This is a genomic window from Prevotella sp. 10(H), from assembly GCF_000711235.1.
Classification (GTDB): domain Bacteria; phylum Bacteroidota; class Bacteroidia; order Bacteroidales; family Dysgonomonadaceae; genus Dysgonomonas.
Genome location: NZ_JOMI01000005.1, coordinates 57,672 through 115,342 on the forward strand (window position 1 = coordinate 57,672; position 57,671 = coordinate 115,342).

At 38.7% G+C, this 57,671-nt stretch carries 35 protein-coding genes, 2 tRNA genes and 3 rRNA genes (2 of these 40 cut by a window edge); 13 read left to right on the forward strand and 27 right to left on the reverse strand.

Annotation, left to right across the window (positions count from 1 at the left end):
- On the forward strand, positions 1-636 hold the end of the coding sequence (locus tag K348_RS0110970) for an ABC transporter permease (RefSeq protein ID WP_029905007.1). Its footprint begins 1,758 nt before the window's first position; only the last 636 of its 2,394 coding nucleotides appear in the window; its start codon lies beyond the left edge, outside the window; the stop codon is at positions 634-636.
- Between the two features lie 9 nt (positions 637-645).
- Here K348_RS0110970 and K348_RS0110975 read toward each other — a convergent pair whose 3' ends face one another.
- Positions 646-1,971 (reverse strand): PAS domain-containing sensor histidine kinase, encoded by a 1,326-nt coding sequence (locus tag K348_RS0110975; protein WP_029905008.1) that lies wholly within the window; start codon positions 1,969-1,971, stop codon positions 646-648.
- A 6-nt stretch (positions 1,972-1,977) separates the two neighbouring features.
- Complete coding sequence (locus K348_RS0110980; protein ID WP_029905009.1) at positions 1,978-3,339, reverse strand: sigma-54 dependent transcriptional regulator; 1,362 nt, start codon at positions 3,337-3,339, stop codon at positions 1,978-1,980.
- Positions 3,340-3,476: 137 nt separating this feature from the next.
- On the opposite strand from K348_RS0110980, the gene K348_RS0110985 reads away from it, so the two are divergent.
- From K348_RS0110985 to K348_RS0110995, 3 genes are all read left to right on the forward strand, one after another.
- Complete coding sequence (locus K348_RS0110985; protein ID WP_029905010.1) at positions 3,477-3,971, forward strand: DUF456 domain-containing protein; 495 nt, start codon at positions 3,477-3,479, stop codon at positions 3,969-3,971.
- A 116-nt stretch (positions 3,972-4,087) separates the two neighbouring features.
- Positions 4,088-6,487 carry a family 20 glycosylhydrolase gene (locus K348_RS0110990; protein WP_029905011.1) on the forward strand — a complete coding sequence of 800 codons (2,400 nt, stop codon included), beginning with the start codon at positions 4,088-4,090 and terminating at the stop codon, positions 6,485-6,487.
- A gap of 162 nt (positions 6,488-6,649) precedes the next feature.
- On the forward strand, positions 6,650-9,349 hold the full coding sequence (locus K348_RS0110995) for a cation-transporting P-type ATPase (protein WP_029905012.1): 2,700 nt from the start codon (positions 6,650-6,652) through the stop codon (positions 9,347-9,349).
- Between the two features lie 57 nt (positions 9,350-9,406).
- On the opposite strand, the gene K348_RS0111000 is transcribed toward K348_RS0110995, so the two are convergent.
- The 12 genes from K348_RS0111000 to K348_RS0111060 all read right to left on the reverse strand — a co-directional run bounded on the left by K348_RS0111000 (position 9,407) and on the right by K348_RS0111060 (position 22,856).
- Complete coding sequence (locus K348_RS0111000) at positions 9,407-10,402, reverse strand: class II fructose-bisphosphate aldolase (protein ID WP_029905013.1); 996 nt, start codon at positions 10,400-10,402, stop codon at positions 9,407-9,409.
- Positions 10,403-10,522: 120 nt separating this feature from the next.
- Complete coding sequence (locus tag K348_RS0111005; RefSeq protein ID WP_029905014.1) at positions 10,523-11,428, reverse strand: sugar phosphate nucleotidyltransferase; 906 nt, start codon at positions 11,426-11,428, stop codon at positions 10,523-10,525.
- A 197-nt stretch (positions 11,429-11,625) separates the two neighbouring features.
- Positions 11,626-11,802: a histone H1 gene (locus tag K348_RS0111010; RefSeq protein WP_029905015.1), complete on the reverse strand. Its 177-nt coding sequence runs from the start codon at positions 11,800-11,802 to the stop codon at positions 11,626-11,628.
- A gap of 362 nt (positions 11,803-12,164) precedes the next feature.
- Positions 12,165-12,273 (reverse strand): 5S ribosomal RNA (gene rrf / locus K348_RS0111020).
- A gap of 202 nt (positions 12,274-12,475) precedes the next feature.
- A 23S ribosomal RNA gene (locus K348_RS0111025) occupies positions 12,476-15,367 on the reverse strand.
- A 241-nt stretch (positions 15,368-15,608) separates the two neighbouring features.
- A tRNA-Ala gene (locus tag K348_RS0111030) sits at positions 15,609-15,682 on the reverse strand.
- A gap of 55 nt (positions 15,683-15,737) precedes the next feature.
- Positions 15,738-15,811: transfer RNA gene (locus K348_RS0111035), tRNA-Ile, on the reverse strand.
- Positions 15,812-16,009: 198 nt separating this feature from the next.
- Positions 16,010-17,536 (reverse strand): 16S ribosomal RNA (locus tag K348_RS0111040).
- The 16S, 23S and 5S rRNA genes sit together here with 2 tRNA genes alongside, the layout of an rRNA operon.
- 394 nt (positions 17,537-17,930) lie before the next feature.
- On the reverse strand, positions 17,931-18,569 hold the full coding sequence (gene nth, locus K348_RS0111045) for an endonuclease III (protein WP_029905016.1): 639 nt from the start codon (positions 18,567-18,569) through the stop codon (positions 17,931-17,933).
- An 82-nt stretch (positions 18,570-18,651) separates the two neighbouring features.
- Complete coding sequence (locus K348_RS0111050; protein WP_029905017.1) at positions 18,652-20,760, reverse strand: peptidylprolyl isomerase; 2,109 nt, start codon at positions 20,758-20,760, stop codon at positions 18,652-18,654.
- A 107-nt stretch (positions 20,761-20,867) separates the two neighbouring features.
- A complete protein-coding gene (gene lptC / locus K348_RS0111055; RefSeq protein ID WP_029905018.1) occupies positions 20,868-21,491 on the reverse strand; it encodes an LPS export ABC transporter periplasmic protein LptC in 624 nt (207 codons plus the stop codon).
- A 69-nt stretch (positions 21,492-21,560) separates the two neighbouring features.
- Positions 21,561-22,856 carry an outer membrane protein transport protein gene (locus K348_RS0111060; RefSeq protein WP_029905019.1) on the reverse strand — a complete coding sequence of 432 codons (1,296 nt, stop codon included), beginning with the start codon at positions 22,854-22,856 and terminating at the stop codon, positions 21,561-21,563.
- 325 nt (positions 22,857-23,181) lie between these two features.
- Here K348_RS0111060 and K348_RS0111065 point away from each other — a divergent pair, with 325 nt between their 5' ends.
- Positions 23,182-23,874 carry an archaeosortase/exosortase family protein gene (locus K348_RS0111065; RefSeq protein ID WP_029905020.1) on the forward strand — a complete coding sequence of 231 codons (693 nt, stop codon included), beginning with the start codon at positions 23,182-23,184 and terminating at the stop codon, positions 23,872-23,874.
- 18 nt (positions 23,875-23,892) lie between these two features.
- On the opposite strand, the gene K348_RS0111070 is transcribed toward K348_RS0111065, so the two are convergent.
- The 7 genes from K348_RS0111070 to K348_RS0111100 all read right to left on the reverse strand — a co-directional run bounded on the left by K348_RS0111070 (position 23,893) and on the right by K348_RS0111100 (position 32,417).
- The gene (locus K348_RS0111070) at positions 23,893-24,963 is read right to left on the reverse strand and encodes a glycosyltransferase (RefSeq protein WP_231496779.1); all 1,071 of its coding nucleotides are present in this window, start codon (positions 24,961-24,963) and stop codon (positions 23,893-23,895) included.
- Positions 24,964-25,134: 171 nt separating this feature from the next.
- A complete protein-coding gene (lysA, locus tag K348_RS0111075) occupies positions 25,135-26,292 on the reverse strand; it encodes a diaminopimelate decarboxylase (protein WP_029905022.1) in 1,158 nt (385 codons plus the stop codon).
- Positions 26,293-26,307: 15 nt separating this feature from the next.
- Complete coding sequence (locus K348_RS0111080; protein WP_029905023.1) at positions 26,308-27,621, reverse strand: aspartate kinase; 1,314 nt, start codon at positions 27,619-27,621, stop codon at positions 26,308-26,310.
- Positions 27,622-27,821: 200 nt separating this feature from the next.
- On the reverse strand, positions 27,822-29,078 hold the full coding sequence (locus K348_RS0111085) for a DUF5103 domain-containing protein (RefSeq protein WP_029905024.1): 1,257 nt from the start codon (positions 29,076-29,078) through the stop codon (positions 27,822-27,824).
- 80 nt (positions 29,079-29,158) lie between these two features.
- The gene (locus tag K348_RS0111090) at positions 29,159-29,887 is read right to left on the reverse strand and encodes a YebC/PmpR family DNA-binding transcriptional regulator (protein ID WP_029905025.1); all 729 of its coding nucleotides are present in this window, start codon (positions 29,885-29,887) and stop codon (positions 29,159-29,161) included.
- A 74-nt stretch (positions 29,888-29,961) separates the two neighbouring features.
- Positions 29,962-31,404 (reverse strand): alpha-amylase, encoded by a 1,443-nt coding sequence (locus K348_RS0111095; RefSeq protein WP_029905026.1) that lies wholly within the window; start codon positions 31,402-31,404, stop codon positions 29,962-29,964.
- A gap of 182 nt (positions 31,405-31,586) precedes the next feature.
- Complete coding sequence (locus tag K348_RS0111100; RefSeq protein ID WP_029905027.1) at positions 31,587-32,417, reverse strand: TerC family protein; 831 nt, start codon at positions 32,415-32,417, stop codon at positions 31,587-31,589.
- Positions 32,418-32,777: 360 nt separating this feature from the next.
- Between K348_RS0111100 and K348_RS0111110 the strand changes: the two genes are divergently transcribed.
- Positions 32,778-34,007, forward strand: a complete 1,230-nt coding sequence (locus tag K348_RS0111110; protein ID WP_029905028.1) for an HD domain-containing protein — start codon at positions 32,778-32,780, stop codon at positions 34,005-34,007.
- A gap of 3 nt (positions 34,008-34,010) precedes the next feature.
- On the forward strand, positions 34,011-35,339 hold the full coding sequence (gene tilS / locus K348_RS0111115) for a tRNA lysidine(34) synthetase TilS (protein WP_029905029.1): 1,329 nt from the start codon (positions 34,011-34,013) through the stop codon (positions 35,337-35,339).
- 57 nt (positions 35,340-35,396) lie between these two features.
- Here tilS and trxA read toward each other — a convergent pair whose 3' ends face one another.
- Entirely contained in the window at positions 35,397-35,714 is a 318-nt protein-coding gene (gene trxA, locus K348_RS0111120; RefSeq protein ID WP_029905030.1) for a thioredoxin, read from the reverse strand.
- Between the two features lie 97 nt (positions 35,715-35,811).
- Positions 35,812-39,561, reverse strand: a complete 3,750-nt coding sequence (dnaE, locus tag K348_RS0111125) for a DNA polymerase III subunit alpha (protein WP_029905031.1) — start codon at positions 39,559-39,561, stop codon at positions 35,812-35,814.
- Positions 39,562-39,874: 313 nt separating this feature from the next.
- On the opposite strand from dnaE, the gene K348_RS0111130 reads away from it, so the two are divergent.
- Both K348_RS0111130 and K348_RS0111135 read left to right on the forward strand, forming a co-directional pair.
- A complete protein-coding gene (locus K348_RS0111130; protein WP_029905032.1) occupies positions 39,875-40,636 on the forward strand; it encodes a hypothetical protein in 762 nt (253 codons plus the stop codon).
- A gap of 121 nt (positions 40,637-40,757) precedes the next feature.
- Positions 40,758-42,824, forward strand: coding sequence for a hypothetical protein (locus K348_RS0111135; protein ID WP_029905033.1), 2,067 nt, complete (start codon positions 40,758-40,760; stop codon positions 42,822-42,824).
- An 87-nt stretch (positions 42,825-42,911) separates the two neighbouring features.
- Here K348_RS0111135 and K348_RS0111140 read toward each other — a convergent pair whose 3' ends face one another.
- Positions 42,912-43,910, reverse strand: coding sequence for an alpha/beta fold hydrolase (locus tag K348_RS0111140; RefSeq protein WP_029905034.1), 999 nt, complete (start codon positions 43,908-43,910; stop codon positions 42,912-42,914).
- A gap of 133 nt (positions 43,911-44,043) precedes the next feature.
- Here K348_RS0111140 and K348_RS0111150 point away from each other — a divergent pair, with 133 nt between their 5' ends.
- Entirely contained in the window at positions 44,044-45,003 is a 960-nt protein-coding gene (locus tag K348_RS0111150; protein ID WP_029905035.1) for a YihY/virulence factor BrkB family protein, read from the forward strand.
- Position 45,004: 1 nt separating this feature from the next.
- Positions 45,005-45,397, forward strand: coding sequence for a barstar family protein (locus tag K348_RS0111155; RefSeq protein ID WP_029905036.1), 393 nt, complete (start codon positions 45,005-45,007; stop codon positions 45,395-45,397).
- 9 nt (positions 45,398-45,406) lie between these two features.
- Here K348_RS0111155 and K348_RS0111160 read toward each other — a convergent pair whose 3' ends face one another.
- Together K348_RS0111160 and K348_RS0111165 are read right to left on the reverse strand one after the other, a co-directional pair.
- Entirely contained in the window at positions 45,407-48,376 is a 2,970-nt protein-coding gene (locus K348_RS0111160; protein ID WP_036930478.1) for a glycosyl hydrolase, read from the reverse strand.
- A 183-nt stretch (positions 48,377-48,559) separates the two neighbouring features.
- Entirely contained in the window at positions 48,560-50,896 is a 2,337-nt protein-coding gene (locus K348_RS0111165) for a hypothetical protein (RefSeq protein ID WP_029905038.1), read from the reverse strand.
- Between the two features lie 234 nt (positions 50,897-51,130).
- On the opposite strand from K348_RS0111165, the gene K348_RS0111170 reads away from it, so the two are divergent.
- Entirely contained in the window at positions 51,131-52,114 is a 984-nt protein-coding gene (locus K348_RS0111170) for a helix-turn-helix domain-containing protein (RefSeq protein ID WP_029905039.1), read from the forward strand.
- Between the two features lie 112 nt (positions 52,115-52,226).
- On the opposite strand, the gene K348_RS0111175 is transcribed toward K348_RS0111170, so the two are convergent.
- Positions 52,227-54,311, reverse strand: coding sequence for a glycoside hydrolase family 172 protein (locus tag K348_RS0111175; RefSeq protein ID WP_081852558.1), 2,085 nt, complete (start codon positions 54,309-54,311; stop codon positions 52,227-52,229).
- Between the two features lie 195 nt (positions 54,312-54,506).
- Between K348_RS0111175 and K348_RS0111180 the strand changes: the two genes are divergently transcribed.
- Positions 54,507-57,671, forward strand: partial view of a hybrid sensor histidine kinase/response regulator transcription factor gene (locus K348_RS0111180; protein ID WP_029905041.1) — the 5' portion only. The gene runs 828 nt beyond the window's last position; 3,165 of the gene's 3,993 nt are visible here — the first part of the coding sequence; the start codon lies at positions 54,507-54,509; the stop codon falls past the right edge of the window.

Genomic DNA, 57,671 nt, shown 5'->3' on the forward strand with positions numbered 1-57,671 from the left:
TTCCCGACAGGTACAATCTGCGGTGTTGTAGATAATTTTACTTATACAAACGTATATGAGGAATCAATACCTATGGTAATACTTCAGCGAAATATGTTTATGAATTGTTTTATTGTGAATTTCGCACCGCAACGCGAAAAAGAAGCTAAAGCAATAACAGAAGCCGTCTGGGCTGAAATCAATCCGGATTACCCGGTCAATTTTACTTTTCTCTCCGATTCATATAAATTGTTGTATACGAATGAGATTAATGCCGAGAAAGTGGTTTCATTCTTCTCTATGCTCTCTTTTATCATAACCATACTTGGTCTTATCACATTCATGGCTTTCATGATAAAAAACCGCCTGAAAGAAATAAGCATCCGTAAAGTAAACGGCGCCACAAACAATGAAATAGTGTATATGCTTAATCTTGGACTATTGAAATGGGTATTATTATCTTTTGTTATCGCCATGCCGGCCGCATGGTACGTAACAAAACTGTGGCTAGAAAATTTTGCATACCAGACAACTTTATACTGGTGGATATTTTTAATGTCAGGACTGATCGTGTTCTTGATATCCTTTATGGCTATCAGTTATCAGAGCCTGAGAGCTTCGAATGTAAATCCTGCTAAAATACTGAAAGGAGATTGATACTGCAGATTAGAATATCATGCTGAATACAGTCCATCCATCTTTGGTATAATGCTTGAGATTGCCGCCATGCAGGCGCATTATATAGCGGGAAATGCTTAAACCTATACCTGTACCTGTATCCTTAGTAGTAAAAAACGGAATAAAAATACTCGATACCACTTCGGGTGGTATCGGGCTTCCGTTATTCGAAACATCTATATGTGTCCGGTCGCCTGTATGGTTGATATTAATTCTTATTTCTCTTTCTTTATCGGTGTCCAGTGCTTCTATAGCATTTTTCACCAGATTAACCAAGACCTGTGTTATCTGAGATTCATCAGCATTTATTACTGCTGACGGCATATCAGAAGTGATATTCAAATTGACGCCCTTTTCTTCCATAGCCGACATCTCAAGGCTCACAACGTTCTCTACTATAGGTAGCAGGTCTATTTCTCTCAGTTCAGGTTTAGGAACCCCGGTAAATTTTCGATACGACTGTACAAATACCATCAATCCTTTAGCTGTAGAACTTATTGTTTCCAATGCATCAACTGTATTTTCGCGTAGTTCGTCATCCTGATTTGCTTCAGCCATTTTGTAAGAGAACAAAAGAGTGTCGGTTAGAGAAGTAATCGGCGCTATTGAGTTCATTATCTCATGGGTCATAACACGTATCAGTTTCACCCACGATTCCATTTCCTTTGCTTCGAGTTCATTACCGATGCTGTTTAATGAAATGATTCTCAATGTACCGAGCTTCAATGTTATTTTGGAAACCCTAAGGCTTATTTCTTTTTCTTCCCGCTCGTTTGCTATTTTTATCGTTTTATTATCGTTGACGTCAAGATCTCGGAATAACTCCGGCAATGTTTCGTCCAACACTTTAAGTTGTTTCAAATGTGTCAGGACAGGCATACCGAGAATATCGTTAATCGCCCGGTTTGTTGTCAGTATATTATTATGCTGATCCAGTATAATGATGCCTGTAGGTACGCTCTCGACAATGAGGCTGAGGAATTTTTCATTCTCAATTACTTCCTTGCGCGCCTTTGTTAGTATGTCCTTGATGCGGTTCATCATTCTATTCAATTCCTCTTCGCGCTTCGACATTTTTGTTTCGGCAAAATTGAAGGAATAATCTCCGTTATCGAGAGCATTCAACAGGAAAAGAATATTCTGATTGAATTTACTGTAATTCTTATATATCCTGTTAAGGCAAAATATCATAATGAGGATACACAATGGCCCATATATATATTCCTGTATTATAAAACAGAAAGTAGCTGCAGCTGTAAAAAGAATCAGCAAACATATATATGTTATCAGCCTGTATTCAATGGATCTAAACATATTCTATTAAGATAATCCGTATTTTTTCATTTTATTATACAATGTAGGTCGTGTGATACCCAGTTCGGCAGCAATAGCAGATATATTTTTATCATACTTGTTTAAAGCCTTATCGATAAGTATCTTTTCCATTTCTTCCAATGTAATGGATTCTATGATAGCTGTACGGTCTTCTGTTATTCTCAGGTAGAAGTCTGATGCCTGCAATTCCGAACCGTCAGAAAGTATAACCGCTTTCTCAATAGCATGCTCGAGCTCGCGGACATTTCCCGGCCATGTATAATTTTCAAGTTTGGCTATAGCCTTATCGCTGAAAGTTAATCCTTTTTTATTGTATTTCTTCGCAAACCGTGCTAAAAAGAAATTTGCCAGTAAGGGTATATCTTCCTTACGGTTTCTCAAAGCCGGAACTTCGATTTGTATAGTATCGAGGCGGTATAGTAAGTCTTCCCTGAATTCGCCACTTCTTACAGATTCGTGCAAATCTCTGTTGGTTGCACTTACCAGCCGTATATCCACCGGAATAGGTTTGTTGCTCCCTACCCTCACTATTTTACGCGATTGTAAAGCGGTAAGTAACTTAGCCTGTAAAATATAGCTTAAATTCCCTATCTCGTCCAGAAATAATGTACCCTTATCAGCAGCTTCGAATTTTCCGGCACGGTCTGCACGGGCATCAGTAAAGGAACCTTTTACATGTCCGAATAGTTCACTTTCGAATAAAGTTTCCGTGATAGCACCCATGTCCACACTTACCAGTGTTTCATTCGAACGCATAGATAACTGATGTATCTTTCGGGCTATAAGTTCCTTACCCGTACCGTTTTCCCCTGTAATAAGTACATTTGCATCCGTTTTAGCAACCTTTTCTATCATCGACAGCAACCGCTGCATAGCATCCGATTGCCCCCAGCAAACATCGGAATCTTTTGTTAATTCCGAGTTCAGGATATCTTGCTTCTCTTTCAGTTTCTTTACTTCTTTCCTTGATTGGCGAAGAGCAAGTGCCGATTGCAATGTGGCTAGTAGTTTTGCATTATCCCATGGTTTTACGACAAAATCGCTGGCACCTTCCTTTAATGCTTTTACGGCCAGTTCTATATCGGCATACGCTGTAAACAGGACAACAGGAATTTCAGCATCCAATTTCTTTACTTCCGACAACCAGTATAATCCCTCATTACCCGTATTTATACCTGCTGAATAATTCATATCCAACAGCACTATATCAGGATTCTTCTCTCTCATCATAGAGATAAGCATATTAGGGGATGATAGCAGAATAACTTCTTCGAAATAATTGTTCAGAAGAATACGCAAGGCACTTAGTACGTTTTTGTTATCATCTACGATAAGGATACTTCCCATTTTCATTTTATAGTCAATTAGTGTACTTACAAATATAGAGAAAAGTTCTCATTCCGTCTATGTTACAGCCCTTACTTTTCCCGAATATCTGCTTTATAAAAGACTTAAGTCCTTATCTTTGCATAAACCGTAATATTATGGATATCGATATTATACTTCTAATTGCAGGCGCTATACTCATAATTCTGGGTATAGCAGGCTGTATTCTTCCCGTGTTGCCCGGTGTACCATTAAGCTATGCCGGAATATTTCTTATGCACCTGACCTCCAAAGTTGAGTTCTCCGTTCAGTTTCTTGTTTTATGGGCTATTGTAGTTATTATAGTACAAATACTGGACTTCTATATTCCGGTGTGGGGCACTCAAAAGTTTGGAGGTGGCAAAAAAGGTATTTGGGGAAGTGCTGTAGGCGTCATATTCGGGCTATTTTTTCTTCAACCTTTCGGCATCATTATTTTTCCATTTGTTGGTGCAGTCATCGGAGAACTTATAGATGAAAAAGAATTTAAAGTAGCATTAAAAGCGGGATTTGGAGCCTTTTTAGGATTTATGGCAGGTACAATTATCAAACTAGTTGTTGCTTTTATCTTAGCATTTTATTTTTTCAAGGAGCTATTTACGATTATATTCTAATTAATGAGATTAACACACAGCCTCAAATGTTAATTAACAATTAAATTCTCTTAATAGAGGAAACGATTCCTATATTTGTAAATAATAAGACCCTTAATAAATTAAATCACATACTAATGAAAAAACTAATATTCTTGTTCGCTCTTTCCACAACAATATTTCTAATATCGTGCGGAGAACCTGAAACAACAATTCAGAAACCTTATAATCAGGGTATAAACATCACTCCTATCCCTGTAGAACTTATCCAAAATGAAGATACGTTCAGGCTTTCGAAAAATATTGTATTTGTGAGTAACGATACTGAAGTAGCGAAAGTTGCTGAATATTTTGCTGCAAAAATAAAAGCTTCGACAGGTTTCAATTTGAAAGTTGTAAGTGATAAGCCAACATCAGACTATATCGATTTAAGCATCGTTGCTGACCTATCTGTCAACGATGAAGGTTATATGTTAGATATAACCAACCAACATATAGAAATACAGGCGAAGACTCCACAAGGATTGTTTTACGGCATGCAAACCGTAATGCAACTTTTACCTGCCGAAATAGAAAGTAAAAATACGGTAAAGAATATAGCATGGAATATCCCTGCTGTAACAATAAAAGACGAGCCACGTTTCAAATATCGCGGTATGCATCTTGATGTATGCCGCCATTTCTCTGACATTGATTTCCTAAAGAAGCAACTGGATGTATTAGCCATGTTCAAAATAAATACCTTCCATTGGCACCTGACGGATGATCAGGGATGGCGAATCGAGATAAAGAAATATCCCGAACTTATGCAAAAAGCTACTCTCAGAACCGAAGGTGAGGGAAATACTTACGGCCCGTTCCTCTATACTCAGGAACAAGTGAAAGAAGTGGTAGCTTATGCAAAAGAAAGGTTTATCGAAGTAATCCCTGAGATAGAACTTCCCGGGCACGTTGTAGCTGCCTTACACGCTTATCCTGAACTCTCCTGTACCGGAGAGCCGATTGAGGTGCGGAATGTATGGGGTGTAGCGACCGATGTATTTTGTGCAGGTAATGATTCTGTTTTTCAGTTTCTTGAAGATGTTATTGCCGAAGTAGTTCGGTTATTCGAAAGCGAATATTTCCATATAGGTGGGGATGAGTGTCCTAAACTGCGCTGGGAAAAATGCCCGAAATGTCAGGCGCGTATAAAAGAACTGGGGCTGAAAGCAGATAAAGAGCATAGTGCAGAAGAGAAACTTCAAAGCTATTTTGTACAACGTATGGAGAAAGTCGTACTGAAACATAACAAAAAGATGATCGGCTGGGATGAAATTCTCGAAGGAGGTCTGGCACCGTCTGCCACAGTAATGAGCTGGCAGGGAGAAGAAGGAGGTATTGCTGCCGCTAATATGGGACATGACGTGATTATGACACCGGGCGCATGGATGTATCTAGATAAATATCAGGGTGATCCGAAACTACTGCCTGTTACTATCGGTGGATACCTGACCCTCAAAAAAGTATACAATTACGAGCCGGTTCCTGATAAGATAGCTGAAGATAAGAAACATCATATACTGGGAGCACAGGTAAATATATGGAACGAATATAAATATACGGATGAAGACCGGGAACATGATATTTATCCGCGTGTCATCGCTTTATCTGAATTGACATGGTCACCTAAAGAAAAGAAAGACTATAACGATTTTGAACGCCGTATAGAAAACCAACGTGTTCGCCTGGATATGCATAATATAAATTACTATATCCCGATGCCGGAAGATAAAGGCCCGCATACTATCAGCTACTGGGGGGATTCTGTCAGTGCGCCTTTCTCCTGCAATTTTGTAGCCTTTACCGATCAGGCCACACTGGCATTTAAGACGACAGAACCTGCAAAAATGATATACACTACTGACGGCAGCGAACCGTCATTAGAGTCGGATGTCTACAACACGCCTTTGACTTTCAAGGAAAATACGACATTAAAAATACGGTCTGTATTATCATCTGATAAGATGAGTCCGGTACGCACAATTACGATAGAGAAGCAAAGCCTATCTCCTGCTGTAGAAAAAGAAAAAGATGCTAAGCCGGGACTTAAGGCTGAATATTATAAAGGATATACACTAACAGTGAAAGAACTGGAAGGGAAAACACCTACCGAAACAGAGCAAGTAGCAACTCCGCAGGCTTCGAAATACAGAGTACTGAATTATATGGAAGTATATCCTTACGATTTTTATTCTACAATATTAACCGGATATATCAATATACCGGAAGACGGTGTTTATTATTTCAGTACGGATTGTGAATTCTGGCTAGACAATAAACTTTTAATCTCGAATGAAAAAGATAATAACGGTACGGCCCGACGCTTTTCGCGCAGCGACAAATCGGCTGCTTTGGCTAAAGGTGCCCACCCTATCAAAATAGTAAGACTAGGTGCTACATTTGGTGGCTGGCCTACTCAATGGGATAATGTTACGCTTTCCATACGAAAAGCTGAAGATGTGAATTTTGCCCTTACAGATGCTTCTTATTTAAGATAAGGATAAGAATTTATATAGCTACTTAACTAAAAGCTTTCGGAAAATATCTCCGAAAGCTTTTTTTATTATTTATAGTTCAGACTAATTAAATGTTAAAATCTAAACTATGACTATTAATTTTTTGTTTGAAAAATATATGAATGTTAAAGCCACATATACAATATGATGACGAAAGAAAACAACTACAAAAACAAAAACTGGTACGCCATTGAATCCGAAGATATAGTAAAAGAACTGGAATCAGATATAAAAAAAGGACTTTCTGAGAAAACAGCCGGTGAAAGATTAGATGAATATGGTGAAAATGAACTTCCTGCTAAAAAGAAAATAAATCCTGTAATAAGTTTTTTAAGCCATTTCAATGATATTCTGATTTATGTGCTGTTTGTTGCAGCAATTATTTCAGCAATTTTAGGACACTACATAGACACCATAGTAATTGTAATAGTAGCAGTGATAAATGCTTTAATCGGGTTTATACAGGAGAACAAAGCCGAAAAAGCGCTTAATGACATAAAAGGGCTGCTATCTCCTAAAGCCGAAGTTGTGAGAGATGGAAACCGTAACGATATAGAAGCCTCTAAACTGACAATCGGAGATATAGTACTGCTAGACCCGGGAGATAAAGTTCCTGCCGATTTACGGCTTATTGAGACAAACAATCTCAAAATAGAAGAATCGCCATTGACCGGAGAATCTGTTCCATCGGAAAAAGAAACAGCCGCTCTGGATGAAAATACCATGCTGGGAGACAGGATAAACATGGCCTTTTCGAGTACCACAGTCAGTTCGGGAACAGGTAAAGGTATTGTAGTCGCCATCGGAGAAAATACGGAAATAGGAAAAATAAACCGGATGATGTCTGAGGTCAAACTGGAAAAGACGCCATTATTAAAACAGACCGCTCAGTTTGGTAAAACTATTTCATTTACCATTATAATTATTGCGGCATTGATATTCGCTTTCGGTTATTTCTTCCGGGATTACGAACCCAGTGTATTATTAATGTCCGTTATCGGCCTTGCTGTAGCAGCCATCCCCGAAGGTTTACCTGCCATTCTTTCAATCATACTAGCCATCGGTGTACAAAACATGGCCAAGCGGAAAGCGATTATACGTACTCTCCCATCGGTAGAGACATTAGGCGCTGTGTCTGTGATATGTTCCGATAAAACAGGAACACTTACCAAAAATGAAATGACCGTGCAGAATGTTTCTACCAGAGATAATGACTTCGAAGTTTCTGGAACGGGATATGCTCCCGAAGGAGAAATAACCTTGTCCGGTGAAAAAGTAGATTTCGATAATAACAGGGCTTTAACCAAACTGATTGACTGTTTCTATTACTGTAACGACGCCTCACTTGGAATGGATGAAAACGATCGCTGGATAGTAAAAGGTGATCCTACCGAAGGTGCGCTTATATCTTTGTATGATAAGGCAGATTTGAACGAACTTAATATACGCAGAATATCCACTATCCCTTTCGACTCTGAATATAAATATATGGCTATTCTGGCCGATACAGGTGAAAAGAAAATCATTTTTATAAAAGGTGCACCGGACAGATTACTGGACATGGCCTGTAAAGAACGGCTCGAATCGGGTACACAGGATTTTGACAGACAGTATTGGGAAGATAAAATATTGGAATTAGCCAAAAAAGGCCAGCGTGTTATGGGTGCAGCCTATAAAATAGTGGAGAAGGAAAAAGAAAAAATAACGCACGAAGATATTCAGGATGAAGTAGTATTTTTAGGATTGGCTGGCATTATAGACCCACCCCGCCCCGAAGCGATTGAAGCTATAAAGGCATGTAAAGAAGCTGGTATTACAGTGAAAATGATTACAGGTGACCATGCCGACACTGCTAAAGCTATCGGTAAAGAAATGGGAATAGATGACGGAGAAAAAGCGTTGCAAGGTAAAGATATTGAAAATGTAGACGATGAAGAACTTAAAAAATTAGTACTCGAATATAATATATTTGCACGCACAAGTCCCGAACATAAACTGAGGCTGGTTACGGCCTTGCAGGCAACTGATGTAATTTCTGCAATGACAGGTGACGGGGTCAATGATGCACCATCGTTACGAAAAGCAGATGTGGGTATTGCTATGGGTATAAAAGGAACAGATGTTACGAAAGATTCATCGGAGATGGTATTGGCAGATGATAATTTCAGTACAATCGTGGCTGCTGTAGAAGAAGGCCGCAGGGTATATGACAATCTGAAAAAGACAATATTATTTATTCTGCCTACCAACGGTGCGGAGAGTTTCCTCATTATTGCCAGTATACTTTTCGGTACTCTAATGCCACTTACCCCCGTACAGATTTTATGGGTAAATATGGTTACATCCGTTACCGTTTCTTTGGCTTTAGCTTTCGAAAAAGCAGAACCCGATGTAATGACACGCCGCCCGCGTTCGCCTAAAACACCGTTATTGAATGCATATTTTATATGGAGGATATTATTTGTTTCGGTTCTTATAGGAGGTAGCACACTATTGATGAATATGAATCTGTTGGCACAAGGAATAGAAGAAAATATAGTTATGACAATTACGTTACAGACAATTGTATTCACTCAAATGTTCCATCTGTTTAATAGCAGAAGTATCAGCAAGTTTGCAATCAATAAATATTTCTTTTCCAATAAAGTCGTATTTATTGTTTGCGCACTTATGATTATACTACAATTAGCAGTAACCTATATGCCATTTATGAATAATGCTTTAGGAACCCGTCCATTAGAATTACATTACTGGATATATCCATTAGTAATGGGTATTTCCATCTTCTTTATTGTCGAGATAGAAAAAGCTATAATGAATAAATTGGGATTAGCCCGATTATAAACAAAAAGGAGCAGATAAAAATATCTGCTCCTTTTTTAATATATAGAATAATTTCTATTAAGCTTTACCTGCGCTGCCAAGCACTTCTTCGATTTTATGCTTGTAAAGTTTCTTCGCATTTTCACGGGCAGGTCCAAGATATTTACGAGGATCGAATTCTGCCGGCTTGTTTGCAAATACTTCACGGATTGCAGCAGTCATAGCCAAACGGCTGTCAGAGTCAATATTAATCTTGCATACCGCTGATTTTGCAGCTCTGCGCAATTGCTCTTCCGGAATACCGATAGCATCTTTCAAAGCACCACCGTATTTATTAATAGTAGCAACTTCCTCCTGAGGAACAGAAGATGCACCATGAAGAACGATAGGGAATCCCGGAAGCTCTTTTTCTACAGCTTCAAGAATATCGAAACGCAATGGAGGAGGAACCAACATACCGTTAGCATCTCTTGTACATTGTTCAGGTGTAAATTTGTTAGCACCGTGAGAAGTACCGATAGAAATAGCTAATGAATCACAACCTGTTCTTGTAGCAAAATCTACCACTTCTTCAGGTTGAGTATATGTATGATGTTCTGCAGACACTTCATCTTCCACTCCGGCCAATACGCCAAGTTCACCTTCAACTGTTACATCGAACTGATGAGCATATTCTACAACTTTCTTTGTGAGGGCAATGTTTTCTTCGTATGCAAGGTGTGAACCGTCGATCATAACAGAAGAAAAACCTGAATCGATACAAGATTTACAAGTTTCGAAAGTATCACCATGGTCAAGATGCAGTACAATCTGAGGTTTTTCCCATCCAAGGCTTTTGGCATATGCAACAGCTCCCTGAGCCATATAACGCAACAAGATTGGATTTGCATATTCACGGGCACCTTTAGATACCTGAAGGATTACAGGAGATTTTGTTTCCGATGCAGCAGATACAATAGCCTGCAATTGCTCCATATTGTTGAAATTGAAAGCAGGGATAGCATAACCTCCTTCTACAGCTTTCGCAAACATTTCTCTGGTATTAACTAACCCTAAGTCTTTGTAATTAACCATTGTTTTTTGAGTTTTTGATTATAATTATTGTGAATAGAATAATATTATTAAGACGCTACAAAAGTAGCAAAATTATATGAGATTCAATTTCAAAAGAGATATAAAATAACCTAACTGATATCAATTCCAAAGCGGTGTAGGATATTCTCCTTTTTCTACCAGTTTCTGAAGTTTTTCAACTACTCCTGCCCTATCTTCAGCATATGTAACACCAAACCATTTAGAAGGTGTATCCAATACTTTAACATCAGCCGTTTTATTAACAATAAGATAGTCTACCATCAAAGGAATGAAATATTCTGCCTTATGATTTCCTTCATTAGCTTCGAGGAATTTCACAAAATATTTTTCCGAATGGGTAAAATAATCAGGAGTAAAGCCCCACATATTCATAGATACAGGAGTGTTTTCAGGAAGTTCAAACCAGTAGTCTTCTGCATCTTTATACTGGATTTTGCCATCTTTACGTTCAATATGAGTACGCTCCACTATACTTTTCAGGAAATCGTGATTATCTGTTTCACATACACCTCTTGCTACTGCACCGCTTTCTGACAATGTATTGTTTAGACGATATCCTACCATGCAGTAATGATTTTGTGTTCCTTCCATTTTATTTAATTGTTCTGCTAAAATGGCATAGCTTTCCCGGCCATAGAAATCATCCGCATTGATTACCGCAAAAGGCTCCCTTATTACATCTTTAGCCATCATAACCGCATGATTTGTGCCCCACGGTTTTTGCCTGTCAGGATGCAATTTAAATCCTTCCGGGAGGTTATCTAACTCTTGGTAAACCACTTCTACAGGAATATGTTTTTCATACTTAGATACGATTTTCTCGCGAAATTCTTTATCAAAGGATTCCCTGATAACAAATACTATTTTACCAAATCCGGCTCTGAGTGCATCATAAATAGAATAATCCATGATGGTTTCACCATTGGGACCTAAGCCGTCCATTTGTTTAAGGCTACCATAACGACTTCCCATACCGGCTGCAAGTACGTATAAAGTTGGTTTCATAATATAAATATTTTTAGTTAATTTTTGAAGACACAAAGATAAGATTTTATGACCTAAAACTGATAAAATTCTGTAATTATTGGAGTATTCTCTATTGATATTAAAGAATATTTATGAATATAATAACATATTATTATAAAGCAAAAGCGGGATAATCTGATAGTTATCCCGCCTCGATAGATTGATAATCAATCTACTTATTTCTTTGTAGCTTCAATGGATTTTTTGCGGAATTCTTTTAGTGCTTTTTCAATATCTAAAGATATCTTTCTTGCACGTGTTCCTGCAGCCTTATTTCCGTTTTCAATTTGAGCTGCAGCATCTTTAGCAAAGTCTGCAAAATCCTGATGTAATTTTTCTACTAGGTTCTTCATTTTTTTAATGTTTTAAATATTTGTATAAATTATTCCTTAGTCAAAACAATCAAAACTTATTAAAAGTTTAGATGTCAGCAAAGATTATTCAATCGTATTATAAGCATATTTAAAATGCGGTTTAAATTTACTTATAAAATGCGAAATGAGAATAACAAAATAGGTAAAAGTTAAATGTAGACTCACTTTTCTTTTGCCACATATTCTATCCCTTAATAATTATAGGTAATATTCCATCTATAATTTCTTGTTGGAGAATTTCATCTTTATATTGTTTGCTTATACTTATTATATTTAATATGTACTGTTGCATATAAAGCAAAAAGTCCCCTTATCTTAATGATAAGAGGACTTCTACTTTAAAACGGCGGCAACCTACTCTCCCGCTTTCACAGTACCATCGGCACGACCGGGCTTAACTTCTCTGTTCGGAATGGGAAGAGGTGGAACCCCGGTGTTATAACCACCTGAATAACTTTCAATTAATAATTACCAATGAACAATTAATAATTACTAATCGTGTATGTTAACACGATGTAAAAGAGCCAGTAAAGGTTCGACTATCATTTATCTATGTTCAAACCTGTGTTTTTTGTCTGATGCCAGTTATCTGTTAATTTCTCAGTGTTAACTGATAACTGTTAACTGATAACTGTTAACTGATAACTGACACCTTAGAAAGCGTCCGGGCAATTAGTACTACTCGGCTATGACATTGCTGCCTTTACACCTGTAGCCTATCTAGGTCGTAGTCTACAACCACCCTTAATGGATATCTTATCTTGAGGCCGGCTTCGTACTTAGATGCTTTCAGCACTTATCCGATCCGCACTTAGCTACCCGGCGATGCTCCTGGCGGAACAACCGGTGAACCAGGGGTGCGTCCAACACGGTCCTCTCGTACTAGTGTCAGATCCCCGCAAATATCCCGCGCCCACGATAGATAGAGACCGAACTGTCTCACGACGTTCTGAACCCAGCTCGCGTGCCACTTTAATGGGCGAACAGCCCAACCCTTGGGACCTGCTCCAGCCCCAGGATGTGACGAGCCGACATCGAGGTGCCAAACCATTCCGTCGATATGAGCTCTTGGGAATGATCAGCCTGTTATCCCCGGAGTACCTTTTATCCTTTGAGCGATGGCCATTCCATACTGAAACCACCGGATCACTATGCTCTAGTTTCCTACCTGTTCGGCTTGTGAGCCTCTCAGTCAAGCGTGCTTATACCATTACACTCTGCCGACGGTTACCAATCGTCGTGAGCACACCTTTAGAAGCCTCCGTTACTCTTTTGGAGGCGACCACCCCAGTCAAACTACCCACCATACACTGTTCCCGCAACTGCGGGTTAGACGTCAAACAATCAAAGGGCCGTATTTCAAGGGTGGCTCCACAAACACTGGCGTGCCTGCTTCACGGCCTCCGGCCTATCCTACACATCAAGTGCCCAACGTCAATGTAAAGCTATAGTAAAGGTTCACGGGGTCTTTTCGTCCCATCGCGGGTAATCGGCATCTTCACCGATACTACAATTTCACCGAGATCACAGTTGAGACAGTGAGAAGATCATTACACCATTCGTGCAGGTCGGAACTTACCCGACAAGGAATTTCGCTACCTTAGGACCGTTATAGTTACGGCCGCCGTTTACTGGGGCTTCAATTCAAAGCTTCTGACCCGAAAGCCATGACTTCTCCTCTTAACCTTCCAGCACCGGGCAGGTGTCAGACTGTATACTTCTTCTTTCAAATTTGCACAGCCATGTGTTTTTGTTAAACAGTTGCCTTCTCCTATTCTCTGCGGCCGACCTTTCAGCCGGCACCCTTTATCCCGAAGTTACAGGGTCATTTTGCCTAATTCCTTAACTGTGAATCGCTCGAGCGCCTTAGTATTTTCAACCCGACTACGTGTGTCCGTTTGTGGTACGGGTGCTAGACAGATTAGCGTTTAGCGGTTTTTCTAGGCAGTCTGTTTACCTGTATTATCTACGCTCCCGAAGGATTGTAGTACTATCAGTTTCAACTCTCCCGGCGGATTTGCCTACCGGAATCAACGTCTACTTCCTTTAACCAAGTAATCCGTCACTTGGCAACAGTGTCACTCCTGCGTCCCCACTTCACTCTGTATAACAGTACCGGAATATTAACCGGTTCGTCCATCGGCTTCGCCGTTCGGCTACACCTTAGGGCCCGACTTACCCTGATCCGATTAGCGTTGATCAGGAAACCTTAGTCTTTCGGCGAGGAGGTTTCTCACCTCCTTTATCGTTACTTATACCTACATTTGCTTTTCCACACGCTCCAGTAAAGCTTACGCTTTGCCTTCAAGGCGGAGTGGAATGCTCCCCTACCGATAATATTTTATCCCATAGCTTCGGTAACATGTTTATGCCCGATTATTATCCACGCACGACCACTCGACTAGTGAGCTGTTACGCACTCTTTAAATGAATGGCTGCTTCCAAGCCAACATCCTAGCTGTCTTGGTAGTCATACTTCGTTAATTCAACTGAACATGTATTTGGGGACCTTAGCTGATGGTCTGGGTTCTTTCCCTCTCGGACATGGACCTTAGCACCCATGCCCTCACTCCCGGTAATCACTTATGCCCATTCGGAGTTTATCTGGACTTGATAGGCGGCGAAGCCCTCGCATCCAATCAGTCGCTCTACCTGACATAAGTTATAAGCCGAGGCTGCACCTAAATGCATTTCGGGGAGTACGAGCTATCTCCAAGTTTGATTAGCCTTTCACCCCTACCCTCAGGTCATCCGAAAGCTTTTCAACGCTTACCGGTTCGGTCCTCCAGTTAGTGTTACCTAACCTTCAACCTGCCCAAGGGTAGATCACTTGGTTTCGCGTCTACTCCTACTGACTAAAATCGCCCTGTTAAGACTTGCTTTCGCTTCGGCTCGGAACTTCCTAGTTCTTAACCTTGCCAGTAAGAGTAACTCGTAGGTTCATTATGCAAAAGGCACGCCGTCACACTTACGTGCTCCGACCGCTTGTAGGCACATGGTTTCAGGGTCTGTTTCACTCCTCTGTTCGAGGTGCTTTTCACCTTTCCCTCACGGTACTGGTTCACTATCGGTCTCTCAGGAGTATTTAGCCTTACGGGATGGTCCCCGCAGATTCACACAGGATTTCTCGTGTCCCGCGCTACTCAGGATACTGCTAGGCTTACTGTCGGAGTCGTATACGGGATTGTCACCCTCTGTGATCGTTTTTTCCAAAACGTTCTACTTCCAACAGGTCGTGCCACGACGCAGTCCTACAACCCCAATAATGCCTAAACATTATTGGTTTGGGCTCTTCCCGGTTCGCTCGCCACTACTTCGGGAATCATTTTTATTTTCTTTTCCTCCGGGTACTTAGATGTTTCAGTTCCCCGGGTTAGCTCACTGATTAATCAGTGTAGTAACTTCTTCAGTTACTGGGTTGCCCCATTCGGAGATCCGGGGATCAAAAGTTATTTGCACTTCCCCCCAGCTTTTCGCAGCTTATCACGTCCTTCTTCGCCTCTGAGAGCCTAGGCATCCCCCATGTGCCCTTTCCTACTTTCTTTATTCTTTTTTCAAAACAGTTACAAGTTACAGGTTACAGGTTACAAGTACTGATACTTGTTAGCTGTTAACTGCAAGCTGTTAACTGGTTTGTGGGTTTGAGAAGATTATTTCTAATCTTTTCTTTACTTGCTCTTGTTTTACATCATGTCAAAGATCTTCTTTTTAGTTACAAGTTACGGGTTACAAGTTACGAGTGATAATACTCTTTATTCATAATCCTTAATTCATAATTAAATCTGTGGAGAATAACGGATTCGAACCGTTGACCCCCTGCGTGCAAGGCAGGTGCTCTAGCCAGCTGAGCTAATCCCCCGTTTGTCAATTAGCTAATTGGTACATTTGCTAATTGCGATGCTATCGCATCGCGGTAGTCCCAGGCAGATTTGAACTGCCGACCTCTACATTATCAGTGTAGCGCTCTAACCAACTGAGCTATAGGACTGGCTTTACTTTCTCCCTGAAACTGAGCTGTCAGCTTCCTGGTTTCTCTTGTCAGTTAGCAGTTAACAGTTAGCAGTCATCAGTAATTTTAAATACTGGTAACTTATAACTGGTAACTCGTAACTGAGTTATATTTTTATAACAACTTCGACAGAGTGCAATACTTTCTAAAGTATTACCTTTTCGGACAGGTCTCCAGAAAGGAGGTGTTCCAGCCGCACCTTCCGGTACGGCTACCTTGTTACGACTTAGCCCCAGTCACCGGTTTTACCCTAGGACGCTCCTTGCGGTTACGCACTTCAGATACCCCCAGCTTCCATGGCTTGACGGGCGGTGTGTACAAGGCCCGGGAACGTATTCACCGCGCCATGGCTGATGCGCGATTACTAGCGAATCCAGCTTCACGGAGTCGAGTTGCAGACTCCGATCCGAACTGGGAGTGGCTTTGGAGATTGGCATCCGGTCGCCCGGTAGCTGCCCTTTGTACCACCCATTGTAACACGTGTGTCGCCCCGGACGTAAGGGCCGTGCTGATTTGACGTCATCCACACCTTCCTCGCAGCTTACGCCGGCAGTCTTATTAGAGTCCTCAGCTTGACCTGTTAGTAACTAATAATGTGGGTTGCGCTCGTTATGGCACTTAAGCCGACACCTCACGGCACGAGCTGACGACAACCATGCAGCACCTACACAGAAGCCATTGCTGGCTAACAAATTTCTTCGTTATTCTTCTGCATTTCAAGCCCGGGTAAGGTTCCTCGCGTATCATCGAATTAAACCACATGTTCCTCCGCTTGTGCGGGCCCCCGTCAATTCCTTTGAGTTTCACCGTTGCCGGCGTACTCCCCAGGTGGATTACTTATCGCTTTCGCTTAGTCACATACGGTATATCGCATACAACTAGTAATCATCGTTTACGGCGTGGACTACCAGGGTATCTAATCCTGTTTGATCCCCACGCTTTCGTGCATGAGCGTCAGTTATGGCTTAGTAAGCTGCCTACGCAATCGGAGTTCCTCGTTATATCTAAGCATGTCACCGCTACACAACGAATTCCGCCTACTTCATCCACACTCAAGGCTACCAGTTTCAACGGCAGTGTTCAGGTTGAGCCTGAAAATTTCACCGCTGACTTAATAGCCCGCCTGCGCACCCTTTAAACCCAATAAATCCGGATAACGCTCGCATCCTCCGTATTACCGCGGCTGCTGGCACGGAGTTAGCCGATGCTTATTCATAGGGTACATGCAATAGCTTACGCGTAAGCCTTTTTATTCCCCTATAAAAGAAGTTTACAACCCATAAGGCAGTCTTCCTTCACGCGATTTGGCTGGTTCAGGCTCTCGCCCATTGACCAATATTCCTCACTGCTGCCTCCCGTAGGAGTCTGGTCCGTGTCTCAGTTCCAGTGTGGGGGATAAACCTCTCAGTTCCCCTATCCATCGTTGCTTTGGTGAGCCGTTACCTCACCAACTGGCTAATGGAACGCATGCCCATCTACAACCGATAAATCTTTAACAAATATCTCCATGCGGAGCCCCTGTTTTATGCGGTATTAGTCCGGATTTCTCCGGGTTATGCCCCTGTTGTAGGTAGGTTGCATACGCGTTACTCACCCGTGCGCCGGTCGCCACCAATGTATTGCTACACCGTGCTGCCCCTCGACTTGCATGTGTTAGGCCTATCGCTAGCGTTCATCCTGAGCCAGGATCAAACTCTTCTTTGTATATTCTTTCTTTTTATACCTTCTGATCCTGTCCTCTTTCATTAAACTTATATCCTAAATCTAATTGACGGTAATACCCTGATACTATCTCTAGTATCTTGTTGCTAATTATTAATTGTTAATTATTAATTAGCATTCCTGTACTACACTCTATCTCTTGTTGTCATTTTATCAAAGATCGCTTTCTCGCTCCAAAACTTTTTGATTAACTCATCTGTTATATCAAATATCTAAGCCTTTTTATCCCTTAAATCAGCCGCCGCTGAGTATCAAAGCGGGTGCAAAGATATGTATTTTATTTATCTATCTCCAAATATTTAGGGAAGAAAAAATACACTATTTTTCAACATTTCTACAATCAACTATCAAACAGTCATTTATAAATTGAAATATTTCAATCCTTTTTAGTAAAATATTTGCAGAAAGGTGTCAGTCCGCATTCTTCACATTTCGGTTTACGTGCAACGCAAACATAACGTCCATGCAAAATTAGCCAATGATGAGCCTTTGATAAATATTTTACAGGTATATATTTTATCAATTCTTTTTCTGTTTCTTTCGGATTTTTAGAATTATCAGTAAGTCCTATTCGGTTAGAAACCCGAAATACATGCGTATCAACAGGCATTGCTGGTTTATTGAATGCAACAATAAGCAGCACATTTGCCGTTTTACGTCCTACTCCTGGAATCGACTCCAATTCTTCTAAAGTATCCGGCACTTTACCTCCAAAATCATTAACCAACTTCTTAGCCATTCCAAGTAAGTTTTTCGCCTTGTTGTTTGGATAGGATACACTTTTTATATAATGATATATTGCGTCGGTTGTGGTGACAGCCATGACCTCCGGTGTAGGATAAGCCTCAAATAAAGGCGGTGTCACCATATTTACCCGTTTGTCTGTACATTGAGCCGATAAAATGACGGCGATTAATAAATGGAAAGGGTTATCGTAGTGCAATTCTGTTTCTGCTATCGGCATATTGTGTTCGAACCAGTTTATAACCCCTGAATAACGTTCTTTCTTTGTCATGTTTTTCTGCTAATTAAAAGTCCCCTATAGTTTAACTATAAGGGACCTTAAATATAATGATTATATTTCTATTTTGATAAATTTACCAGAATCTAACTCTGTTATCTTCTACTTTCATTTTATTCTTAAGTACAGCTACGGCCTGAGACATTAACTGATAGAAGCTAGATTGCTTCAGTGTTTGTTTTGTCTGCTCTTCGTTAAATTCTTTATTGTCCTCCGTTTTGCTTGTAACGTCCATTACGTACACTCCGGCTTTACCTTTTACAGGACCTTCGAGTTTATTTACCTGAGCTAATTTTGAATATACATTCATCATTGGCTCAAAGCCAACTCCTGATAAATTATTGGTCTGGAAAGTTACAAAATTTACAGTATCCACTTTTCCTCCCATTGCCTGCGCATATGCATCCAATGAAGATATATTCTTTGATTTCAGGTCTGCGATCATCTTTTCTGCTTTCTTATCATTCAGAAGTTCCTGTTTGAGAGCCGATGCAACTTCCGATACAGGCATATAATCTCCAGTAATTTCTTTTTTGACAATAGCAACAACACGTTTATCAGACATATCGAATTTCTTTACTGAACCTACCTTTTCATTGAATGCCCAATGGATAACCTGACGAGTTCCTGTTGCTTGTCCTAAAGCCATTTCTGACGGAGATATTACAGCATTAGACATTATCCCGTATCCTTTAGCTTGTGCTGCTTCATCGAAATTGTCAAGATTTCCATTTTCGCTTACAAACTGGTTCAGTTCATTATCGATTCCATTCTGTGTTTTATCGCTGATGATAACAGGCATTTCGATTACAGCCAGTTTAACCTTAGGCACCGGATTTGTTTTATCTGCGATACGTACCAATTGAGTCTGTCCGCTTATATTTAATTTCAGAACTTGCCCCTTAGCAGCAGCAAAGCATTCTTTTGCAATACCAGCGCTTGCCAACATCATTTCGTTTACCCAGCCAAGCTCACCACCGTTGGAACCCGGAAGAACTTCATCAGCAACAGTTCCAAAATCTTTTCCTCCTTTGATTACCGCCTGTAAGCTATCGGCTATGTGAGCAGATGTCTTAGCATCTAATCCCTGTGGCAATGGTATAATCTGTAACTTTATCGAATCGGCTGCATTTGTACGATCCATGAGTTTATACATTATGTATGACTGACCTTCTCTAACCGGACCATAAATATCATTTACGGATGCTGACTGAACAAAATTCTTAGCATCGGCAGGTAACCCTGATACAGCCATAAATGCATCTACATAATTAGAAGAATATTCACTTAAAACAGCAGCTGTATTATCGCTTGTTTTCAGTTTTTCATAAGCTTTATTCATTTCTTCTTCTATAGCTGCATAATCTTCGTCGCTAGGAATTACATCTTTTATAAAATATGATACTTTACGAAGTTCAGTATCGAGTTTATAGTTGTTCTTCCTAAGGTCATAAAGGTCTTTAATCTCTTTATCTGATACCTGAACTGTGGAATCAGTCATTGTAGTATATCTCTGAACAGCATATGCAATATTTGCTACATTTTTAGAATCTTCATATGCAGCTTTTGCTTCTGTATCACTTACCAAAACAGAACCTGCAACTAATGATGCATATTTTTCTTCCAGACGCTGGTATTTCATCATATTCTGAATGAAAGCCCAAATCTGTCTTCTTGCCATTATCTCAGATCTTGCCGGTTCTTGTAATGCGCCCGGATCCTGATTGATATCAGACAGGAACTGCATCAGATATGCTTTATCAAATTGTCTTGTTTCAGGATTTACGAAAAAAGGAATCTGGTATAAGATAGGCGCTACAGTATTTCCATAAACCATATCGTTCAGTTCTTCCGAAGTTACAGCCAAGCCCAGTTTATCAGCTTCTTCATCCAGCATTTTTTCCTTTACCATTTGCTGATAAGCCATTTCTCTGATTTGAGAAGTCGTAAATTCGTCAAGTGAATTTTGATTCGACATGATTTTCTGAAAGCTTTCCCATTCAGCTATTTTATCGGAATATTCTTTTGTTGTTACCACCGTTCCGTCTACAACAAATGCTTTGTCTCTCATTTTATTGATAAAGGTACCTACTTCACCCCATGGAAACACAAATGCCAACAGACCTACGGCAATGATACCTACGAGAAGGCCTGATTTGCTCCTAATTTTCTGTAATGCAGCCATTTAAATAAGTAATTATTTTTTATATTGTTTAGTTTAATTATCAAAAACATAGTTTTCAGCGTGCGAAGATAATAAATAGAGATTGAATTTCATTCATATTTGGCTAACTATTCTGTTTTTTCTTCCCCTTTCTCTTCCTCTTCATTTACATAGAATAACGTTTTCTTGTCGCCTTTTTCGCCGACGTTCATAAATTCGTACTCTGTCATCTGCTGATTAGCCACTAATCCGTTTTTAGCTATAAGAATACCTTTCTCCGGCCTGTTTATTTCCACCAGCTTGTCGGAATATATTTTTTCTTGTTTACGGTTCCAGAATAGTTCATCTCCGGAAAACGTTTCGCCTAATATATTACGTACAAATACATTTCCTTTCAGCCTCCACAAGTCTTTCCTTGTGTAATTCCATGCAGTATCCGCTACCACCGTAACAACAACCTGAAAGGCAGTATCGAACTGTTCAAGATAGAGGCCGTCAGGAAAAAACCAGTAAGGATCTTTAGCTTCGTCATACATATTCCATGTCTTGGTTATCATTTTATATTTGATAAGGCCCGAATCGGAAATCAACATTCTGACACTATCGGTATGCATGGACGGAACTGTTTCTTTGTCGTATACGAAATTTACTCCGGACTTATCATCTTTATTGCAGGAAGCAAAAAAGAAAGGTACGGAGAAAATAAAAAACACTATTGATATAGTTATTACTTGTCTGAGCGTCAATTTCATATACAGATATATTAAAAACAATGAGCCCCAATATAAAATTGAGGCTGTTTTTCTTATCTAATTCTAACATTATTCAACTTTACGACGGAAGAACCAAAGTTCATTGATATTTACATTTAATGAAACTCCGAAATATTCTTCTGTTATCATATTCTTAAGCTTCGGTTTAATCTTTCTATATTCAAAGTTCAGATTGATATATGATACCCGTTGCCCGATATTATCACGTATAGGGAAGCCAAAGCCTAGAGTAGCACCATATTCATTATAACCGTCTATCTTATTGTTTTTATCCATAGCATTCAGGTATGAATTGCTATAGTTAAGACCGCCCCGGAATTTAATCTTTTTGAAAAAGCTTCTGTCATAAGGGTCTATCATATATTCGGCTCCTGCACTGTATTTCCATCGGTCGTCGAAACGATCTGCATCTGACAGACCATCATTCATGTAGCTGGAATACTTTACTTTACTCCACCTCTGATAAGTAGCATCAGCACCGAAAACAAGTTTATTGTTACTATTGATAGTAAAACCTAACCCGTATGTTTCCGGTATTCCGGCATCTATTCCGTTATGTTCGGTTGTAGTAGGCTCGGTTTCTGAAGATGTAAAAATGTAATGTACATTAGTATAATCAGCAGAAGAATTAATCTTTGGTGAGTAAACAGCACCAAGAGTTAAATTCTTAGTCTTACCTATTGGAAATCCGTATTGTAATCCTATATCAAACTTCGCTGCTTTAACTGACAGTTCTGTATTATCCAATGACGTATTTGTTCCCGATCCGCTAATAGCAGGAAGCTGACGCTTATGGTTTATTGTACCAAACAGATATGACACATTAGCACCAATAGATAACCCTTTTATCGGAGTAGAATATCCGAGTCCACCATATACCTGACTAAGACCTCCCGAACCGGAAAAAGATTTGTTATACATTACCGATCCGTTGGTCTCGGTACTCTCGAATTTATATCCTACAGAGGAATAGGGCATAATACCGAAACTTAAACCTAAGCCTTTCTTTATGGGAACGAGGATAGTTATATAATCGAGTCCGCCATTATGTTTCTTTTCAGAGTTAACTTCATCGCTTAATTTTCCCATGTTATAGTTGACACCTATATCGAAAAGGAAAGTTAATGAATCTACTCGCGAATATGATGCCGGATTTAAGGGGTTTGCACTCTGGCTGTTGCGTAGTCCGTAACCAATCCCACCCATTGCTCTCGACGGGCCAACCGACTGATCTCTCAGTACTCCGTAACCATATCTGCTGTAAGGAGAATCTGTTTGTGCTCCGAGTGAGCCTGCTATACAAGCCAAGAGGGCTATAAAAAGAAGTTTTTTGCTTTTTAACATTATAGTTCTATATACGGTTTATCCTTTCAGTATCAATTCTTATATAATAAATTGCTGCCTTTTCTGTTATCTTGTGTTCTCATCTTAAACAATAATTTGCCCAAATTATTATCCTGATATGGCAAATATTCCAAAGAAAAGCAACATTATTCTTCATTACATCAATCAGTATGCTGCTAAATTCGCTTAAAAACAGACGAAATTTGTGCAAAGTAAATTAAAAAAAATCAGTTAACCGACTATTTATCTAAAATGTCATATTTTTTTTGCCTTAAAAAGGTTAATTATCCTTATTTTAGTACCTTTGTAGGCTATTTATAAACCGGTGAAAATTAAAGACAATATTTATATTACTACACTACGTGAGAAGCTAGGACCATTCCGCGACATTATATGGTTTCTCTGCTTATTTCTCATATTCGAATTTATATGGAAAGTCTGCGTGCATCAGGGCGAGAATGAGCGGATACTTCTTGTGCTGGGTAAAGACCTGACCGCATACACGGAAGGGATGAACCGCTGGACTGCCGATATTGTATACTGGGTTGTTCACGATTTATTCGGTTATAAAAATTTTCAAATAGTAAATGGCACTACCCTGTTCTTCGAAAATTCCATTCCTGTAGACATAATATGGAGTTGTACAGGTCTGAAACAATTATTCATGTTCTCTTTTATTCTGGCTTTCTATTATGGCCCTGTAAAGAAAAAATTATGGTATCTGCCCCTGTCGCTTTTTATATTGCTGTTAATTAATATACTCAGGCTGGCAATAATTTTCATCATAATAAAAGATCCTTTTCCTGAATGGTTTATTTCAGTAAATGAATGGTATAACAATTGTACATGGGAAAATACAAAAGAATGTTACTACAAGTTTTATAAAGACTGGTTCAATATTTTCCACCGCGATATATTTGTCTGGATATATTACGACGGGGTTATATTTGTTTTGTGGCTGATATGGGAAGAGAAGATACGGAAACCGTATCAACGATTAATATCTAAAAAACAGTAGGCCTATCAGTAAATAAGATCAACGGCGGCCGCTCATTTTCTTATGACGTGAACGAAAACGAACATTGTAAAGAGGCTGCAGAATTTCCATCAATATAAAAGAAAAGTAAAACTTTCCAGATTCGAAATATTTGGCCGATTTGTTTATGGTAACAATTTGTACCGATAATTTCACCAATAATAAGAAAACTGAAATTCCTAATAATGCCCAATGCTGAAACATTATGCTATACACAATTATAGCGATAAAGGCAATATAGAACAGATAACGACTAAAGGCTTCAAAGTTGAACATCCTATTCCAAAAACGGTTTTTATAATATTTCTTTGCTACGGAATATGATTTTTTGATCTGCTTCCAGAGAGAGAACCGCTCGATTGAAGTTTCGATAAAGCTATCTTGAGATAAAGCAACAGCCGTATTGCCCGAAGATATGATCTGATTAATAAAAACATCTTCACCGTTATCCAGATTAAGAAAGGATGCAAACCCTTTATTGTCAAAGAATAAATGCCTACGGAATGCAAGGTTACGGTATATACCTGTAAACGCTTTGCCTTTCAAAGCCAAAGCCATATACTGCATACTGAAAAGATGATTGTCGAAGCGTGCTGTACGATTGAAAAAGTCTTTAGTCTTGTCATAAAAAGAGTATCCCAATACTACATCCTTATCTTCTGTCATTTCGCTCACCATCGATGATATCCACTGATTAGAGACAGGCTTAGAATAGGGCTCGGTGAAAAGTAAAATCTCACCTTTGGCCGCCTTAATGCCAATAGTCAACGCTAGTTTACGACGACCGAAAGAAGCATCATTCGAATATGGGAGATATGTTACATAAAGATACGGGTATTTTAGTTGCAGCGATTGTAGCAATGTATCGCTCTCATCTGTAGAGCCGTTATTTACAATTATCACTTCATAGTCAGGGTATTCCTGTTCCAATACGGCAGGTAAATTCTTTGCAAGATCATCGGCCGAATTTTCAGAAGATATGATAACAGATACTTTTGGCTTAAGGTAAAATGGCTGATAATTATCTTTTTGTCTTTTATGAACAACAGAATATGGCTTTCTGTAATACATCAAATAAAATAGAATTTGAAATAGGAACAGTACAAATAAAAAAAGTAATCCGCCTATTTCTATTTCATTAAAAGTAAAGTAATGTAAGATTTGCTCAACCATTTCCTGTGTTTTCAAAAAAGACAAGAGCCATATATTTCATACGACTCCTGACTTTTATTGTTGTACGATTTATATCTTATCAGAATAATAAGGCTTAGGCAATTCGCGGCAATTATACTGCGAAGCCATTATTTCACCATATGCGCCTGCCGAACGCAGAACGAGCATATCTCCCCTGCTGGTTTCATTCAGGTCGTAAGATTTAACAAACACGTCTGAAGATTCGCATATAGGGCCAACAACATCGTATTTTTTAACCGGAAGATCCGAAGATATGTTTTCTATCTTGTGATATGCCTGATATAATGCCGGACGAATAAGATCTGTCATACCTGCATCCACTATCGCAAATGCTTTTTGTTCTCCTTGTTTTACGTAAACCACCCGTGTAACCAAAGCGCCGCATTGAGCTACAATAGAACGTCCGAGTTCGAAATGAGCCATTTGTCCATCCCTCAATTTCAGGTATTTATGGAACATTTCGAAATAGCTGGCAAAATCAGGAATCAGATGTGCATCAGGATTTTCATAATCGATTCCTAATCCTCCACCAAGATTGATATGCTCCAGTTTTATTCCTTTTTCCTCGAAATATATTTGCAGCTCGTTTACTTTCTCACAAAGAGGTTCGAAAGTTTTAATTTCTTCTATTTGAGAGCCTATATGGAAATGAATACCGATAAGTTTGATAGATTTCAGCGTTTGTAACGTTTCTATTACTGCATCAAGATGAGCAAGAGAAAATCCGAACTTATTCTCATTAAGACCTGTAGTTATATATTCATGCGTGTGTGCATCTACATTCGGATTAATACGCAAAGCTACCTGAGCCAGTTTTCCTTTCTTATTGGCCAATTCGTTGATTACTTCTAATTCGGGTAACGATTCTACGTTGAAACTAAAAATATTCAGGTCGAGGGCAAGATTGATTTCTTTATCGGTCTTCCCTACCCCGGCGAAAACTATTTTCGATGCAGGAAATCCTGCATTTACAGCAGCCTTGACTTCATTTCCGCTCACACAGTCGGCACCGAAGCCTTCCGAAGCGATAAGTTCAAGTATTCTGCGGTTTGCATTCGCCTTTACTGCGTAGTGTTGGATAAATCCGTATTTTTTAGTCTCTTCTTTTACGATTTTCAATGTTTTTTTTAACAAATCCATATCGTAGTAATAAAAAGGCGTTTCAATACCTTTTAACTTGTCAACAGGAAAATTTCCTTTTGTCATTGTGGGATTAAAGAATTAATTAAACAATTTGTCATTCAATGTTTGAAGCGCTTTCTCTTTATCTTTACCAGCTATTAAGAACGAGAAATTATATTTGCTGCCTCCAAATGATATCATATGTATCGGAATTCCGGCTACCGCATTTAATATCTCCGAAGCAAAAGCATCCTTTTCAGATTCAAGATTTCCGATAACGGAAATGATAACCATATTATTATCTACAGATACAGTTCCGTATTTTTTCAGGTCGTCAAGAATCAGTTGGATATTTTTATCATCGTCGATAGTCAGCGATACACCGATTTCGGATGTAGCCAACATATCTATCGAAGTCTGATAATTTTCAAATACTTCGAACACCCGGCGAAGAAAGCCGTGAGCCAGAAGCATCTTGCCCGATTTTATCTTAATAGCTGTAATATTATCTTTAGCCGCCACGGCTTTTATAGCGCATGCCTCCGTTTCGTTAGAGATAAGAGTACCCGAAGCTTCCGGGTAATTAGTATTTTTAAGCCGTACAGGTATATCCGACAGTTTTGCAGGAAGAATACTTGACGGGTGAAGTATTTTTGTCCCGAAATAAGCCAGTTCGGCTGCTTCGTCAAAGTTCAGTTGTTTTATGGCAGTGGTACCTTTCACATAACACGGATCGTTATTCTGCATAACGTCTACATCTGCCCATATCTGTATCTCTTCTGCACCAACCGCAACCCCTACAAGCGAAGCCGTATAGTCGCTACCACCTTTGCGCAGATCATCGATCTCACCGTATGCATTTCTACAAATATATCCCTGTGTAATATACAGATCGGCATCTTTTGCCCTATCCAGCAAAGTTGTTAGATTTTCCTTTATGTAGACTGGATCGGGAGCAGAATTTTTATCCGTCCGCATATATTCGAGTGCAGGAATTAGTACGGCATTTATCTTCTGTTCGGAAAGGTATAGATGGAAAAGTTCCGAACTCAGCAATTCGCTTTGCGCCATCACTACACGTTCTTCAAACAGGGTAAAAAGGTCTTTTGTGAAAGTACGGATATAATCGAATTTCTCTGTCACAACGGCATTAGCCTTCGTCTTATAATCTCCGTCTGCAAATAATGCAGCTACAAATTGCCTGTATTCTTTTTCCAAACGGTTTATGACTTCGATTGCACCTTCCTGGTTCTTTTTGTAAAGGTAGTCGGATACTTCGGTCAATGCCTCAGCTGTACCACGCATCGAAGACAATACAATAATATTATTACCGCCAAGGGCAACAATACCTGCTACATTCTTCATCCTGTCGGCTGTAGCAATAGACGCACTACCAAATTTCAGAACCTTCATAATTTCACATATTTTGTTTCTGATTCTACAATCAAGGTGCAAAAATATAAATTTTTTGCGGCAAAATTTTCACAATAAAGCATATATTTGAAAATAGTTAATCTTTTTATGATATAGAACGCTAAATCATTCGTTTATGTTTAGTTTTTTATCTCCACTTTATCTCCCGCCATTTATAAAATAAAAATACAACCATCGACCTACTTCGCCCGCGACTGTATATTCTGCACCCCTATCAAGCTATCGTAACGTTGCCCTGTAGGTCGGTAATAAACATAGACAGCATATTCGTTTTCAGTTTCGAAATAATTTCCTTCTACATTGGATGTAAGGAATTTACTACCGTCTCGGGTTAAATAAATATAGTTGTACATACCTTGTTTCAATAGAAGCGAAAGGCGGTATACCTTATCGTTGTGGTCATATTTCATTTTGTACTTATCGGAGAAAGTATTATCCGTAAAATTGCCGTTGATATAGATGCTCTCTAGCAAAGGCTGCTCCATTGCCAAAGTAAAATTCGTGGTAAAATAATCGCTTTCGGTATCTGAATATTCGCTGTCGTTGTTCCTTATGAAAAAACGTCCGTTCTGGTCCTGATCATAACTATAGGAACGACCTGAGCGCACTTTATCTGTTATAATATCCATAACATACCCCGGTCGCACATATTCGATATGTTCTACATTCATACCATTGTATCGGTAGCTGAATGTCTCAAAACGGCGGTATTCGTTACCCGCTTCGAATATCAAATCCCTGTTGTGTTCGTATATCAGCTTTCCCGGGTTTACGTAAGTAGGTTTCAATTTGCGTTTTTCGTTATCCAGTCGGTTGTTTTGCTGTACAAATACCATTATTTCGGAGAACGGATCACGTATATTCATTCCCTGATGATGAATGGTAAAAGTCATCTGCTGATGATGTCTGTTGAAATCAATATCGGTATTAGATGAAACGGTCGCCCCTATATTTACTACAGGATCAACAACAGAAAAGCAGGCAAAAAGCAAAACAGTATCGGGGTCACCATCTTCATATACCTCAACTACATAGTTTCCCGAAAGTTTCACACTTGTATCTCTGTTGGGTATAATCAGGTCGAAATGTGTATACTCGACTGTTGTATTGACAGAAGGAGCATAATCATCTATCGGATTATCGTTAAAACCGTTCAGATAATCGATATCGGATATTCCGGTACTTTTATTCCAATATGCATCACAATGTATTATACGATATCGCAAACGGTTGGAAGAATTTTCAGACAAACGGTCGAAACTGATATGTATATTATCATTGCTATTTAGTTTTGCCACAGGATTATACAACCAGTTACCGTTCAGATTCACCTGTATTGTATGTATATCCGGTGATAATGCCCGCGTACGGTATGCCTGAGCAGAAAGCAGTGTATTAAAAGATAAAAGAAATAGTATAAAAATATATTTTATCATATCGTTTTCATTTCCAACAAATGTAATAAAAAAACTGCAAGATATTCTCCTGCAGTTTCCCTAGCTATTATGATATATTTTTATTCCTCTTCAAAATCTTCTTTCATATTGTGGAATACGTTCTGAACATCATCGTCGTCTTCGAACTTGTCCAGCAGTTTTTGTATCTGCTCCTGCTGTTCTTTGGTAAGTTCTTTCAGGTCGTTAGGAATGCGTTCAAATTCGGCGCTATGGATTTCAAAACCGTTCTCTTCCAGATATTTCTGTATTTCGGAATATGATTTGAATTCGCCATAAAGGATAATATCATCACCGTCTTGTTCTACTTCATCCACGCCGTAATCGATAAGTTCCAGTTCGAGGTCTTCGAGTGAAACACCATCTTTTGCAGCAATCTTAAATACACATTTATGATCAAAAAGGAACTCGAGGCTTCCGGATGTACCCAAGGAGCCGTTATGCTTGTTAAAGTAACTGCGGACATTTGCAACTGTACGGGTAGGATTATCGGTAGCAGTTTCTACAACTATAGCGATACCGAAAGGACCGTATCCTTCATAAACGACTTCTTTGTAGTCGGCCTCATCCTTAGATGTAGCTTTTTTAATGGCGCGCTCCACATTTTCTTTCGGCATGTTCTCCTTTTTCACCTGCTGCATCAATACGCGCAGACGAGGATTAGTATCCGGATCGGGACCGCCTTCTTTTGCGGCTATTGTGATTTGTCGACCTAATTTTGTAAATACGCGGGCCATATTGCCCCAGCGTTTCATTTTTGTTGCTTTGCGGTATTCAAACGCTCTTCCCATAATATTTTATATCAATCTTTATTCGTTTAAGATACGCAAAAGTATAAAAAATATCGGAGATTTAAAATCTATTTTCAAGACTTTACCCAAACTGAAAAATTACTTCCTTCTATAAGAAAATCGCCATTCCCGTCTTCATCTATAGTGACTGTTTTATTCACATTTCCGGTAATATCGTACCATATCTGGCCTTTATGTTCTATACCAACATTCATTGTCTTTTTACCATCTACACCATTCGACATCAAGAAAACTAAACCTGAGCCGGTATGCAGTTCATCCCCCATGCGAACAAAGCCGATAATAGAAGAATCGTCGAAATAATTTTTTTGCTCCCCGTATGCATATTTTTTTCTGATATCAAGCAATACATCAATAATAGGTCGATGTATAGATTTTTCTTCTTTCACTCCGTAATAATCTCCATAAAAGATACAGGGATATCCTTTTTCCATTAAAAGAATAAGAGCATACACTGATGGTTTGAACCAATCTTCTATTTCAGAATCTAACGAACTCCCCGCCTGCGAATCATGGTTATCTACAAATGTCACTGCCCGATCGGGATGCAGGGATATTAAGGTATTGTGGAATATCTTTCGTAAATCGTAATGCTTTCCTTTTCGCGATGCACGGTATAAATTATAATGCAGAGGAACGTCAAATAAATCTGTACTATGATTTACAGCTTTCAGATAATTGTCCAAAGTTTCCAGATCATCACTCCAATACTCGCCTACCGAATAAAAATTTTCTCCTCTTTCTGTTCTGACCTTTTCCAGAAATTGCCTGATAAACTTTTCTTCCATGTGCTTTATTGCATCAAGTCGCATACCATCCAGATTCAACTCGTTAGAAACCCATACGCCCCAGTTATTCAATTCATTTATGACTTCAGGATGATCAAGATCGAGATCATTACAAAGCAGAAAATCATAATTTCCATTTTCGTCGTCTACACCTTCGCTCCAATATTTATTTTCTCCAAGAATACGGAAGATGCCACACTTTTTCTGTGCATCATCGAAACTGACGCCTGAAAAATGATACCAATGCCATTTAAAATCAGAATATTTATCTCCCCGCCCTTTAAAAAGGTAACCTGTCCATGCCTGGATTTCCAGTTCTTCTCCAATTTCTACATTTCTGTCTCTCGGGTCGACTTCCTGCACCTTGAAGCGTTCGGTATAGTCGCCCTCTGCCTTATGATTCATTACGGCATCGAGATAAACGGATATTTTATGCTTATGCAGTTCATCTATCATTTGCTTAAGCTCTTCCTTCGTTCCGTATTTTGTCCTTGTCGTATTATTCTGTTCAAATTCACCCAGATCGAAAAAGTCGTATGTAGCGTAACCCTCATCCTGTTGTTCATCAGCCTTGTATGCCGGTGGAATCCAAACAGCCGTTATACCGATTTCCTGCAAATGCGCAGCATCAGCTTTAAGTTTGTTCCATAAATCACCGTCATTCGGAAGATTCCATTCGAAGTATTGCATCATTACCTTATTTTCCATCGTGGATAATATTTAGAGTTCTTTTATAGTGTTATCAATATGCAGTTTTTCGTGTAATCTTATTTTCTTTTAGTAAGGATATGAAAAGAACGTATCTGAAAACATTTTTGTTTAGCAAATTAACAAAAAAGAATAGCTGCGCAATTATTGTACAGCTATTCAAAATCTACTATTATTCTTATTTATTGTTCCTTTTCTTTTACCAACTCAGAATCTTTCAATTTTACCGGAACGGATTTTTTTCTGAGTTTCATATTCAAAAATTCGACAAGCAAAGAGAATGCTATAGCAAAGTATATATATCCTTTCGGTATTTCCCCTACAACCGTGCCAAATACAGAAATATGAGACAGATGCGCCGCTTCTACAAGCAGCATCACACCGATAAGGATAAGGAATGATAGGCCGAGCATCTGTATTGTAGGGTGTTCGTTTACAAATTTGCTCACAGGCCCGGAAAAAAGAAGCATTATCATTACTGCAATGACAACAGCCGTAACCATTATTGTCATAGCGCCTACATATCCAAATTCACTGAAGCTAACAAGCCCGACTGCCGTAAGAACACTGTCGAACGAGAATACAATATCCAAGGCTACAATTTGGACGATGACGCCGATGAAACTGACACCTGCTTTTCCCTTAACAGCATCGCTCTCTCCTTCCAATTTGTGATGAATTTCTGTTACACTCTTATATAAGAGAAATAATCCCCCTACTCCAATAATAATACTTTGTCCGGAAATAGAGCCATCGAACCAAGCCGTATCAAAGGAAAAGATAGGCTTCGTCAATTTCATGAGCCAAGAAATACAGAATAATAAGAGTATACGAAAAAGCATGGCCAGTATTAATCCTACTGATCGTGCTTTAGGCTGTTGTTTTTGTGGTAACTTTGATGAGATAATAGACAGGAATACGATATTATCTATTCCCAATACTATTTCAAGAAATGCCAAGGTCAATAGGGCAATCCATGCACTTGGCAAAAGAAAAGTTTCTAATATTTCCATAAATATTTTTTGTGGCAAAATTAGTAAAGAATTCGCCTAATATGGAAATTATTGTTCCTTTTCTAAATAATCTTTGATAACAGTATCTCTATCAGTTTTTACAAGCCCAAGTATGTACTGAATTCTGAGTAATAATTTTTTCATAACTACACATAAATGTCGTCTTCTCTCTTTCACAAAGATAATATAATTATTGTATCATTACTATCTTAACATGGAAATATCTTTTTTGTTCTGTATTATTTATAACTGATAAATGAAACTTATAATTATTGATATACTAAAAACTTAAGTATCTTCATTCAATAAATTCTATCTATCTTTGAATCCTTAAGCAATATTTATACTCATATACCATTTATGACTACTAAGAAAAAAATCATCAACGATCCTGTTTTCGGATTTATCACCATACCCAATAATTTTATTTATAAGCTTATACAGCATCCTTTCCTGCAACGACTCAACAGAATAAAGCAATTGGGTCTGGCTTCTTTCGTCTATCCGGGAGCACAGCATACACGTTTACATCATTCTATCGGCGCCATGTACCTGATGGATGAGGCCATAAATAATTTAAGAGCCAAAGGGCATGAAATCACAGCTGAGGAAGCTGACGGCGCATTGGCATGCATCCTGTTGCACGATGTAGGTCACGGGCCTTTTTCTCATGTGCTGGAATACACTTTAACAAATGGTATTCATCACGAAGACTTGTCGTTGTCACTGATGAAAGTGTTGAATATTCAACTTGATGGCAAACTGGATGTATGTATATCTATCTTTAAAAATCAATATCCTAAAAAATTCCTGCATCAATTGGTAAGCGGTCAACTTGATGTCGACCGTCTGGATTATCTCCGGCGTGATAGCTTTTTTACCGGAGTAACCGAGGGGAATATTGGTTCGGCTCGTATTATCAAGATGCTCGATCTGCGAAACGACAGCCTCGTTGTAGAGGCAAAGGGGATTTATTCAATAGAAAATTTTCTGATGTCACGCAGGCTGATGTATTGGCAAGTCTATCTTCATAAGACGGCAGTCGCAGCTGAAAAAATGTTGATCAAAACATTTATAAGGGCAAAAGAACTAACATGTAAGGGCAAAAAACTATTTGCATCTCCTTCACTTTCTTATTTTCTGGAAAACAATGTGGATCAAATCTTTTTCAGACAAAATAATGATAAAGTATTAGAAAATTTTGCCAATCTTGACGATAACGATATCTGGTGTGCTCTTAAAGTCTGGGCAAATAACGAAGACAGAGTATTATCCATTTTAAGTTCGTGCCTTATAAACAGGAACCTGTTCAAAATAGAAATAACAAATGAGCCTGTATCGACAAAACATATCGAAAAATATGTGTCGAAGTATATATCCGATTTCGGTATCAGTGAATATGAATCATCATTTTTGTATTCTTCAGATATCATTTACACTAATATGTACAACGAAGCCGACGACAGTATAGATATCCTTTACAATGACGGAACAATAAAAGATATATCTGAAGCCTCTGATATGCTGAATATCCAGCTCTTATCAAAAAAAGTAGAGAAATATTATTTCTCATATCTCAAAACAGAATAACATATGAGTTTATCCAAAGTCGAACAATATATAATAGAGAACGAACTATTATCGGGAGGTGAAAAGATAATAGTAGGTGTCAGCGGCGGTGCAGATTCGGTTGCTTTACTCGACATATTACACAGCTTTAAATTGGATTGTGTTGTAGCACATTGTAATTTTCATTTGCGGGGAGAAGAATCTAACAGGGATGCATTTTTTGTAGAAGAACTATGCAAGAGATACAACCTGAAATACGAGCGGATAGATTTCGATACGGAAACTCATGCCGAAATAAACTCGATATCAATTGAAATGGCAGCTCGAGAATTACGGTATAATTGGTTTGAGCAAATAAGGATTATCCATATGGCTGATAAAATAGCCGTAGCGCATCATCGTGACGATTCGGTAGAAACAATTCTTCTTAATCTGGTTAGGGGAACAGGCATTCGCGGACTCACAGGAATAGCGCCCAAGAACGGAAATATTATCCGCCCTCTGTTATGTCTTAGCCGCAAAGAGATCATCGAATACCTGAAAGACAGAAAACTTTCGTTTGTTGAAGACAGCACGAACAATGAAGATCTATATGCGCGTAATAAAATAAGGCTGAATATATTACCCGAACTGGAAACTATCAACCCTTCTGTGAAAGAATCGATTGCGAAGACGGCTGAACACCTGTCGCAAGTCTCTAATATTTATCACCTGTATATGGCTCAGGTAAAAACAAATATTTTTTCTGAGAATAAGATAAATATAAATATGCTGATTCAGTATATTGAGCCAGAAGCTATACTTTTCGAACTGCTCTCACCCTACGGATTTAATTCGGCAACAGTCAGACAAATATTTGAATCTATAATAAGCCAGTCTGGGAAGATTTTCTATTCAGAAACACATGAATTACTTAAAGACAGGGGATTTCTTATTCTGAAAGAAAAAAAAGCTATTTCCATAGAAAGCTATACCATACATGCCGATGAAAAAGAATTGATTCATCCGTTACACCTAAAACTAGAGAGCATTTCTGCTGATAAAGATTTTTCCATAGAAAAAAACGCTGATATACTATATTTGGATATGGATAAAATAAAATTCCCTCTGGTATTGAGAAAATGGAAGCAGGGAGATTGGTTTATTCCTTTCGGTATGAAAGGAAAGAAAAAAGTGAGTGACTATTTTTCCGACAATAAATTCAGCTTGTTCGACAAAGAGGCGGCATGGTTGCTATGTTCAGGTGATAATAATATCTTGTGGATTGTAGGCTACCGCTCGGACGAAAGATTTAAAATAACTGACGATACTACGAAAATATTAAAAATATCCTTCATAAAAGACAATACATAATAAAAAGAAGGGGGATAATAATTATCCCCCTTCTTTTTATTATAAGTATGCTTATTCTTATTTCAGCATATTTTCGATCTTCTCTACTAATACAGATTTCTGTGCAGCTCCTACTTGTTTATCAACCACTTCTCCGTTTTTGATAAATAAGATTGTAGGAATGTTACGGATACCATATTTAGATGTTATCTCATCATTGTTATCCACATCTACCTTACCGATAGTCACTTTATCAGCATATTCACCAGCCAATTCTTCCACAATAGGGCCAACCATGCGGCAAGGACCGCACCATTCTGCCCAAAAATCTATAACAAGCGGTTTGTCCGATTTCAGAACCTCATCAAAGCCTGCATCTGTAATTTCTAAAGCCATAAGTTTTATTTATTGTTTGATTTGTAATATCTATTTGATTTATATTTCTCCAAATGTCATGCAAAGGTAATTAATCTATTTAAATAATAAAAATAATTTAATTCACTTTGAACACAAGATTTTCATTTTCTACCAGATAATCAATAAGTTCCTGTTTTACATTTATTTTAAAATTACGAGAAAACAGCTCAACTTTCATGTTTCGCTCACCGTCGACTACCTGAAAGTATAACAATGAATTACCCGGATTGTTCTTGGTTAATGTTGACAATTCCTCAACCATTTGTGTATTCATATCATGCAATGGTAAGGTAATAGTAATTTTTTCTATCAATTTGTCCTTAACGTCGGGCAAAAGCTGAATTGAAAATATTTTGAGTTCGAATTGATTCTGGTCATATCGCCTTGGCTGAACCTTGCCTTTGATATATACATATAATCCGGGACGTCCATACTTTCCGAAATTTATATAATCGTCTCCAAAAAGAGGAATTTCGCCGCTTCCTGTAAAATCTTCTATTCGTATTATCATAAAAGGCTTTCCGGTCTTTGTTATTCCTTCACGAACAGCAGATACAAGTCCGCCAAATGAAACCTCTTTATTCTTCAATGCATCTTTATCTTCGATATCCGCCATGCCCAAATTACACACGTAACTCAAAACGATCTTATATTCATCGAGCGGATGAGCAGACAGATATATTCCAATCAGTTCACGTTCTTTATTCAACCGTTCAAGGTCTGACCATTTTTCCACCTTTGGTATTTCCGGATGAGCTATATCAAACGAAGTATCTCCGCCGAATAAAGAATTGGCTGCAGTATTCTTATCAAGCTGATATTTATTTCCATAACGGATAAGCATATCGATAAATGCTTCTCCTTTCCCGTTCAAACCAAAGAACTGTTCTCTCGAAATCTCTGAAAAATTATCGAATGCTCCGGCAAGAGCCAATGATTCTATATTCTTTCTGTTACAAGAACTAAGATTTACACGTTCTACGAAATCAAATATATTTTTAAATGGCCCATTCTTCTCCCTTTCTTCGATAATATTCATTACGGCACCCTCTCCTACTCCTTTTACAGCAGCCAGACCAAAACGTATATCGCCTGCCTTATTTACCGAGAATTTAAGATAGGACTCGTTTACATCAGGCCCTAGAACACTCATATTCACGGCTTTACACTCATCCATGAATTTGGTGATTTCTGTTATATTAGATAGATTTCGGGAAAGGACGGCAGCCATATATTCCGACGGATAATTAGCTTTCAGCCATGCAGTCTGATAGGCTACCCACGAATAACATGTAGCATGCGATTTATTGAAAGCATACGATGCAAATTTCTCCCAGTCGGCCCATATCTTATCCAATGTTTTTTTAGCATGTCCGTTTTTAGTTCCGCCTGCAATGAATTTTTCTTTCAGGGCATTCATTTTATCAATCAGCTTCTTACCCATTGCCTTACGTAATTCATCCGACTGACCTCTGGTAAAATCGGCTAATAATCGGGACAAAAGCATGACCTGTTCCTGATATACCGTGATGCCATACGTATCGTTCAGGTATCGCTCCATAATCGGGATATCGTAGCTGATTTCTTCCCGTCCGTGCTTCCGTGCAATGAACGAGGGAATATAGTCCATAGGTCCCGGACGATATAAGGCATTCATGGCAATCAGGTCTTCGAATTTGGTCGGCTGCAGTTCTTTGAGGTATTTCTGCATTCCGGCAGACTCGAACTGGAATGTTCCTGTTGTTTTCCCCTGACTGTATAATTCATATGTTTTAGGGTCTTCCAACGATATTTTATCAATATCGATTGTTTCTCCGGTAGTATGCTTTATATTTTCTACTGCTTCCTTTATAATAGACAAGGTTTTGAGACCTAAAAAGTCCATTTTTATCAGGCCTGTTTCTTCAATTACCGTACCTTCATATTGTGTCACCAATATATTTTCTCCCGTTTCCTTATCTTCTGCAGTACTTACCGGAACAATATCTGATATGGCCTGTTGTCCGATAATTATACCGCAGGCATGTACTCCCGTATTACGCACATTACCTTCCAGCATCTGCGCATATTTCAGTGTATCGCGCATTACAGGATCTGGACTGTTTGCTGCATCTTTCAGCTCGGGTACGTATTCAATAGCATCGCGTAAGGTAACCTTCTTTTTATCGGGTATACGATCCGGAACATACCTAGCCAAGCGGTTCGATTCGGCTAAAGGAAGTTTCTGCACACGCGCCACATCCTTAATTGCCGATTTGGTAGCCATTGTACCATATGTGATAATATGCGCCACACGCTCCTGTCCATATTTTTCGGTTACCCATTTCAATACTTTTCCGCGACCGTCATCATCGAAGTCTATATCGATATCGGGCATCGATATACGGTCAGGATTGAGGAAACGTTCGAACAGCAGGTCGTATTTAATAGGGTCTATATCTGTAATCCCCAGACAGTAAGCAACAGCGGAACCTGCAGCCGAACCACGACCCGGGCCGACAGCGACCCCCATCTCTCGTGCTGCAGCAATAAAATCTTGAACAATGAGGAAGTATCCGGGAAAACCCATTGTCTTCATCGTGTTGAGTTCGAAATCGAGCCGTTCTGCAGTTTCGGCATCCCTGTCCTTTCCATATCTCTTATCTGCACCTATCATGGTAAGATGACGAAGATAATCGGATTCCAGTTTGATACGGATTACTTTATCATAGCCACCCAGACGCTTATACTCCTTTTCTCCGAATTCGAGTATAAGGTCTTCTTCGCTATACATTATCTTGTAGCCTTCTTCTGTTCCGAATGAAGCATCAATAGTAAAAAACGGCATCAAAGCATCGGAATCAATAGAATAATATTCTACTTTATCCGCTATCTCCTGCGTATTTACTAAAGCTTCGGGATGATCAGGGAACAATTGGTTCATTTCGGCAGTTGTTTTCAGCCATTCCTGCTTAGTATAGCGCATCCTGTTAGGATCGTCGAAATCTTTTCCGGTACTTAAACATATCAAACGGTCATGAGCGTCTGCATCTTCTTCATCCACAAAATGGACATCATTTGTGGCAATTAATTTGACGTTGAATTTCTCGCTCAACTTTACCAGTTCGGCATTTACTTTCTGCTGCAAGGGATATGCTTCGGCATTAGCATCAGCACGGTTCGTTTTATGACGCTGTAGTTCCAGATAAAAATCATCCCCGAAAAGGTCTTTAAACCATTGAACAGCTTTCTCTGTTTCTTCTATTTCCCCTGCCTGTATCTTTTTGGGTATTTCGCCACCAAGACAAGCAGATGAAACAATCAAACCTTCATGATATTTTTCAAGCAACTCTTTATCAATACGGGGACGCATATAATACCCTTCAGTCCAAGAATGCGACACCATTTTTATCAGGTTTTTATACCCTGTCAAATTTTTAGCTAAAACCACTAAATGCCAGCCGCTCATATCGGGCTTGCCTTCTTTCAATGTCCTTTTCCGCCGGGCTACATAACACTCACACCCTATAATCGGCTTGAATTTTTTAGCTTCTTCATCCTGAATCTTAATTTTGAGTTCTCCAATTTTTTCTCCGTTGCCTTCCTGCGCTTCTTGCTCGAGTTTTTTAATCTCAGCTTTCAGCTCTTTAATCGCACTATCATATTTGGAGTTTTTTTTCTTCACATAATTGTAAAACTCCTTGACTCCAAACATAGCGCCATGGTCAGTGAGGGCGATACCTTTCATTCCGTCGGCCATAGCCTTATCGACAAGATTCTGGATACTTGCCTGCCCGTCGAGCAGGGAATACTGGGAATGGACGTGTAGATGTACAAAATTACTCATAAAATTTATTAGCTTTTCAGGATTTGTAAAGTTACAACAATATGAAGCCGGATAAAATAAAAATTACATACAGTTTTCAACAGGCAGGCTTTTTTAATAATTAAATAAGTTAATACTATCATTATAAATAAGTATCGAATGTATCTATGCTTCATTAAAAATAAATATGATACAACTCCTAAAAACATTTTTTACAAAGATGTATCCGTTCTGATTATTTCAAATATTTTTTTGTTATACTTGCAGCAGCAAAAGGATAATAAAAGGAAACTATACACGTTTATAAGATAATAAAAAGACCAGGCACTAGTTTATGAAGAGATTAGGATTATTACTTTTAACCGGCAGTTTATTGGTCGGACAGATTATAATTGCACAAACGAAACAGCTTGTCCAAATCGACTCGAAGCAGACAAAAGAGGTAATAAATCTGAAGTATAATAACAAAAACCAACTTGTCTACTTTGACGAAAAAGGTGTAGCTACCTATAAAGAATTCACATTCAAATATGATAAATCGACGAATATCCTTACCGAATGTACGATGAATCAGGATAGAGGGGAATTGATCATAAATTATAAATATACATACAACGGGAATACTGTGACCGAAGAAGCCACCAGTTCGGGTAAACAGATTAAAGAAAAGAAAATCGTAGATATTCTTGACATACATATCGATAACAAAGGACGCCTTACTAAAACGGTTTTCGAGGATGGAAAACCATGGGAACAATTTGACTATGATGACAATGATAATCTTGTTTCATATGCTCAAAATTCTGCACTCGATAACGGTAAGAAGATAGTTGTCTCCAAGTATAACAATGACAAATCCGCATTCCTGAGTATTGAAAGTATTCCGGCATGGTTTTGGGGGTGGCACATCAACAGCATGAAATGGAGTAGCAACTTTATCGGCAAAAATAATCCGAATGAAATTGCCACAGAAGATCCCCGCTTCGGAAGCGATACGATTGAAATAACCTATGAATATGATACGGATGGCTATCCGGTAAAGCAATTCTATAATGGTGAACTAGTTCGGGAGTTCACATATAAAATCACCAAATAAAATACTTTTTTCTCAGTCATTATTTTTAATATAAATCAATAGATTATTAACATTCACTTATATTAGTAATACTAATAATATTTTACAGCAACATCAAGTTAAACGATTAACTTATATATCTATGAAAACACAAATAAAAATAATTTTTGTATGTTTTGCATTTAATATTTATTTTATTAACCTGATAGCTCAAGATCAGATACCAATTTCTTTCGAGCCGTATGTAAAATCACTCACTTACGGGAATATCAGTAATATTGCTCCTAAACAGACAATACAATTTTTAAACGATCGCATATTGCATATAAAGTTAGAATATAACTTGACCGAAGATATACAGGAGGATGACTATCAAATAAACATTACACCTGCATTTAAGCCTGATTTTAGCTGGGCACCTCACCTTACCCCTACCGACCGGCATGTAATAGATCAGCATGTATTCCGCTCTCCCGCAATGATCGTTTCTGACAAAAAGAAAGTTTTAACAATAATCCCCGATATAGGTATTTTAAAGAAAGGCTCACAGATGAGATGGTATATGGATATGGATGCCCCCAATAATATACTGACACTTGGTATGAGCAATAGCAGGGTCAGCGACCATGTATTATATGAAAAAACACCGGGTGCACGATACAATAAAGGGGTTGTAGAGTTTGGATTTTACATAATTATATCCTCTGATATAAAAGATATTCAAAATCCATTCAGGACACCTTTATCTTTTTTCTGGGAAAGATGGGGACATCAATTATATGAATCGGGCAATCCGGTCAAAGGTGATCTCGAGCCCTACGTAAAACATACTTATAACTGGGCTTTTTCGACATGGAAAAACAGTGTTTGGCAGCAATTTTCTTTAAATGGCAAAGATGTAGGTGCGCCTGTATTCATAGTGAACGTTACACAGAGTCCAAATTACCCGGGGAAAGCAAACGAAAGGGAATTCCGGTCAATATGGAATCAGGCATGGTTCAACTCGTTGCGCTCGGCAAGCGGCTTGTATAGGTATGCCCGACGTACGAAAAATCAGGAGTTGTTGAAAAAAGCTAATATGACAAAAGAGCTAGCCTTGTCATTTCCTATGAAAGAAGGATTTTTCTATGGACTGATAGCTGCCGAAATGGAGCAAAAAGAAACAGACGGGAAGAGATATAATATATGTAAAGGTTGGGATACCTATTATTGGGGCAATTCTAACAGGAATCCTTATACCCATGATCCGCGTAAAGCACCATTCCATATTCTGGATATGAGTTGGACTGCATTACAAATGCTTCGTTGGTATGAAGATCTGGAAAAGGATGAAAGATTATTACAGTACGCAGAAACATATGCTAAATCCCTTATAAAAACACAAGATACAAAAGGGTTTTTCCCCGGCTGGCTCGATATAGAAACACTCCAGCCAATGGAGCATTTAAATGAATCGCCCGAAACTTCCATGTCTGTTACTTTCTTACTCAAACTGGCACAATTAACAGGTAACAAAACCTATAAAAATGCTGCCGAAAGAGGGCTAAAAGCTGTAATATCGGAAATAATCCCGACCGGAAGATGGGAAGATTTTGAAACATACTGGTCATGCTGCCGTATAGGTACTCCGGACTGGATAGGTAAAAAAGTTTCCAGAAATAATATGTATAAGCAATGTAACTTTTCCATGTTTTGGACTGCGGAAGCCTTACTTGAATTTTATAAAGAAGCAGGGAATAAATCATATCTGGAATACGGAAAAAGGACACTGGACGAGATGCTGATGACACAATCATCATGGCAACCGCCTTATATCTATGTAAATGCTCTCGGTGGATTCGGAGTAATGAACACTGACGGAGAATGGAACGACTCGCGTGGAAGCCTTTTTGCTGAACTTATACTTGAATATGCAAAAATAACAGATACAGAAGAATATAAAGAGAGAGGCATAGCAGCTCTCAAATCATCACTTACCATGATGTACTGTCCGGAAAATCCTGTTACAAAAGCTCAATGGGAAAAGGTGTGGCCTTTTTTCAATGAAAAAGACTACGGATTCACTATGGAAAATTACGGGCATGGCGGGCATACTGCACCTGAAGGCGAAGGAATGGGTGAATTTACCATTTACGATTGGGGCAATGGCGCTGCATCGGAAGCCTACAATCGAATCATAGATAAATATGGTAAAGACTATTTAGAATAACGATTATTAAACATTTGAAAGACTATAAATATGGCATTATGACAAAATAGGCTTAAAATATCTTCAGTTACATAAGAATCTTTTTATCTATTTTAAAAAATCTATCAACGGATTGATAAACCTGTCAAAAGCCTCTATATGTGGAAGGTGACCGACATTATCCAGTTCTACCAGTGTGGAATTAGGTATTTTATCTCTCGTCTCTTTTCCTAAATTCTGATATAGCCCCATCTTTTCCTTAATGTCTTCATCCTTGACTTTATCCTTACCTATAGCGGTGCGGTCGCGGGTGCCTATAATTAATAATGTGGGTGCTTTGATATTTTTGAATTCATAAACAACCGGCTGTGTAAAGATCATATCGGATGTTTGGGCATTATTCATCGCTACTACAGGGTATTGAGGATCTTTTATCCAACCAGTCAGAAGATATACCCACTCATCGTATTCAGGTTTCCATTTATTATCGTAATAAAATCTCGATTGGTATTCTTTTGCCGTCTCATAATTGGTTTTCAATTCTGTCTGATAATTTTCATCGATAGTCGAGTAAGGCACTACAAGCTTCCAGTCTTCAAGTCCTATCGGGTTTTCAAGAATAAGTTTCTCTACCGTTTCAGGATACATCAGAGCAAATCTGGTTGCTACCATTCCACCCATCGAATGACCTAACAGATATATTTTATCGATCTGAAGTTTATCCAAAACCGCCTTTGTATTAAAAGCTAATTGCTGAAATGTAAACTGATATCCTACAAGTTTGGTTGATTTACCGAATCCGATCTGATCGGGAACTATTACCCGGTAACCTTCTTTGGTTAAGGCCTCTATTGTTGTTTTCCAATACGCCCCGTTAAAGTTCTTACCATGTAGTAACACTACTGTTTTTCCATTTCTATTTGAAGGATGAACATCCATGAAAGCCATTTTGAGGCTTTTACCCTGACTTTCAAAATCAAGATATTGGACTTCGTACGGGTATTGGTAATTAGATAAATTAATATCTAAAACAGGCTTATCTCCTTGTGCTGAAACTACTGATGAAATTAAGAACGTAAAGAGGAATAATGATATATATTTTCTCATTGAAGGGTATATTCGTGAATGAATCGAAATATCAGAATTATAACAATAAATAAGATAGTTTTGTTAATTGACAGCAGGAAGAGAAGTTTGAACAAAAGTAAAATTATAACGTTTTTATTAAAAAATAGCATAAATGGAAGCACAAGCAACAAGTAAAAAACTGAACTTTCGGGTATTAGTCAAAATATTAAAAGATACAGTACAGGGATTCTTAGACGATGATGTAATGCGACTGAGTGCATCGTTAGCCTATGCCACCCTGTTTTCAATAATCCCTTTTATTTCACTCCTGATTACAATAGGTACATTTTTCCATACCGATCTGGTAAATCAGTTGTATATACAGTTACAACCGATTGTAGGAACGGATGTTGTGGAGCAATTGCGGGCAATTATAGAAAATGCAAAAGAGACCGATTCTTCTACATTCGCAACTATCATCAGTTTAGGGGTCTCCATTTTCGGCGCAACCGCTATTTTTGCGGAAATACAAGGTTCATTGAATACCATCTGGGGAATAAAGGCAGTACCTAAAAAGAGCTGGCTTAAGTATATCAAGAATCGTTTATTGTCTTTCTCTATTATCCTTATATTTGCCTTTATACTATTGATAACATTTAGTGTATCAAATATAATCAGTAGCCTGAGTGAGAGATTTATGTACAATTATCCCGACATAGCAGAATCGTTGGTCAAAGCTGTAGGCATATTACTGAATGTTGGTGTAACGGCTGTAATATTTGTAATGATTTTTAAGATTCTTCCCGATGCGAAAATAAAAAGTAAGGACGTTGTAGTCGGGGCACTGGTTACAACGTTATTGTTCCTCGTAGGGCAATGGGCTATCTCTTTTTATATAAGCATTGCAGATGTAGGCTCTGTCTACGGAGCAGCAGCATTTATGGCAATTCTGGTCACATGGATTTACTATTCTGCTATCATAATATACATAGGCGCAGAGTTCACCGAATCGTGGGCTAACGAAATGGGCGGCAGAATATTCCCTGATGAATTCGCCGTAACCACCAAGATAATCGAGATACACGAGGATAAGCCTCTGCAATCTGTCAATAAAGTCAAGATAGAGAAATAATATGACTAAGAAAATTACTATCGACGGTAATAATATACACGACATTCCTAGTTTTTATGAGGAAATAAACCGTGTATTTATGGCAGGTGAGGACTGGAAACTAGGTACCAGTCTGGATGCCCTCGACGATATGCTCTATGGCGGGTTCGGTGCTATAAAAGGAAATGAAGACATTGAATTGATATGGATAAATTTTGAGCAGAACAAGAAAGATTTAGGATTGGAATTAACAAAGACCTATTATAAAAATAAACTACATTTCCCCTCCATATTCAATACCGATTTTGTAAAAGAGAAACTCAACAAGTTGAATAACGGCACAGGGAAAACCTATTTCGATATTATACTCGAAATCATCAACAATCATAAGAATATCAGATTAGTCGCTTTATAGTTATACTCACTATTTCGCTTCCAGCAGCCTTACCGGCCCTATTAATCCCGATTTAGATAAAGACGTGTCCTTATTATAATGACGGAAAGTAGTATAGGTATAAGGTTTGCTGCCTTCCGGTAATAAACAATCACCAACCAGTCTGTTGACCCAAAGATTAACGACTTCTATTTTCAACTTATTCTCTCCCGACTTAATATAATTACTTATATCGACTTGCCAAGGATACGTCCATACTGTGCCAACTTCTTCATCATTCAGCCAAACTTTTGCCATGATATTTACCTCTCCCAGATTGAGATAAAGCGGATTTGAGGATTTTGTATCAAAATCAAATGTCTGTTCATAAACTGCCGTTCCCGAATAATATTTTATTCCTTCATCTGTGTGCATAGTCCAGTCTGCAAGTTCATTAAATACAGTCTTTGCTGGTCCGCCCCACGCCGGATCGAACGATACATCCCACGGTCCTTCCATAGTCTGCAAGGTGGTATATGAAAGAAAATTTTTCACTTCCGAAGAAGGAGTTCCCTGCTTACGAAATACGACAAAGAAACTTTGATCAGTGTCAAAAACCATTGGAACTATTGTTCTGTTGTCCTTTATTGTATATTGTTTAAGTTCACGTATTTCTCCTGTCATTGCATCCCAAAGTTCAGGTATCATACCTGATATTCGGAAAGTACAATTCGCACTTATTTGTTTTCCTGAGCGATTGGAAACAAAATAAATATCACAATTGTCTGTCGTACGATGAGCATAACGTAAGTCACCGTCGGATACAAAATCTTCCGGAGTATCCATTCCGGCTAAAATACGTGCAGTAAAGTCATAGTTTGGATATAAATTATCATGATTATTTAATATTTCCTTACTCCATATTATTTTACCTTTGCCAACTGTACGGGTTTCCGTCTTATCAGGAGCAGCTCCTTCTCCCCAGATCTCTTTCACAAGTGAAGCGATTTCGTTGTCACACTGAGGATATCCTTGCAGGCTCGGCGATTTCGTTGGCGGCATTCCTACAACTGTTGCTCCGTCCAGTAAGAGTCCTTTTATTTTTTTCAGAATCTCAGGAGTCATCGTTTCAAATGTCGGAAGTACAAGAATACGGTATTCCGCTCCGGACGGAAATACAATTTTTCCGTCTTTTACACTTGCTTTATACAAAAAACTTGGCGGACAGGCATCGAATGCATAGCCTCTTTTATCAGGAAGAGTGTCTGTACCCAGATAAGCCGAAGCCGGTGCACGAAATACATGAGGATTACCTTCAGGGGAAAAATAGAGTATATCGGAAACCGTACGGCCTTGTTGCATCATAAACTGACAACGTGAAAGATAATCATGATATGCTTTACCCATCTCCCACCATGTCTGGTTGCGATCCCAATGTACACCGTAAGGTCCCATTGTCATTCCCGGACGGAGGCTGTCCGGCAGGCACTGGTGCTGGAAAGTATGGAACATAAACCTGTTGACTCCTCCTGCCAAGGCCCAGTCCGTTTGATTTTTCATTTTACCCGGATATTGATCCCAGCCATCAAACTGAGCAGTAAAACTTTCGGCCGGTACTACCTGCTGACCTTTAAGGTGAGCAATAGAAGTTCCTTCGGCCAGACTGAAAGATGTATTAAAGCCATAACCCACACTCCAATATTCACACATAGGCACATCAGAGATAGTAGCAAGTTCGAGATCGGCTGTCGGATTCATATCATAAGGCTCTACAGAAAAGCCCAGCCCATGTCTGTGAGCATATTCCCTGATATACCCGGCATGGTTTTCCAAAATGAGCTCCTGCACAGTTTTGCGCATGTCCCAAAGGAATCTTTCACTTAACTCCCTGCTTCCTACTATTAGACCTGAATACGCCGGAAAATACGGTTGAGGATCATAGCCCCGCCGCAATTCAAATTCTTTCCGGAAACTTCCGGTCCAATTTTGCGCCCCCATTTCCCAGCTATCCATATGAAGCATGGTAAGCCCACCCGAGGGCGATTTTGAGGTTCTCTTCGTAAAGCCAATATGACGAAACAACTCACCAACAAACTTATCCATATGATGACTCATTGCAACCGTATCTAATTTATCGGCTTCGAATCCCAGCCCCGGTGCGGGTGCCGGACGTGTTATGGCTCCATTATTACGAACTCCGAATCTCATTATTGTCCATTTACCGGCCGGAAGATCTCCTTCGATAGTTCCGTCGGGCTTCATCCACGCAGTTATGTCCTTAATATCTTCGGGATTCACTGCCGAATTTATGGCATCGGCATAGGAAGAAGACATCGGAAGGAACTGTTTAACTCCCGGTTGCGAACTATAAGGCGCTCTATAGTATAGCGATTTTTCGTCAGTATCACCTATCACGTCATCTCCTTTTGGAGTGGGGAATGCCAAAACAGCTATATCTTCATAAAACTCCTGCCATTGTTTATGGAGTTCCGGTGTAAAATTCCTTTCGCCAAAAAACGGGCGTTTCGGTGCAGGTTTAGGAAGTATAACATTCTTAATTTCCGAACCATCGACAATCACCGAACTGGAAACCAGATGCTGCATAGATTCTTCAGGCTTTACCCAAGGACCGCCACTTCCTGTCCATCCGGGGCCTACACCCAGTGTCATCTCCACTCCCAGCCTCTCGCATTCCTTAACAGCATGCTTAAACATATCTTTCCATTCGGTGCTGAGCATATCTACCTTACCACGAGGCACACCGACATTCACTTCAAGAAAAATCACGTGTGAAATACCTACCCTGACCATCGATTCGAGGTCTTTTGTTATTCCTTCTTTGGAAAAATTGCCATCCATGAAATACCAGTAAACACCGGACTTTGCAGATACAGGTGGATTTTTAAATCCTTTTTCTATATCTTCTGACTGACTGTTGTTACTGCATTGTATAGCCCCACAGAGGAAAACAAAAGAAAATATTACTTTGTATGTAAGTATTAGAAAACGTTTAAGGTTCATAGCTATTATTGTTTATTTAACAAAAATAACAGTTTAGGTAGGATGGATACTTTTAATATTTGACATATTAATATAAAAATTTGAGATTTATTAAAAAATCTGCCTATCTCAAAATAGCAATAGAAAAATAAGGCTGCCCCGTTTCCGAAGCAACCTTATTATACTCACACATATATTTACTTACTAAAATAAACTATATCCCTCTTCTCCCGTACTCCGAGTTTCTAAGGCTTTGTTTATCGCCCATGCCATTGTATTGCAGAAGAAGTGCGCATTGGTGGTCTGATAAATCGCGTTATCATAATAATGATTTTTTTCGTCAAAATTATTTGTAAATATTATAGGCTCATTAGTCCCTGTATTTATTTTGAGCGGCCATCTGTCTACATTTCCCAATTCTTTTGTGCATCCAGAGAATGGTCCTCCATCCGCTATCAGCATAAAACCTTTTGTTTTGTGTCCTAATATCCTCACCTGAGAATTCTTCCAGCTGGCTAATATCTCTACATTCGGATTTGATTCTACTTTCGATTGGTTTATATACCATTGACCACTACCGTCACGCATCATATGCAGATTATTCTGAGTCAGATCGAGGAATGGCCCTTTCAGACTCGGGTGACTCGATGCTGTATTCCATGGTATGCCTGTAGGTCCAGCCCATGCATTCAAGTCATAAGTACCAAAATCGCCTGTACTTAGTGAGGTGCCACATATTCCATTAATAAGGTTTGCATATCCCTGATAGAAACCGGACCTAAAGTCATCACAGAAGATAAGTACTCCGCCCTGTTCTACAAATTTAATGAGATATGGCATGGATGCTCTTTGCGCTGCAGCATCTTCTTTCCATTGGAGCATTATCATGATAATATCGGGTTTGGTATTTTGTATAATATTCGCCATATCCGAACCACTCTTCAGCCAAACTGCATCTATATTTCCAAGCTGGCCTGCCGGCTTTTCACCTGTTACAAGTGTGTAGCCATCCAATTTGAATATAGAGTCTTTCGATTTACCAAACAGTTTAGGATTATCAATAAGGTTACGCATCAGAAGGTGAGTGCGTTCTCCTCCACCTAAATTGTACCAATAGGAGCCGAAGCAGGCTATCTTTATCTTTCTTCTCACCACCACTACGGTTGCTTTACAGGTCTGAGCAGGATCGATAGTATTTCCAGTAATAGTGAACTCATCATTCTGGATTGCCTGCGGTGTTCCGTTACCAATAAGCCGTATGGTTTCTGTTCCGCCTTTGAGTCTTCCCACTGCTTGGAAGGAATAACCGTTTTTAGAATCAGTCTTCAATTCATAGACTTTACCTGCCTCACTGGCCGAAGAAGTTACCTGAATATCGATATAATTATTACTAGTAAGTCCGTGATTCACAACATAAGTTCCTTGTACATTTATGCTCGCACAATTGAAAGTAAAGTTCGATTTTTCTCCTTCAACATCAACGTCTACTTCACAATTATCGTCTTGCGCCACGCTGTTATTAACCAGCTTGAATGTATTTGTACCGACAGTCCGAGGAAGCCCTTGTCCCTGCAGTTCGATGACCTGTATTCCTTGTACAAGAGTTCCTTGTCCGGCAAACTTATAGCCGTTCTGATTTTGTCCTGTATCAAAAGACCATAACAAACCATTCGAAGCAGGAGGAACATTCAGTGTAATCCTGATCTTATTGCTTGCATCCAATGCTTTACCAACTTCATAATTGCCCAATAGTGTTACATCTGTAGCACAATTAAAGGTATATTCGGCATATTTTCCTTCCACCGTTATCTTCTTTTCGCACGGCTGTGGCATAGGTATATGCTCTTTTCCATTTATCCAATATCTTAATGTATTGTCGCCTTTGGCTTTAGGGGTACCTCCGCCGGTAACTTTTATCATATGAGTACCTTTCTGAAGGAATTTGCCCGTTGCGCTGAAATAGTAGCCGTTTTCCGGACTAGTAGTAATCTGGAAATCGTAGACCCCTTCTTTTGAGACCACCACTTCAACTGTTACATATTCCGTATTAGGGTTCAGAGGTTGGTCTACCTTATAGGTACCGAATGTTTCTATTCCACAATTGATAATTGAATATTGGGCATTCCCACCCGTATCTCTCATAAGAGGAATCCATTCGGAACCATTCCATACATACAAGCCGGCCTCTAAATTTTCGGCATCAGGATTTACATTATAAACAACCATTCCTGTAGAGAGCAGTTTTTCGAGATCAGTAGAAGGGTCTGTCCAGATTCCAACTACTTCTTCCCCGCCATATAAAGGGGTTAGCTTATACCATGCCTTTAGCGAAACCTTAGGGAACAATAAGCCTTTGGATGCATTTTCGAGGCTTAGTGTATTATCCTTAACAGGATTTACGGCATTATATTCTTTCAGTTCCAGTATGGCTCCATCTTCAGGCCCTAACGGGGCACCGATAGTTACCTGTGCATTCAGATTTATTATTGAAAAAATCAGGAATAGGGCCAATAAGTTTAATGTGTAAAGTTTTGTTTTCATATTATTTATATATTGTCTTCAATTTGTATTCAATAAAATAAGTCATTTCTTCGCTTATTTTTTATACATTTGCGACGTAAAAGAAGACATCATCTTATCCGGTTTCAGAAAAAGAAATCAAAAATGAAACCGATTCGATCACTTATCATAAATAGTTGCATATCTTATACTTCGAATGCCCATTCTGCACAAATCTGCGAAAAAGTCGGATAATAAAACATTTAACAGAAAAAAATGGAAAAGGTAAGAAATGACATCATCCAGAAAATCATTTGTGGTATACCTGCAAATATGAAACCTGCAGAATACATTGTGACATTATTAGGAATTAGTAAGGGATCTGCCTACCGAAGACTCAATGGTGAATTATCTTTCTCATTCGAGGAAGTTGCTGTATTAGCTAAAGAAATGAATTTTTCAGTAGATGAAATAATTTATTCCGAATCGAGAAGAAAATATATTATAGAGTTCGGCCATTATTTCAATGATAATGTTGAGAATATTATATATAATTCTTTATTAGAATATTACAACCATTTGTGTATAAACCAGAAAATGAAAAGATTCATTACAATTGAAGCTTCTAATAATTTATGGTTCGTTTATACACTATTCTGCGATAATTTATTCTCATTCTATTATTACAAATACCTTCAACAATACGATATTTCATGTCTGAAAATGAAGATGAAGGATGTAAACATACCCGATTTTATCATCGATATAAAAAATAAAATTACAAATGTCATTTTAAATACTCATAATTGTATCAGCATTGCAATGATCGATCCTCATATTTTTTTAAATGTAATGGCCGAAATACAATACTATCGCAGACGTAATTTTTTAGAGGAAGACGATATGAAATTGATAACCAATGACATTAAAAGCTTATTAGATAGTTTGCAGAAAGGTGCTGTTGAAAATTCATATGAAGGGCGCGAATACAATTGTTTTATCGGGCAACGCAGCATTTATTCCAATTCGGCTGCTATCCAAAACGACAACCAAACCTATTCTTTCTTTTATCAGCAGAATCTACATCCTATTATATGTCACGATAAGCGGTTGTGTGAATTACATTCTAATTATCTTCAATCGCATAAAAGGCAAAGCGTATTAATATCAAATTCAAACGAGGAACTTCAAATTAGTTTTTTCGATAAACAATACGAATATCTTCGTAAACTGTCAAAAAATATCGATTTAAAAGTATAGTATTTGCAGCATAATAGTTGATAAATATAGAAAAACAGGACCTCTGCATAAATACTACAGAAGCCCTGTTTCGATTTAATAGCTTATACCCTCCATAAGCCTGATTCACGGCTTATTTCTTCACAAAACTTATATAATCTATTCCCACAAGATTTTCTTTTTTACCTGATGATAATAATGTAATACTTATATCATTTTTACCTTTCTTTACGGCAATATTATTAATCGTTGCATTGGCTATATTAAATTCTTTATCGTCACTGTTGATCATTGTTTCCCTTCCGTTAATGCTTATTTTATATTTGCCGTATTCTTTACCTTTGGAATAAACAACGGTGGCATCGGCTGTCATTTCGTTTTCCGATTCGAATGTAAGGTGTAATTTACTTTCAGACTTTGCATTCCTCCATATCATTTGCATATTGTTGCTCCATCCTCTGCCTACAGCATTTCCGTAGTGGAAATAGCCGTCGGTTTTCTCTTCCATATTGAGATTTTCGGCTTCTATCTTATTTTCTGTCAGTAATGGTGATATCAATTGCTTCCTTTCAAGTACAACGGGTTCCATGGCATCCTTAACATCGAAACTGTTATCTTTTACATTATCTGGAGAGATATACCAAAATGTAACAGGAGCAAAATTAATAATAGCCTTTGTCCAGTGCCACATTTCCATATCGAACTTTATTGCTTGTCGGAACGGTATTGCATCCAATCCCCTGAACCGAAGATTAACCGTATATCCCGGATCGAAGTTTCCGCTTCCGTCGGGCTGTGAAATAAACGGATGATCAATAAACTTCTCAGGGCGGCACCATGCATAGCCGTAATAATCTTCTGTGCCGGTACCGATATGCGACGGGAAGGTTTCATTGTCAACATAAACTTTCTCATCACCTTCACCCCACCATGCATATACTGTATTAAACAAGGTGATTCCATCGCCTGCATATACGCCTTTTCCTTTCAGTTCCACATAGTTGATATCGAAGGGATCGCCATCACCTTCATTGTTTTTCATTTCGCCTGTTTTCAGGTCGGTGAATTGCTTCCATGAAGAACCGAAATACATTGTATTGCCATCCCAGTTGTACGGAGCGGTAATTATATCGCCTTTGATAACCTTTACTTCCTGATCGCCCATATTTAAAATCTTTACGGTACATTCTTTTTTATAAGGCATGACCCAAAGACACGACATAGTACCGTCTTCTTCCACTTTTGTGTACCATGTACTCGATTTCCTTATCTGATATCCTGTGCCGAAGAAGTCTCCTATAGGGCATTTTACAGTGGTATTCCCGTCGAAAGAGATTTCGAGAATGGTGCTTCTGAGTGCTTGCTCTAATTTATCGGCTTCCAACTTAAATTTTAGACCTCTTATAGCGGAAGATTTATTTGTAATTATTTTTTCAATGCTTTTTCCCGCTGCGATATTACCATTTAAATTATCTGTAACAATATTTTCAGGAAACATTGCATCCTTACTCTGCAATTTTTGCTGAACTTTGATTATCTCAGGCTGGTATGTAGTAAGGTCTTGCAGAGAGTAAGTATGGACAACAACTTTCTTCGCATATGTGCGGTAATTGATATTATAATAGACGGCTTCGCCGCCTGTCTTGGCTCCCGCATCTTTTATATTTTCACTTTCGTAAGTCACTTTGCAATGCCTTGCATATGGTATAGGCAGATACAGGTTATGCCCTCTCATCTCGTATTTTGTAGAATCGGAAACAGATGCTGAAAGCGGCGCACCTACAAGCAAGCCATTGCTGATGACATCGAATGCCGAACCCTCTATTACAGGAACAGAATCATTGTCAAGATAAATCCTCATTATTCCTTTTCCTGAATTTTCTCCTGCAAATGTCATCCAGAAGCGGACTATAGCACCCGGCCCTTTTGTATCCATTAAGACATACTCCTTTTTCCCATTTAAAGAATCGATGCGGATAAACATAGACCTATCCCAGTTGGCAAACCAGCTTTTGTCGCCGGGGTCTACTGTTGCCCTGTCGTAACTGCTGAACTGTTTACACTCGAAATATGGATCGGGATACTGTGCCAAGGCTTCACGGTTTACCATTTCATCCAATAATGTACCCATTGTTACCGGAGGATAATTTTTAGCACAGGAAGCAGCCAGCAATAATATTAAAATTGCAGGCATTGAATATTTTGCAAATAGTTTCATAGTATCAGGCGTTAGGTTTAAGAATAAGATTTCAATATAACAAAAGTATCCTAAGTACTATTCATAAAAAACAAATTCATATCAAAAAAGGGCAAAATCGTATCAATGCACGAAAGAAGATGTTAAAGTATTTTGTCATTCTAAAGATTTAGATAACTTTGGTAAAAACACACCGTAAACCTAAATCGTATCGCTATGTCAACACTGAGATTTATTTCGGTTATTCTCTTATTTATATCCGTATCACAAAATATACATCCAAATAAGTACTACTTCCGCAATTTGCAGGTAGAAGACGGTTTATCACAAAATATGGTCTATACAATCATACAGGACAACCAAGGTTTTATATGGCTGGGAACGCAGGATGGACTGAACAGATATGATGGCAATAATTTTAAAATCTACAAAAAATCTGCTAGCGACCCTAAAGGTATAGGGAGCAATATGATATTTTCCCTATTGCAGAATGATGACGGCATTATATGGGTGGGAACGGCATCGGGTGTTTATTTATATGACCCCTTATACGAATCTTTCTCACCGCTCAATATCAAGACTGCCGATAATGATTCTATAAGCGGAACAGTCCGCGACATGAAGAGAGACGGGCAAGGCAACATATGGCTCATAACGTCGGGCAACGGGCTTTTTTGTGTAACCCCACAAAATGAACTTAAGCTATACCAGTTGGAAAAAAAGCTGAACATAAATTCAGTTAATACACGCAAGCTTGCATTCGACAGCAAAGGAAATATATGGATAGCAACATATCAGCAAGGCATTTTAAGATTTAATCCCGAAATGGAAGATATACAACAATTTCACATTGGAGATAACAATAATAGCTCAACGATTAATGTAAATGATCTCTTCCTGCTGAATGATGAAACAATGCTTCTTGGAACTGCAACCAGAGGCGTAGTGTCTTTCGATTTGAATACCTTTACACAAAAGGCTTTTCTGGAAAAAGATAAAGAAGGCAGATTCCTGTTTGTAAGGCGCATCTATAAAAATACAAATGGCGAATTATGGCTTGGCACCGAGTCCGGCATCCACATTTACAATCTGCAAACGGAGGCTATCACTAACCTGCAGCATATATACGGTGATTCTTATTCCATTTCCGATAATGCTATCCATTCCATTTATCAGGACAAAGAAGGTGGCATGTGGGTAGGCAGTTTTTTCGGAGGAGTTAACTATTGCAATGAATTATATTCACAGTTTGAAAAATATTATCCTCTTACAGGCATAAATACAATAAGCGGTAAAAGCATAAGTGAGTTTTGCGAAGATGAAAAACAGAATGTCTGGATCGCAACCGAAGATGCGGGGCTGAATCTGTTTAATCCCAAAAACCAGACTTTCGATACAGGATTTATTCCTGCAAAGAATATTCACGGATTATTGTACGAAAATAACAATATATGGGTAGGAACATTTTCCGAAGGACTGTATGTAATCGATATCAGGACTAATAAAAAACGTCTGTATAAACATAGTTCTGACCACAACTCATTAAACGACAACAGTATTTATTCCATATACAAAGACTATTCGGGTACAATATGGATAGGAACGACTTTGGGGCTGCATAAGTATAACAAATCTACAGACGACTTCCAGCGCATAAATGAACAGGAGATAACCAAGCAAGTAAATGACATACTCGAAGACCAGAACGGCGTCTTATGGTTTGCTACTCTGGGAAACGGACTGTTTTCGTATGATAAATACAGCAACAAATGGACTAATTACCCTTATCTGACAGCTGATGTTAACAGCAATATGATAACGTGTATATTAAAGGATAATCGAAACCGCCTGTGGTTAGGTACCGAAGGTGCCGGACTGTGCATGTTCGATACCGATAAGAAGGAGTTTATCAGCGCCTATACTACTGAAAACGGATTACCGAATGATGTAGTCTATATGCTGGTAGAAGATACCCGCGGCGATATCTGGGGTAGTACCAATAACGGATTATTCAGGATAAATACCAATAATAAACAGATATCGACCTTTAACCATGCCAATGGCCTGCTATGCGACCAGTTTAATTATAAATCAGGATTTAAAAGCAGCGACAGTAAAATATATTTTGGGGGAACGCGCGGCTTCGTGGCTTTTTATCCTGAAAAATTGTGGCCGAATAACTTTGTGCCCCCTATTGTTTTCAATAGTTTTCAGGTACATAACAATGAAGTAGTACCAACTGAAAAGAATTCCCTTTTAACTCGTTCGATCGCCTATACAGATGAAATCAGTATACCGTATGGCACCCCTGTATTCAGTATCGGGTATGCGGCTTTAAGCTATGTATCGCCCCGTGCCAACCATTATGCATATAAACTCGAAGGCAAAGACCATAACTGGATAAACAGTGATGGCTCTTACAAAGCTACTTATTCCGATCTGCCTCCCGGTGATTATATTTTCAAAGTAATGGCTTCGAATAGCGACGGCTTGTGGAATGAAGCAGGCGCCTCTATCAAAATTCGCATTTTACCCCCGTTTTATATGACAATCTGGGCATATATACTGTATGTTCTGGTGGCTGCCTTTATTTTCTATTACTTGATAAAATCATATACACGAAAGGTGAATGAAAAGAACAGGCAAATCATTGAAATGCTCGAAATAAGTAAAGAAAAAGAATTATATAATGCAAAAATAGAATTCTTCACAAATGTAACTCATGAGATACGCACGCCTTTGAGCCTCATAAAAGCACCGCTGGAAGAAGTGATGAAACAAATCGACCGCAAAGATGAAAAATGGGAGAATATGTCGATTATACAACGAAACACCAACAGGTTGTTGAAGTTGGTAAACGAACTACTCGATTTCAGAAAAACAGAATCGAAAGGCCTGCGCCTCAACTTTGTTAATACGGATGTAATCTCGGTTATAAAAGAAACGGCTGACCGGTTTATTCCGTCTATACAACTGAAAGGTATATTTTATAACCAACACTTGCCCGAACAGGCATTTTATGCTGACGTAGATATCGAAATATATACTAAAATATTAAGTAATTTATTCAATAATGCTCTTAAGCACGGGCATACTTATATCAATGTCGAATTTATAGCCGGAACCGACACATTCAAATTTATAGTATCCAATGACGGAAACAATATATCGGAAGAATATATACAAAAAGTCTTCGACCCGTTTTTCAAGATAGATAATAATACGGAAGGCTCTGGCCTCGGACTGCCTTTTGCACGGTCGCTGGTAGAACTGCATAAAGGGAGTATAACCTTGGATAATAAAAAACAAGGAGAAGTTACATTTATTATAGAATTGCCTGTACATCAGGAGGATGTTATTCAACTTACAAGTCAGGAACTG

Bases quoted from the DNA above. Each gene is read 5' to 3' on its own strand.
- K348_RS0111095 (WP_029905026.1), bottom strand. From the start codon at position 31,404: ATGGAAAATAAGGTAATGATGCAATACTTCGAATGGAATCTTCCGAAT.
- K348_RS0111170 (WP_029905039.1), top strand. From the start codon at position 51,131: ATGGAAAAGGTAAGAAATGACATCATCCAGAAAATCATTTGTGGTATA.
- K348_RS0111135 (WP_029905033.1), top strand. From the start codon at position 40,758: ATGAAAACACAAATAAAAATAATTTTTGTATGTTTTGCATTTAATATT.
- K348_RS0111175 (WP_081852558.1), bottom strand. From the start codon at position 54,311: ATGAAACTATTTGCAAAATATTCAATGCCTGCAATTTTAATATTATTG.
- tilS (WP_029905029.1), top strand. From the start codon at position 34,011: ATGAGTTTATCCAAAGTCGAACAATATATAATAGAGAACGAACTATTA.
- K348_RS0111090 (WP_029905025.1), bottom strand. From the start codon at position 29,887: ATGGGAAGAGCGTTTGAATACCGCAAAGCAACAAAAATGAAACGCTGG.
- K348_RS0111165 (WP_029905038.1), bottom strand. From the start codon at position 50,896: ATGAAAACAAAACTTTACACATTAAACTTATTGGCCCTATTCCTGATT.
- lysA (WP_029905022.1), bottom strand. From the start codon at position 26,292: ATGACAAAAGGAAATTTTCCTGTTGACAAGTTAAAAGGTATTGAAACG.
- K348_RS0110990 (WP_029905011.1), top strand. From the start codon at position 4,088: ATGAAAAAACTAATATTCTTGTTCGCTCTTTCCACAACAATATTTCTA.
- K348_RS0111100 (WP_029905027.1), bottom strand. From the start codon at position 32,417: ATGGAAATATTAGAAACTTTTCTTTTGCCAAGTGCATGGATTGCCCTA.
- K348_RS0110985 (WP_029905010.1), top strand. From the start codon at position 3,477: ATGGATATCGATATTATACTTCTAATTGCAGGCGCTATACTCATAATT.
- K348_RS0111130 (WP_029905032.1), top strand. From the start codon at position 39,875: ATGAAGAGATTAGGATTATTACTTTTAACCGGCAGTTTATTGGTCGGA.
- K348_RS0111070 (WP_231496779.1), bottom strand. From the start codon at position 24,963: ATGTATTACAGAAAGCCATATTCTGTTGTTCATAAAAGACAAAAAGAT.
- K348_RS0111060 (WP_029905019.1), bottom strand. From the start codon at position 22,856: ATGTTAAAAAGCAAAAAACTTCTTTTTATAGCCCTCTTGGCTTGTATA.
- lptC (WP_029905018.1), bottom strand. From the start codon at position 21,491: ATGAAATTGACGCTCAGACAAGTAATAACTATATCAATAGTGTTTTTT.
- K348_RS0110995 (WP_029905012.1), top strand. From the start codon at position 6,650: ATGATGACGAAAGAAAACAACTACAAAAACAAAAACTGGTACGCCATT.
- K348_RS0111155 (WP_029905036.1), top strand. From the start codon at position 45,005: ATGACTAAGAAAATTACTATCGACGGTAATAATATACACGACATTCCT.
- dnaE (WP_029905031.1), bottom strand. From the start codon at position 39,561: ATGAGTAATTTTGTACATCTACACGTCCATTCCCAGTATTCCCTGCTC.
- K348_RS0111085 (WP_029905024.1), bottom strand. From the start codon at position 29,078: ATGATAAAATATATTTTTATACTATTTCTTTTATCTTTTAATACACTG.
- K348_RS0111110 (WP_029905028.1), top strand. From the start codon at position 32,778: ATGACTACTAAGAAAAAAATCATCAACGATCCTGTTTTCGGATTTATC.
- K348_RS0111050 (WP_029905017.1), bottom strand. From the start codon at position 20,760: ATGGCTGCATTACAGAAAATTAGGAGCAAATCAGGCCTTCTCGTAGGT.
- K348_RS0110980 (WP_029905009.1), bottom strand. From the start codon at position 3,339: ATGGGAAGTATCCTTATCGTAGATGATAACAAAAACGTACTAAGTGCC.
- K348_RS0111160 (WP_036930478.1), bottom strand. From the start codon at position 48,376: ATGAACCTTAAACGTTTTCTAATACTTACATACAAAGTAATATTTTCT.
- K348_RS0110975 (WP_029905008.1), bottom strand. From the start codon at position 1,971: ATGTTTAGATCCATTGAATACAGGCTGATAACATATATATGTTTGCTG.
- K348_RS0111010 (WP_029905015.1), bottom strand. From the start codon at position 11,802: ATGAAGAACCTAGTAGAAAAATTACATCAGGATTTTGCAGACTTTGCT.
- K348_RS0111140 (WP_029905034.1), bottom strand. From the start codon at position 43,910: ATGAGAAAATATATATCATTATTCCTCTTTACGTTCTTAATTTCATCA.
- K348_RS0111080 (WP_029905023.1), bottom strand. From the start codon at position 27,621: ATGAAGGTTCTGAAATTTGGTAGTGCGTCTATTGCTACAGCCGACAGG.
- K348_RS0111150 (WP_029905035.1), top strand. From the start codon at position 44,044: ATGGAAGCACAAGCAACAAGTAAAAAACTGAACTTTCGGGTATTAGTC.
- K348_RS0111000 (WP_029905013.1), bottom strand. From the start codon at position 10,402: ATGGTTAATTACAAAGACTTAGGGTTAGTTAATACCAGAGAAATGTTT.
- trxA (WP_029905030.1), bottom strand. From the start codon at position 35,714: ATGGCTTTAGAAATTACAGATGCAGGCTTTGATGAGGTTCTGAAATCG.
- K348_RS0111005 (WP_029905014.1), bottom strand. From the start codon at position 11,428: ATGAAACCAACTTTATACGTACTTGCAGCCGGTATGGGAAGTCGTTAT.
- nth (WP_029905016.1), bottom strand. From the start codon at position 18,569: ATGACAAAGAAAGAACGTTATTCAGGGGTTATAAACTGGTTCGAACAC.